Source organism: Bradyrhizobium ivorense, assembly GCF_900696085.1.
Taxonomy (GTDB): domain Bacteria; phylum Pseudomonadota; class Alphaproteobacteria; order Rhizobiales; family Xanthobacteraceae; genus Bradyrhizobium; species Bradyrhizobium ivorense.
In genome coordinates this window covers 1-56,080 of sequence record NZ_CAADFC020000042.1, presented here as the reverse complement: position 1 = coordinate 56,080, position 56,080 = coordinate 1, and the positions used below count along the sequence as shown (strand labels likewise).

53 protein-coding genes (1 of these 53 cut by a window edge) are annotated in these 56,080 nt (G+C 65.7%); 30 read left to right on the top strand and 23 right to left on the bottom strand.

The features are described from left to right. The 3 genes from CI41S_RS42565 to CI41S_RS42555 form a co-directional block, all read left to right on the top strand. Positions 1-245, top strand: partial view of a MarR family winged helix-turn-helix transcriptional regulator gene (locus CI41S_RS42565; protein WP_139481729.1) — the 3' portion only. Its footprint begins 199 nt before the window's first position; the window shows 245 of its 444 coding nt (coding positions 200-444); the start codon falls outside the window, past its left edge; it ends in the stop codon at positions 243-245. A 167-nt stretch (positions 246-412) separates the two neighbouring features. Continuing rightward, complete coding sequence (locus CI41S_RS42560; RefSeq protein WP_139481728.1) at positions 413-850, top strand: VOC family protein; 438 nt, start codon at positions 413-415, stop codon at positions 848-850. A 238-nt stretch (positions 851-1,088) separates the two neighbouring features. Next, entirely contained in the window at positions 1,089-2,261 is a 1,173-nt protein-coding gene (locus CI41S_RS42555; protein ID WP_172628414.1) for a C40 family peptidase, read from the top strand. A 114-nt stretch (positions 2,262-2,375) separates the two neighbouring features. Here the strand turns inward: CI41S_RS42555 and secA are convergent, their stop codons facing one another. Then, positions 2,376-5,255: a preprotein translocase subunit SecA gene (gene secA / locus CI41S_RS42550; RefSeq protein ID WP_139864899.1), complete on the bottom strand. Its 2,880-nt coding sequence runs from the start codon at positions 5,253-5,255 to the stop codon at positions 2,376-2,378. 369 nt (positions 5,256-5,624) lie between these two features. Here secA and CI41S_RS42545 point away from each other — a divergent pair, with 369 nt between their 5' ends. Together CI41S_RS42545 and argJ are read left to right on the top strand one after the other, a co-directional pair. Continuing rightward, positions 5,625-6,539: a peptidylprolyl isomerase gene (locus CI41S_RS42545; RefSeq protein ID WP_139864898.1), complete on the top strand. Its 915-nt coding sequence runs from the start codon at positions 5,625-5,627 to the stop codon at positions 6,537-6,539. A 434-nt stretch (positions 6,540-6,973) separates the two neighbouring features. Beyond that, positions 6,974-8,215 (top strand): bifunctional glutamate N-acetyltransferase/amino-acid acetyltransferase ArgJ, encoded by a 1,242-nt coding sequence (gene argJ, locus CI41S_RS42540; protein ID WP_139864897.1) that lies wholly within the window; start codon positions 6,974-6,976, stop codon positions 8,213-8,215. A 237-nt stretch (positions 8,216-8,452) separates the two neighbouring features. Here the strand turns inward: argJ and CI41S_RS42535 are convergent, their stop codons facing one another. Beyond that, complete coding sequence (locus CI41S_RS42535) at positions 8,453-9,781, bottom strand: TadE/TadG family type IV pilus assembly protein (RefSeq protein ID WP_139864896.1); 1,329 nt, start codon at positions 9,779-9,781, stop codon at positions 8,453-8,455. A 168-nt stretch (positions 9,782-9,949) separates the two neighbouring features. Between CI41S_RS42535 and CI41S_RS42530 the strand changes: the two genes are divergently transcribed. After that, the gene (locus tag CI41S_RS42530; protein WP_139864895.1) at positions 9,950-10,360 is read left to right on the top strand and encodes a (deoxy)nucleoside triphosphate pyrophosphohydrolase; all 411 of its coding nucleotides are present in this window, start codon (positions 9,950-9,952) and stop codon (positions 10,358-10,360) included. 549 nt (positions 10,361-10,909) lie between these two features. Here CI41S_RS42530 and CI41S_RS42525 read toward each other — a convergent pair. Next, complete coding sequence (locus CI41S_RS42525; RefSeq protein WP_139864894.1) at positions 10,910-11,761, bottom strand: methyltransferase domain-containing protein; 852 nt, start codon at positions 11,759-11,761, stop codon at positions 10,910-10,912. A gap of 78 nt (positions 11,762-11,839) precedes the next feature. Between CI41S_RS42525 and CI41S_RS42520 the strand changes: the two genes are divergently transcribed. Genes CI41S_RS42520 through CI41S_RS42505 form a run of 4 tightly spaced genes read left to right on the top strand, consistent with a single transcriptional unit; the run spans position 11,840 to position 14,300 of the window. After that, entirely contained in the window at positions 11,840-12,649 is an 810-nt protein-coding gene (locus tag CI41S_RS42520; protein WP_139864922.1) for a ComF family protein, read from the top strand. Between the two features lie 30 nt (positions 12,650-12,679). Further along, the gene (grxC, locus tag CI41S_RS42515; protein WP_139864893.1) at positions 12,680-12,952 is read left to right on the top strand and encodes a glutaredoxin 3; all 273 of its coding nucleotides are present in this window, start codon (positions 12,680-12,682) and stop codon (positions 12,950-12,952) included. Further along, a complete protein-coding gene (locus CI41S_RS42510; protein WP_139864892.1) occupies positions 12,952-13,830 on the top strand; it encodes a carbon-nitrogen hydrolase family protein in 879 nt (292 codons plus the stop codon). Before grxC ends, CI41S_RS42510 begins: the two co-directional genes overlap by 1 nt. Further along, positions 13,827-14,300, top strand: coding sequence for a DUF1178 family protein (locus tag CI41S_RS42505; RefSeq protein WP_139864891.1), 474 nt, complete (start codon positions 13,827-13,829; stop codon positions 14,298-14,300). Before CI41S_RS42510 ends, CI41S_RS42505 begins: the two co-directional genes overlap by 4 nt. Before the next feature lie 110 nt (positions 14,301-14,410). Here the strand turns inward: CI41S_RS42505 and CI41S_RS42500 are convergent, their stop codons facing one another. The 3 genes from CI41S_RS42500 to CI41S_RS42490 form a co-directional block, all read right to left on the bottom strand. Next, positions 14,411-15,310, bottom strand: a complete 900-nt coding sequence (locus CI41S_RS42500) for a DMT family transporter (protein WP_139864890.1) — start codon at positions 15,308-15,310, stop codon at positions 14,411-14,413. Between the two features lie 208 nt (positions 15,311-15,518). Beyond that, positions 15,519-16,277 carry a bifunctional 2-polyprenyl-6-hydroxyphenol methylase/3-demethylubiquinol 3-O-methyltransferase UbiG gene (gene ubiG / locus CI41S_RS42495; RefSeq protein WP_139481717.1) on the bottom strand — a complete coding sequence of 253 codons (759 nt, stop codon included), beginning with the start codon at positions 16,275-16,277 and terminating at the stop codon, positions 15,519-15,521. 14 nt (positions 16,278-16,291) lie between these two features. Next, on the bottom strand, positions 16,292-16,759 hold the full coding sequence (locus CI41S_RS42490; RefSeq protein WP_139481716.1) for a PH domain-containing protein: 468 nt from the start codon (positions 16,757-16,759) through the stop codon (positions 16,292-16,294). 197 nt (positions 16,760-16,956) lie between these two features. Here CI41S_RS42490 and CI41S_RS42485 point away from each other — a divergent pair, with 197 nt between their 5' ends. From CI41S_RS42485 to prfA, 4 genes are all read left to right on the top strand, one after another. After that, positions 16,957-18,213: an aspartate kinase gene (locus tag CI41S_RS42485; protein ID WP_139864889.1), complete on the top strand. Its 1,257-nt coding sequence runs from the start codon at positions 16,957-16,959 to the stop codon at positions 18,211-18,213. 257 nt (positions 18,214-18,470) lie between these two features. Beyond that, positions 18,471-18,662 (top strand): hypothetical protein, encoded by a 192-nt coding sequence (locus CI41S_RS42480; protein ID WP_139864888.1) that lies wholly within the window; start codon positions 18,471-18,473, stop codon positions 18,660-18,662. Positions 18,663-18,668: 6 nt separating this feature from the next. Beyond that, positions 18,669-20,936, top strand: a complete 2,268-nt coding sequence (gene ptsP, locus CI41S_RS42475) for a phosphoenolpyruvate--protein phosphotransferase (protein ID WP_139864887.1) — start codon at positions 18,669-18,671, stop codon at positions 20,934-20,936. A 46-nt stretch (positions 20,937-20,982) separates the two neighbouring features. Continuing rightward, positions 20,983-22,068, top strand: a complete 1,086-nt coding sequence (prfA, locus tag CI41S_RS42470) for a peptide chain release factor 1 (RefSeq protein WP_139864921.1) — start codon at positions 20,983-20,985, stop codon at positions 22,066-22,068. Between the two features lie 3 nt (positions 22,069-22,071). On the opposite strand, the gene CI41S_RS42465 is transcribed toward prfA, so the two are convergent. Beyond that, positions 22,072-22,542, bottom strand: coding sequence for a MarR family winged helix-turn-helix transcriptional regulator (locus tag CI41S_RS42465; protein ID WP_139864886.1), 471 nt, complete (start codon positions 22,540-22,542; stop codon positions 22,072-22,074). A gap of 257 nt (positions 22,543-22,799) precedes the next feature. Then, a complete protein-coding gene (locus tag CI41S_RS42460) occupies positions 22,800-23,225 on the bottom strand; it encodes an HIT family protein (protein ID WP_139864920.1) in 426 nt (141 codons plus the stop codon). Positions 23,226-23,328: 103 nt separating this feature from the next. On the opposite strand from CI41S_RS42460, the gene prmC reads away from it, so the two are divergent. Continuing rightward, positions 23,329-24,213: a peptide chain release factor N(5)-glutamine methyltransferase gene (gene prmC / locus CI41S_RS42455; RefSeq protein WP_139864885.1), complete on the top strand. Its 885-nt coding sequence runs from the start codon at positions 23,329-23,331 to the stop codon at positions 24,211-24,213. A 457-nt stretch (positions 24,214-24,670) separates the two neighbouring features. Next, positions 24,671-25,417, top strand: coding sequence for a DUF4167 domain-containing protein (locus CI41S_RS42450; protein ID WP_139481711.1), 747 nt, complete (start codon positions 24,671-24,673; stop codon positions 25,415-25,417). Between the two features lie 97 nt (positions 25,418-25,514). On the opposite strand, the gene CI41S_RS42445 is transcribed toward CI41S_RS42450, so the two are convergent. Beyond that, positions 25,515-26,267, bottom strand: a complete 753-nt coding sequence (locus CI41S_RS42445; protein ID WP_139481710.1) for a class I SAM-dependent methyltransferase — start codon at positions 26,265-26,267, stop codon at positions 25,515-25,517. A 131-nt stretch (positions 26,268-26,398) separates the two neighbouring features. Here CI41S_RS42445 and gloB point away from each other — a divergent pair, with 131 nt between their 5' ends. Then, positions 26,399-27,166: a hydroxyacylglutathione hydrolase gene (gene gloB, locus CI41S_RS42440; RefSeq protein WP_139864884.1), complete on the top strand. Its 768-nt coding sequence runs from the start codon at positions 26,399-26,401 to the stop codon at positions 27,164-27,166. A 5-nt stretch (positions 27,167-27,171) separates the two neighbouring features. Continuing rightward, positions 27,172-27,600 carry a cupin domain-containing protein gene (locus CI41S_RS42435; protein WP_139864919.1) on the top strand — a complete coding sequence of 143 codons (429 nt, stop codon included), beginning with the start codon at positions 27,172-27,174 and terminating at the stop codon, positions 27,598-27,600. 26 nt (positions 27,601-27,626) lie between these two features. Here the strand turns inward: CI41S_RS42435 and yddG are convergent, their stop codons facing one another. The 3 genes from yddG to CI41S_RS42420 form a co-directional block, all read right to left on the bottom strand. Beyond that, positions 27,627-28,499: an aromatic amino acid exporter YddG gene (gene yddG, locus CI41S_RS42430; RefSeq protein WP_139481707.1), complete on the bottom strand. Its 873-nt coding sequence runs from the start codon at positions 28,497-28,499 to the stop codon at positions 27,627-27,629. Positions 28,500-28,583: 84 nt separating this feature from the next. After that, positions 28,584-29,309, bottom strand: a complete 726-nt coding sequence (gene phbB, locus CI41S_RS42425) for an acetoacetyl-CoA reductase (RefSeq protein WP_139481706.1) — start codon at positions 29,307-29,309, stop codon at positions 28,584-28,586. Positions 29,310-29,488: 179 nt separating this feature from the next. Next, positions 29,489-30,667 (bottom strand): acetyl-CoA C-acetyltransferase, encoded by a 1,179-nt coding sequence (locus CI41S_RS42420; protein WP_139864883.1) that lies wholly within the window; start codon positions 30,665-30,667, stop codon positions 29,489-29,491. Between the two features lie 315 nt (positions 30,668-30,982). Between CI41S_RS42420 and phaR the strand changes: the two genes are divergently transcribed. Next, on the top strand, positions 30,983-31,573 hold the full coding sequence (gene phaR / locus CI41S_RS42415; protein ID WP_139481704.1) for a polyhydroxyalkanoate synthesis repressor PhaR: 591 nt from the start codon (positions 30,983-30,985) through the stop codon (positions 31,571-31,573). An 85-nt stretch (positions 31,574-31,658) separates the two neighbouring features. On the opposite strand, the gene CI41S_RS42410 is transcribed toward phaR, so the two are convergent. Next, positions 31,659-34,022 carry an acetamidase/formamidase family protein gene (locus CI41S_RS42410; RefSeq protein WP_139864882.1) on the bottom strand — a complete coding sequence of 788 codons (2,364 nt, stop codon included), beginning with the start codon at positions 34,020-34,022 and terminating at the stop codon, positions 31,659-31,661. 344 nt (positions 34,023-34,366) lie between these two features. Between CI41S_RS42410 and CI41S_RS42405 the strand changes: the two genes are divergently transcribed. Further along, the gene (locus tag CI41S_RS42405; RefSeq protein ID WP_139864881.1) at positions 34,367-35,821 is read left to right on the top strand and encodes an acetamidase/formamidase family protein; all 1,455 of its coding nucleotides are present in this window, start codon (positions 34,367-34,369) and stop codon (positions 35,819-35,821) included. A gap of 125 nt (positions 35,822-35,946) precedes the next feature. On the opposite strand, the gene CI41S_RS42400 is transcribed toward CI41S_RS42405, so the two are convergent. Next, positions 35,947-37,638, bottom strand: coding sequence for a putative bifunctional diguanylate cyclase/phosphodiesterase (locus tag CI41S_RS42400; protein ID WP_244626874.1), 1,692 nt, complete (start codon positions 37,636-37,638; stop codon positions 35,947-35,949). 249 nt (positions 37,639-37,887) lie between these two features. Here CI41S_RS42400 and CI41S_RS42395 point away from each other — a divergent pair, with 249 nt between their 5' ends. After that, complete coding sequence (locus CI41S_RS42395) at positions 37,888-38,172, top strand: hypothetical protein (protein ID WP_139864879.1); 285 nt, start codon at positions 37,888-37,890, stop codon at positions 38,170-38,172. A gap of 8 nt (positions 38,173-38,180) precedes the next feature. Here CI41S_RS42395 and CI41S_RS42390 read toward each other — a convergent pair whose 3' ends face one another. The 3 genes from CI41S_RS42390 to mtgA all read right to left on the bottom strand — a co-directional run bounded on the left by CI41S_RS42390 (position 38,181) and on the right by mtgA (position 39,968). Continuing rightward, complete coding sequence (locus CI41S_RS42390) at positions 38,181-38,804, bottom strand: hypothetical protein (RefSeq protein ID WP_139864878.1); 624 nt, start codon at positions 38,802-38,804, stop codon at positions 38,181-38,183. Between the two features lie 147 nt (positions 38,805-38,951). After that, positions 38,952-39,137 (bottom strand): 50S ribosomal protein L32, encoded by a 186-nt coding sequence (gene rpmF, locus CI41S_RS42385; RefSeq protein ID WP_044536294.1) that lies wholly within the window; start codon positions 39,135-39,137, stop codon positions 38,952-38,954. Between the two features lie 159 nt (positions 39,138-39,296). After that, complete coding sequence (mtgA, locus tag CI41S_RS42380; RefSeq protein ID WP_139864877.1) at positions 39,297-39,968, bottom strand: monofunctional biosynthetic peptidoglycan transglycosylase; 672 nt, start codon at positions 39,966-39,968, stop codon at positions 39,297-39,299. A gap of 184 nt (positions 39,969-40,152) precedes the next feature. Here mtgA and CI41S_RS42375 point away from each other — a divergent pair, with 184 nt between their 5' ends. Both CI41S_RS42375 and CI41S_RS42370 read left to right on the top strand, forming a co-directional pair. Then, a complete protein-coding gene (locus CI41S_RS42375; RefSeq protein ID WP_139864876.1) occupies positions 40,153-41,073 on the top strand; it encodes a polyprenyl synthetase family protein in 921 nt (306 codons plus the stop codon). Positions 41,074-41,091: 18 nt separating this feature from the next. Further along, on the top strand, positions 41,092-41,775 hold the full coding sequence (locus tag CI41S_RS42370; protein WP_139864875.1) for a DUF1345 domain-containing protein: 684 nt from the start codon (positions 41,092-41,094) through the stop codon (positions 41,773-41,775). Positions 41,776-42,292: 517 nt separating this feature from the next. Here the strand turns inward: CI41S_RS42370 and CI41S_RS42365 are convergent. Together CI41S_RS42365 and CI41S_RS42360 are read right to left on the bottom strand one after the other, a co-directional pair. Next, positions 42,293-42,721, bottom strand: a complete 429-nt coding sequence (locus tag CI41S_RS42365; protein WP_139864874.1) for a GFA family protein — start codon at positions 42,719-42,721, stop codon at positions 42,293-42,295. Positions 42,722-42,738: 17 nt separating this feature from the next. Next, a complete protein-coding gene (locus tag CI41S_RS42360; RefSeq protein ID WP_139864873.1) occupies positions 42,739-43,614 on the bottom strand; it encodes a sulfurtransferase in 876 nt (291 codons plus the stop codon). 261 nt (positions 43,615-43,875) lie between these two features. Between CI41S_RS42360 and ispG the strand changes: the two genes are divergently transcribed. The 3 genes from ispG to CI41S_RS42345 all read left to right on the top strand — a co-directional run bounded on the left by ispG (position 43,876) and on the right by CI41S_RS42345 (position 47,661). Next, positions 43,876-45,165 (top strand): flavodoxin-dependent (E)-4-hydroxy-3-methylbut-2-enyl-diphosphate synthase, encoded by a 1,290-nt coding sequence (gene ispG, locus CI41S_RS42355; protein WP_139864872.1) that lies wholly within the window; start codon positions 43,876-43,878, stop codon positions 45,163-45,165. A gap of 137 nt (positions 45,166-45,302) precedes the next feature. Beyond that, the gene (locus tag CI41S_RS42350) at positions 45,303-46,196 is read left to right on the top strand and encodes a TauD/TfdA dioxygenase family protein (RefSeq protein ID WP_139864871.1); all 894 of its coding nucleotides are present in this window, start codon (positions 45,303-45,305) and stop codon (positions 46,194-46,196) included. Positions 46,197-46,320: 124 nt separating this feature from the next. Continuing rightward, on the top strand, positions 46,321-47,661 hold the full coding sequence (locus tag CI41S_RS42345) for a Rieske 2Fe-2S domain-containing protein (protein ID WP_139864870.1): 1,341 nt from the start codon (positions 46,321-46,323) through the stop codon (positions 47,659-47,661). A 286-nt stretch (positions 47,662-47,947) separates the two neighbouring features. On the opposite strand, the gene CI41S_RS42340 is transcribed toward CI41S_RS42345, so the two are convergent. From CI41S_RS42340 to CI41S_RS42325, 4 genes are all read right to left on the bottom strand, one after another. Further along, positions 47,948-49,555 (bottom strand): Na+/H+ antiporter, encoded by a 1,608-nt coding sequence (locus CI41S_RS42340; protein WP_139864869.1) that lies wholly within the window; start codon positions 49,553-49,555, stop codon positions 47,948-47,950. A gap of 110 nt (positions 49,556-49,665) precedes the next feature. Next, positions 49,666-50,040 carry a nuclear transport factor 2 family protein gene (locus tag CI41S_RS42335; RefSeq protein WP_139487441.1) on the bottom strand — a complete coding sequence of 125 codons (375 nt, stop codon included), beginning with the start codon at positions 50,038-50,040 and terminating at the stop codon, positions 49,666-49,668. 111 nt (positions 50,041-50,151) lie between these two features. Then, positions 50,152-51,108 carry a DMT family transporter gene (locus tag CI41S_RS42330; protein WP_172628413.1) on the bottom strand — a complete coding sequence of 319 codons (957 nt, stop codon included), beginning with the start codon at positions 51,106-51,108 and terminating at the stop codon, positions 50,152-50,154. Between the two features lie 156 nt (positions 51,109-51,264). Beyond that, a complete protein-coding gene (locus tag CI41S_RS42325) occupies positions 51,265-51,750 on the bottom strand; it encodes a Fur family transcriptional regulator (RefSeq protein WP_139487442.1) in 486 nt (161 codons plus the stop codon). A gap of 153 nt (positions 51,751-51,903) precedes the next feature. On the opposite strand from CI41S_RS42325, the gene CI41S_RS42320 reads away from it, so the two are divergent. The 4 genes from CI41S_RS42320 to CI41S_RS42300 all read left to right on the top strand — a co-directional run. Further along, positions 51,904-52,383, top strand: coding sequence for a MarR family winged helix-turn-helix transcriptional regulator (locus CI41S_RS42320; RefSeq protein WP_139487443.1), 480 nt, complete (start codon positions 51,904-51,906; stop codon positions 52,381-52,383). Next, positions 52,376-53,542, top strand: coding sequence for an HlyD family secretion protein (locus tag CI41S_RS42315; protein WP_139864868.1), 1,167 nt, complete (start codon positions 52,376-52,378; stop codon positions 53,540-53,542). The genes CI41S_RS42320 and CI41S_RS42315 overlap by 8 nt, the downstream gene beginning before the upstream one ends. Positions 53,543-53,734: 192 nt before the next feature. Then, positions 53,735-55,291 (top strand): MDR family MFS transporter, encoded by a 1,557-nt coding sequence (locus CI41S_RS42305; RefSeq protein WP_139864866.1) that lies wholly within the window; start codon positions 53,735-53,737, stop codon positions 55,289-55,291. A gap of 235 nt (positions 55,292-55,526) precedes the next feature. Next, positions 55,527-56,080: transposase (locus tag CI41S_RS42300; RefSeq protein WP_244626873.1), on the top strand; the 554-nt coding region annotated here is incomplete at its 3' end.

Sequence of the window (56,080 nt, the reverse complement as noted above, 5' to 3'; positions counted from 1 at the left end):
TCAACCATCCGACCTTGACCAAGATGATCGATCGCATGGTGTCGGACACGCTGGTCTACCGCGTGCAGGACCCGAAGGACCGCCGCAAGGTCCTGATGTACGTCTCCGACCGCGGCAAGGCGCTGTCGCGGCGGCTGAACTCGCTGGCGGTGAGCCAGGAGGAGCACATCGTCGAGAGCTACGGCGACAAATCGACCAATGAGCTGAAGCGCCTCTTGGAAAGCCTGATCGGCAGCGCCAACTGACGCCCGGCCTGCCCGAACCGGTCCCGCATCGCAGCAGCGAAAAGACCGGCCGCGATATGTCGGGCCAGGGCTGTTCCATCCGTCCTCAGGGTGCGCCTGCGGCGCAGCCTTCGTGTTCCACCGCGCGAAGGTTTCACCCGCCCCATCTCCGAGGAGGCCATCCCGTCATGACTTCGATCACCCCGTTCCTCTGGCTCGACAACAACGTCCGCGAGGCCGTTGCCTTCTACAAGTCGGTGTTTCCCGATGCCGAGATCGAGACCGTCAGCGACTTCATGGCGACCTTCGAGCTCGCGGGCCAGCGCTTCCACGCGCTCAATGGCGGTCCGCAATACAAGTTCAACGAGGCGGTGTCGTTCTTCCTCAGCGTCGAGACCCAGCAGCAGGTGGATTACTTCTGGGACAAGCTGACCGCCGACGGCGGCCAGGAATCGCGCTGCGGCTGGCTCAAGGACAAGTTCGGCCTGTCCTGGCAGGTGATCCCGACCGCGCTCGGCCGCTATCTGAGCGACCCCGACCGCGCCAAAGCAGATCGCGTGATGCAGGCGATGCTGAAGATGCAGAAGATCGTGATCGCCGATCTCGACGAGGCGTATGCGGGGTGAGATGCGGCCCGCCGGCCCCGGCTTCGGGGTGAACGCGCCTGACCCGGACCCCACGGCCCGGGGCAAACGCGATCACGCCAATTTATTTTGCGCAGCTATTCCTACACGCATAGGATGTATGGAGAGCATTCCACGCCTTTAGGCCCGGTTATCGGCTTCCCGCATGCCGGCCAACCCGACTGCTGCGCGAGGCGATTTTTTTTGCGACGTTTTCAAACAGCCCTTTTTGGAGCGCATCATGCGAAGTTCCGACAAGGCAAGGGCCGCAGCGGCCGACGATCATTCCGGCGAAAAGGTCTTTTGGCGGTTCGATCCCGACCACGTGCAGCCCGGCGACATCCTCGTCACGCGGACCCCTTCGCTGAAGAGCCTGGCGATCCGCGCCGCCACGCGGACCGAGTTCAGCCATGCGGCGCTCTGCATCGGTTACGGGCACTTCATCGAGGCGATCGGAACCGGGGTGTGCCGGTTCGCCATCAAGGGCACCAGCGTGCGAAAGCGCGACAATGTCCGCCTGTTGCGATTGCGTCGCGACGTGCCGCACGCGCAGGCGATCGCGAAGTTCGCAGCAGACGCCGGCCACCAGGACCTGCAGCGCGGCTATTCGCTGGCGGGCGCGGTTGGGGTCAAGCTGCCGACCAAGCCGGATCCGAGAGCGATGTTCTGCTCGCAGCTGGTGGTCGAAGCCTACGACAAGGCGATGCGGATGGCCCGCATCACCGATCCGCTGGTACCAGGCAGAAAGCTTTCCAAGATCGCGCCCGGACATCTGCCGGAATCTCCCTATCTGGAGGACGCCACCGATTCTGCGCTGAAGCAGATGCGCGCGCTCGAGGGACCCTACTGGTATCTCGACGAGCCGAATCCGGAACAGCGGCCGCACCAGTGGGAGACCGAGCAGAAGCTGAAAATGCTCGGCAGCAAATCCGTCCAGTCCGCGATCAAGAAGACGAAGGCCGACGCCAATCCGCGCAGCTTCTTCGAGCTCGAGCTGCTGCTGCGCGACACCAAAAGCAAGGACCTCGACGCCGTGATCGCCGCCGCCCTGCAGCGGACGAATTTCTGCGAGCTCTACTCCGGGAAGATCGCGTCGAGCCTCGACCTTGCGGCCATGAAGATCAGCTCGGATCAGCTCATCAGCAGGGCCGCCGGCGGGCAGATGCCGGACGCCGACCTGGCTGCGGAGATCGTCGAGACCGGACAGCAGATCCGTCTGTTCGAAGACGATCTGAGCGACCGCAAGGAGCAATACTCAAACTATGTGAAGCGCGCGATGGCGGCCGATCTGAAGACATTCGCGATGCTCGGCGAGCTGCAGGGCGAGATGCGGGACCTCAGCGACGACATCCTCGCCGTTTTGCGCACGCAGCTTGCGGCCTTGCAGGAGGCCGAACGCCGCCGCCGACCCTGACGGTCGATATCGTCGACGAGGCAACCCGCTCTGCGACGCGCCGAAAGCAATGGTGGCCGGCGGCCCTTCTCAATGCTCAGCGGCCGAGAACGCACCGACGATTGATGTCATCAGCTAGGCGTACTTGCCGTGGCAGTGCTTGTACTTCTTGCCCGAGCCGCACGGGCAGTCCTCGTTGCGGCCGACCTTGCCCCAGCTTGCCGGGTTGTTCGGATCGCGGTCGGCGGCGGCCGCCGCGGGGGATTTCGGCGCCAGCGAGGCCTCGGCGTAATTGGCCTGGGCGAAATTCGCGCTGGCGAACGCCATCTCGTCCTCGCCGGTGTGGGGATCGAGCTTGTGCACCTCCATCGGCGGCAGCGGCTGCGGCGGCTCGTCCGGCGGCACGATCTCGACCCGCATCAGCTGCGCGGTGACGGCCTCGCGCAGATGCGCGCTCATCTCCTGGAACAGGTTGAAGGCCTCGGTCTTGTACTCCTGCAACGGATCGCGCTGGCCGTAGCCGCGCAGGCCGATCACCTGGCGCAGATGGTCGAGCATGATCAGATGCTCGCGCCACAGATGGTCCAGCGTCTGCAGCAGAATGGTCTTCTCGACGTAGCGCATCACGTCGGGGCCCCATTGCGCGACCTTGGCCGCCATGCGCTCGTCGACATGCTTCTCGACCCGCGCCAGCAGCTCCTCGTCGGCGATGCCCTCTTCCTTGGCCCATTCGTCGACGGGCAGCTCGACATCGAGCACGCGCTTCAATTCGTCCTTCAGCCCCGCGGTGTCCCACTGCTCGGCATAGGCGTGCTCGGGGATGTATTTTGCGATCACGTCCTCGACGAAGGCGTGGCGCATGTCGGTGACGGTCTCGGCGACGCTGTCGTCCTTCATCAGGTCGACGCGCTGGTCGAAGATCACCTTGCGCTGGTCGTTCTGGACGTTGTCGAACTTGAGCAGGTTCTTGCGGATGTCGAAGTTGCGCGCCTCGACCTTCTGCTGCGCCTTCTCGAGCGCCTTGTTGATCCAGGGATGGATGATGGCCTCGCCTTCCTGCAGGCCGAGCCGCTGCAGCATGCTGTCGAGCCGGTCGGAGCCGAAGATGCGCATCAGATCGTCTTCCAGCGACAGGAAGAATTTCGAGCGGCCAGGGTCGCCCTGACGGCCGGAGCGGCCGCGCAGTTGGTTGTCGATGCGGCGGGATTCGTGGCGCTCGGAGCCGATGATGTAGAGGCCGCCCGGCTTCTTCACGGTCTTGGCCGGCTTCGAACCCTTGGCGGGCTCGACCTCGAGATCTTCCTCGGCCTTCAGCACCAGCTCGCGGAAGCGCTCGATGTCGGCCTTGATCTGCTCGATCTTCGATGCCTTCTCGGCCTCGTCGGTAATGCCGGCGGTCTCCTGCTGGAGCCGCATGTCGAGCGAGCCGCCGAGCTTGATGTCGGTACCGCGGCCGGCCATGTTGGTCGCGATCGTGATCGCGCCGGGCACGCCGGCTTCCGCGACGATATAGGCTTCCTGCTCGTGGAAGCGCGCATTCAGCACCGCGAACAGCTTTGCCGGCTTGCCCGCACGCGCCGCGGCATAGAGCTTCTCCATGCCGGATTCAGACCCGAAGTCGATCTGCTTGTAGCCGTGCTTCTTCAGGTACTCGGCCAGCACTTCCGACTTCTCGATCGAGGCGGTGCCGACCAAGACCGGCTGCAGCCGCTTGTTGGCGCGCTCGATCTCGGCAAGGATCGCGGCGTATTTCTCGCCTTGCGTGCGGTAGACCTCGTCGTCCTCGTCGAGGCGCGCCACCGGCAGGTTGGTCGGGATCTCCACCACCTCGAGCTTGTAGATGTCGAACAGTTCGTCGGCTTCGGTCGCGGCGGTGCCGGTCATGCCCGCGAGCTTCTCGTACATCCGGAAATAGTTCTGGAAGGTGATCGAGGCCAGCGTCTGGTTCTCCGGCTGCACCGGCTGGTGCTCCTTGGCCTCCAGCGCCTGGTGCAGGCCTTCAGAGTAGCGGCGGCCGGGCATCATGCGTCCGGTGAACTCGTCGATGATCACAACCTCGCCGTCGCGGACGATGTAATCCTTGTCGCGGGTGAACAGCGTGTGCGCGCGCAGCGCCTGGTTGACGTGATGCACCACCGAGACGTTCTCGACGTCGTACAGCGAGTCGCCCTTGAGCTGGCCGGCATCGCGCAGCAGCGTCTCCAGCTTCTCCATGCCGCCTTCGGTCAGCGTCACCGTGCGCTGCTTCTCGTCGACCTCGAAGTCGTCCTTCTTGGTCAGCTTCGGCATGAAAGTGTCGATGGTGTTGTAGAAGTCCGAGCGGTCGTCGAGCGGGCCGGAGATGATCAGCGGGGTGCGCGCTTCATCGATGAGAATGGAGTCGACTTCGTCGACGATCGCGTAATAGTGCCCGCGCTGGACCATGTCCTCCAGGCGGTACTTCATGTTGTCGCGCAGATAGTCGAAGCCGTATTCGTTGTTGGTGCCGTAGGTGATGTCGCAGCCATAGGCCGCTTTGCGCTCGGCGTCGTCGAGGCCGTGCACGATGACGCCGGTGGAGAGCCCGAGGAACGAGTAGATCTGGCCCATCCAGCCGGAGTCGCGGCGGGCGAGGTAGTCGTTGACGGTGACGACGTGGACGCCACGGCCGGCGAGCGCGTTGAGATAGACCGCAAGGGTCGCGACCAGCGTCTTGCCTTCGCCGGTCTTCATCTCGGCGATGTCGCCCTCGTGCAGCACCATGCCGCCGATCAGCTGGACGTCGAAATGGCGCTGGCCGAGCGTGCGCTTGGCGGCCTCGCGCACCGTGGCGAACGCCGGGACCAGGATGTCGTCGAGCGTCTTGCCGTTGGCGAGTTGCTCCCTGAATTCCGCGGTGCGGGCCTTGAGCTGCTCGTCGGTCAGTTTGACCAGTTCGGGCTCCAGCGCGTTGATGGCGTTGACGCGGGACTGATACCCCTTGACCCGGCGGTCATTGGCGGAGCCGAAAAACTTGCGGGCGAGCGCGCCGATCATGCGGAATTCCTGTTCTTCGGTCTCGAGTTTCGGTCTTGGTTCAGTGTTCGGTTACAGCCTGGAACGGTCCACCGGGTCGCCTATCAACTCACCGTGACGCACTGCGTTTCAAGCCCCCGGCCCGGGGCTCTTCCGCCAATTGAGTGGGAGACAGGCCATCCTGGGTTCAAAGGCCAAAAACGCAGCAAAATAAGCGCTCTCGCCGTTGACACGATTGCGCAGAGATATGGCCCGGTCGGGGGGTTGTCAACTTGGCCAAGATGTCAAGGAATTCATCATTTTGACAACACTTTCGCGTTGTCATGGCCGCGTGATTGGGCGAGTGTCCGCCCCGCTCAAGCTTCCCCCTCTTGGACCTAAGGATTTTCCATGACCACCTCGCCTTCGGATACCAAAACCGGCATGCGCCTCGGCCTCGCCACCCTGGCCGCGACGGGCTGTCTTGTCGCAGTGCTGGCCGCCGGCCTGCCGGTTCGCGCCGCGGAATCCGACCCGGTGCTCGCGAAGGTGAATGGTTCCGAGATTCATGCCAGCGACGTCGCGCTGGCCGAGGAAGAGCTGGGCCCGAGTCTGGCGCAGATGGACCCCTCGACCAAGAAGGACAACGTGCTGTCGTTCCTGATCGACATGAAGATCGTCTCCAAGGCCGCCGAGGACAAGAAGGTCGAGAACTCCGACGAGTTCAAGAAGCGCCTCGCCTTCACCCGCAACCGCCTCTTGATGGACAGCCTGCTCGCCAGCGAGGGCAAGGCCGCGACCACCGACGAGGCGATGAAGAAGGTCTATGACGAGGCCGCCAAGCAGATCACCGGCGAGCAGGAGGTGCGTGCCCGCCACATCCTGGTCGAGACCGAGGACGAGGCCAAGGCGGTCAAGGCCGAGCTCGACAAGGGCGCCGACTTCGCCGAGCTCGCCAAGAAGAAGTCGAAGGATCCCGGTGCCGCCGACGGCGGCGACCTCGGCTTCTTCACCAAGGAGCAGATGGTGCCGGAATTCTCCGCGGTCGCCTTCGCGCTCGAGCCGGGCAAGATCTCCGATCCGGTCAAGTCGCAGTTCGGCTGGCACATCATCAAGGTCGAGGAAAAGCGCAGCCGCAAGGCGCCGGACTTCGAGCAGGTGAAGGCCCAGATCGAGACCTACGTCACCCGCAAGGCGCAAGCCGACTACGTCGCCAAGCTGCGCGAGGCCGCCAAGGTCGAGCGCATGGACAAGCCCGCCGCGGCCGATGCCGCCAAGGACGCGCCGAAGCCGGCCGACAACAAGATGGCGCCGGCGAAGAAGTAAGCGTTGCCGATATCAGACGTTGCGATGGCCGGGCATGTCCCGGCCATTTGCGTTTTGGAGGATGCGTAGCCCGGATGCAGCGCAGCGTAATCCGGGGAGGTTTCACCGCGGGTTGAGCGGTCCCGGATTACGCTGCGCTGCATCCGGGCTACGGCATCACCACGGCCGCAGTAGGCTCCCTCGCCCCGCTCTTGCGGGCAGAGGGTTGGGGTGAGGGGCTATCTCCGCGGCAGCGGTGAAAGACGGACTCGCGGAGACTCCCCCTCACCCGGATCGCATTTCGCTTCGCTGCATGCGATCCGGCCTCTCCCCGCAAGCGGGGAGAGGCGAAGGGGCGTGGGCTCCTTGAACGATTCATAACACGTGCGCCCTCTCCCGTTTCGACGAACGAGATGATATGCAGCGCTTCCCTCCTCGCAGCCGGAAGCCTCCCGATGTCCACCGCCGTCTCCCCCCTCGCCCCGACCGACGTCCCCGAGATGCCCGCGATCGCGGGTGTGCGGCTTGCGACCGCGGCCGCCGGCATCCGCTACAAGAACCGCACCGACGTGCTGCTGGCGCTATTGGACAAGGGCACCGCGGTGGCCGGCGTCTTCACCAAGTCGAAATGCCCGTCGGCGCCGGTCGAATGGTGCCGCGCTAAACTGAAGGGCGGCAACGCGCGCGCGCTGGTGGTCAATTCCGGCAACGCCAATGCCTTCACCGGCAAGACCGGCAAGGCGTCGACCGCGCTGACCGCGCAGATCGCCTCGAAAGCGGTCGGCTGCTCGACCAATGAGGTGTTCCTCGCCTCCACCGGCGTGATCGGCGAGCCGCTCGACGCCACCAAATTCGACGGCGTGCTGGCACAGCTCACCGATGCCGCGGCGCCCGACCACTGGATGGATGCGGCCAAGGCGATCATGACCACCGACACCTTCCCGAAGGTCGCGACCGCGACCGTGAAGCTCGGCAAGGCCAAGGTGACGATCAACGGCATGGCCAAGGGCGCCGGCATGATCATGCCCGATATGGCGACCATGCTGTCCTTCATCTTCACCGACGCGCCGGTCTCGGCCTCGGTGCTGCAAGTGCTGCTCAAGGCCGGCGTCGAGGACACCTTCAATGCGCTGACCATCGACGGCGACACCTCGACCTCGGATACGCTGCTGGCGTTCGCCACCGGCGCCGCGGCCGCGCAGGGCGCGCCGAAGATCAGCCGCGCCAGCGACCCGCGCCTGAAGGCGTTTGCAGAGGCGTTCCAAGAGATCCTCGCCAATCTCTCCGAGCAGGTGGCGCGCGACGGCGAGGGCGCGCGCAAGCTGGTCGAGGTCGTGGTCGAGGGCGCCACGACAAAGCCGTCGGCGCGCAGAATCGCGATGTCGATCGCCAATTCGCCGCTGGTGAAGACCGCGATCGCCGGCGAGGACGCCAATTGGGGCCGCGTGGTGATGGCGGTCGGCAAGGCCGGCGAGCCCGCCAACCGCGACAAGCTGTCGATCTCCTTCAACGGCATCCGCGTCGCCAAGAGCGGCGCGCGCGATCCCTCCTACGACGAGAAGGAAGTGTCGGAGGCGATGAAGGCGCCGAAGATCCAGATCAAGGTCGCGCTCGGCCTCGGCAAGGGCCGCGACCGCGTGCTGACCTGCGACCTCACCAAGGAATACGTCGCGATCAACGGCGACTACCGGTCGTAGAATTTGCTGTCATTGCGGGGGCCGCGTAGCGGCCTCCTCAGGGTGACGGGATGGTTTGCTCAACTTGCTCGGTGTCATCACCCGCGCAGGCGGGTGATCCAGTATTCCAGAGGCAGTGGTGAATGAACCGAGAGGCCGCGGCGTACTGGATCGCCCGGTTAAACCGGGCGATGACAGGTGTGGGCGAGGACAAAGCTTCACATCTTCTCAGGGTGACGGTGCGGGAGCTTCAGCCCTTTAACTGCTGATCCGGGCGTCGGCGACGGCCTTCTTGAACAACGCGGTCATCGCATCCGCGATGCCCTGGGTCGGGCTGACCTCGAAATAGAATCCCGGCGAGGCGCAGGCCTGCATGTTCTGCGCGATCTGGCTGTTCGGCGACGGACCGAACGGACCCTGATTGAACGGGTCGATCCAGCTCATGTACCAGGCGTTGGTCGGCAGCTGCAGGTACGTGGTGTAGAGTACCGCGATCTTGATACCGCGGTTCTTGATCGCCGTGCACAGTGCAGGATCGATCGGCGACTGGCAACGATTGCTGCCGGTGATCGGCTTCAGGCAGGCCGCATTGGGCTCGTCGGCCACGCCGTCGGAGACGAAGAACAGGTATTTTTGCGGCGACGACGAGGTGCCGGGGCCCGGCGCGCTGATCGCATTGCTGATGGCGGGAAGCACCGTCGAGAACTGGGTGTCCTTGTCGGCGGTGTAGGAATCATTGTTGCCGTAGACGCCCATCAGGTCGATGTTGCCGGCCGCGGTCTTGGCGCTCGACAGGCTGGTCGACAGGTTGAACAGCGCGCGCAAGCCGATCGTCGCCGACGAGGCACCGAAATCATAGATCGCCATCCGGTACTGGTTGGCATAGGTCGCGGTGCTCGCCGCGGTGTCCATCAACTGCTGCGTCGCGCTGCGCAGCACGTCGATCCGCGTCGTGACGCCGAGCTTCTTGGCCAGATTGTAGTAGTTGTTGGCATCGTTGTAGTCGTGACAGGCGAAGGCGCATTTGTCCGACGTGTTGTTGACCATGGTGGTCACGTCGGCCGGCGTCGCCGCGACGCCCATCGACGGCGAATTGTCGAGCAGCAGATAGAAGTCGATGTAGAGCGGCATCGTCGCCGTCGACGTCGAGGTGCCCGTCACGGTGATCTTGCCGCTGCCGATCACGCCGAGAAACATGGTGGGGACGTCGGCGGAGAACTGCACCTTGGCGGTCAGGGTGCCGCCGCTCTTGGTCACGGCCGGCGTCACGCTGTTGAGCGTGAAGCCGGTCTGGTTGAAGATGTTGCCGTTGAAGATCTTGGTCGCGTCGTCGTTGCCCGCCGCAACCGGGCCGTCCGAGGTCATGGCGCCGGCGGCGATGAAGCCCGGCGAGGCCTTGGCGATCGAACCGACGCTGGCGGCGTCGGCAGCGGAGATCAGCTTGGTGCGGATCTGGTTGGCGCGGGTATAGTCGACCGCGCATCCGACAGCGACGAGGGCCGGCAGCGCGACGAGGCCGAAGATGATCGCGATGTTGCCCGAGCGATCGCGGCGGAAACGGCTGATGGTCCGGGTCAAGGTGCGCATGGGTTCTGTCGGCAGTAAAGGACGCGGGAGCCCCCACCCTGCCTCCGGCGAATTAAGGCAAGCTTATTGCGGCCGCTGAAAGCCGCATTGCGACAAAACGTTTGGCGCTGAGCGCGCAGCTGGTTAATGGAAGCTTGCCGATTTCAACCATAGGGACATCCACGCTGCATGGCCGACATCAAGCTGACCCTGGTCGCCGCCTGCGCGCTGGTCGACGCCGACAAGCGCGTGCTGCTGGCGCAGCGCCCCGAAGGCAAGGCGCTGGCGGGGCTGTGGGAATTCCCCGGTGGCAAGATCGAGCCCGGCGAGCGGCCGGAACAGACACTGATCCGCGAGCTGCACGAGGAGATCGGCATCACCGTGAGCGAGCCGTGCCTCGCGCCGCTGACCTTTGCGAGCCACGCCTACGAAACCTTCCATCTGTTGATGCCGCTCTACATCTGCCGCCGCTGGGAGGGCATGGTAGTGGCCCGTGAGGGCCAGCAGCTGGCCTGGGTGCGCGCCAGCAAGCTGCGCGACTACCCGATGCCGCCGGCGGATATCCCGCTGCTGCCGCATCTGATCGATCTGCTGCTGTGAGCTGAACTGGTCTTGCGCACGGCCCCTTGTGGGGCCGTCGCAGGGGGCGCGCATCAAAACCTGAAAAACAACCCCATGCAAAGTAGCCGGCGGTTCCCGGCGTTCGACAAGCCGCTTGACACATCGGGCAAGTCAGGGGTATTTTTCCAATATTCCGAAATTGTGCAGAGGCTAAGACCACGTCGGCAGTCCCGATGCGGCCACCCCTCTCCCCAACCCTCCCCCGCAAGGGGGAAGAGAGCCTGACTAACGTGCTCACCTCACTGTCTTTGTGGCTTCAATGCAAGTCGAAGCAACTATCGGGATGCGCCCGTCATCAGCGATGTGAGGGACGCACCGCTGGGAGGGTTCCCTCTCCCCTTGCGGGAGAGGGTTAGGGAGAGGGGTGCCGCTTGCTCCGCTATTTGTCGAGTGCGAAGGACACTCAGCGGTGAGCGCGACGCTTGATTTAGCATCGACTTGTTTACGCATCTCGCCCGGGGCCACCCCTCTCCCCAACCCTCCCCCGCAAGGGGGGAGGGAGCCTGAAGAGCGTGCTCACCTCACGCGTCAGCGTTTCGCCTGCTTCACTGCCGCTTCCAGGCTCGCCTTGGCCGAGCCCGGCTTCAGCGGCTTTGGCTGGCTCTCATGCGGCGCCCAGCCGGACAGCCAGACGATGTCGAAGGTGGCGCGGATGCGGCCGTCTGCGTCGGCGAAGCGCTCGGCGTAGAGCTGCGCCATGCGCAGCATGGTGGCGCGGCGGGTTAAGGTGTGGCGGCGCTCGCGCAGCACGTTGGTGGCGCCCATCCGCCTGAGATCGGCCATCAGCGCGAAGGCGCTGGCGTAGCGCACCACGACGCGGTCGACGTCGGTAACCGGCAGCGCAAACCCCGCGCGCTGCAGCAGCGCGCCGATGTCGCGCAGATCGGCAAACGGCGCGACGCGCGGCGACACGCCGCCCTCGCATTCGGCCTCGGCGGCGGCAAAGCTCTGCCGCAGCTCGGTCAGCGTATCGCCGCCGAGCATCGCCGCGAGCAACAACCCGTCCGGCTTCAGCGCGCGGCGGATTTGCGCCAGCACGCCCGGCAGATCGTTGACAAACTGGAAGGCCAGCGCGGAGACCGCAAGATCCAGGGATTCCGCAGCCAGCGGCAGAGTTTCCGCCACAAATCCTGACGGCTCCGCTGGACGAGCAATCGGAACCTGGAGACCGCGCCAAAGGCGAATCTGCAACCCTTCACCAGGTGTCCAGACGTCCGCGACGTGCTCGAACTTGCGCATCATTGCGCCAAGCCTCTCCTCCATCTCGTCGTTGACGCGCATCAGCAGAAAATCCGCCGGATGGCGTGACGCGCGCAACTGCCGCTGCAGCAGAAGTGCGCGATCGAACAGCATGGGGGCTGCGGGCGGGGTCGTTGCCATCCGGGCTGGTTACGCCGGACCGCCGCCGCAGGCAATGCGCCTTGAGCCCGCGTGGCCCAAACGCTAGCCTCGCCCGCCATGGACGCCGAGGCATCACCACCCCGCTCGATTTCCGGTCATTTTCAGCGCGCGCTTGGCGCGATCGGGGGCGTGTGGATGCGCGCGGCGCGAATGGCGCTCGACATCGCGCTGCCGACGCTGTGCGTGTCCTGCCGGGAGCCGGTTCATGGCGAGGGGGTGTGCGCGGCGTGCTGGGCGAAATTGTCGTTCATCGCGCCGCCGTTCTGCCCGCGGCTCGGCATTCCCTTTGTCTACGACCCCGGACCGGAGCTGCTGTCGATGGAGGCGATCGCCAGTCCCCCGGCCTACCAGCGCGCCCGCGCTGCGGTGCGCTATGACGACGTCGCGCGGACGCTGGTGCATGCGCTGAAATACCAGGATCGCACCGATCTGGCGCCGACCATGGGTCGCTGGATGGCACGCGCGGGGAAGGAATTGCTCGACGGCGCCGACCTGCTGGTCCCGGTTCCCTTGCACTGGCGGCGTGGCTGGGGCCGGCGCTACAACCAGTCCGGCGCGCTCGCCAAGGTGATCTCGCGCCAGAGCGGCGTCAAAATGGCCTCCGAGGCGCTGCGGCGCATCCGCGCCACCGAGCAGCAGATCGGGCTGTCGCGCAAGGACCGCGCCAGCAATGTCCAGGGCGCATTCGGGATCGCCGATGAGCGCAAGGCTGAGATCCAGGGCCGCCGCGTCATCCTGGTCGACGACGTCCTGACGTCCGGCGCCACGGCGGATGCCTGCGCGCGGGCGCTGTTGCGCGCCAAAGCGGCGCAGGTCGACGTGCTGGTGTTTGCCCGGGTTGTCGATACCCACCGCGCTCCCATATAATCCGAACCTTCTGGTTCAACCGAGCGCATCATGACCGCTGCCATTGAAATCTACACCCGCCCGGGCTGCGGTTATTGCACCGCGGCCAAATCGCTGCTGACGCGCAAGAACGCCGCGTTCACCGAGCTCAGCGTCGCCAGCAACCCGTCCTATCGCGACGAGATGTACGACCGCGCCGGAGCCGGGTCGACCTTCCCGCAGATCTTCATCGACAAAATGCATGTCGGCGGCTGCGACGAGCTCTACGCGCTCGACCGCGAGGGCAAGCTCGACGGCCTGCTTGCGAACGGAGGCGGCGCCTGATGGCCGAGCACACCACCTTCACCGCCGCCATGGTGCAGATGCGCACCTCGCTGCTGCCGGAGCCGAGCCTCGAGCAGGGCATGCGGCTGATCCGCGAGGCGGCGGCGCAGGGCGCCAACTATGTGCAGACGCCCGAAGTCAGCAACATGATGCAGCTGAACCGCAAGGCGCTGTTCGAGCACCTGGCGAGCGAGGAGGACGACAAGTCGCTGCAGGCCTATCGCGCGCTCGCCGCCGAATTGAAGATCCATCTGCATATCGGCTCGCTGGCGCTGCGCTATTCGCCGGAGAAGGCGGTGAACCGCTCGTTCCTGATCGGGCCCGAGGGCAATCTGCTCGCGAGCTACGACAAGATCCACATGTTCGACATCGATCTGCCGGGCGGCGAGAGCTATCGCGAATCGGCCAATTACCAGCCCGGCGAGACCGCGGTGATCTCGGACCTGCCGTGGGGCCGGATCGGGCTGACGATCTGCTACGACGTGCGCTTCCCGGCGCTGTACCGCGCGCTCGCGGAGGCCGGCGCCTGGTTCCTCACGGTGCCCTCCGCCTTCACCCGCAAGACCGGCGAGGCGCATTGGCACACGCTGCTGCGCGCCCGCGCCATCGAGACCGGCTGCTTCGTGTTCGCGGCGGCCCAGGCCGGCCTGCATGAGAACAAGCGCGAGACCTTTGGGCATTCGCTGATCGTCGACCCCTGGGGCGAGATCATCGCCGAGGGCGGGGTCGAGCCCGGCGTGTTCCTGGCCGAGATCGATACCGCCAAGGTCGAGACCGCGCGCAAAACCATCCCCTCGCTGCAGCACGGCCGCCGCTTCGGCATCGCCGACCCCAAGGCCGGTCCGGAGCATCTGCACCTCGTCCGGGGCTCGGCATGATCCGCTACACCCTACGGTGCGCGCGCGGTCACCAGTTCGAGAGCTGGTTCCAGAGTTCCTCGGCCTATGAATCGCAGGAGCGGCGGCACCTGATCGATTGCCCGACCTGCGGCTCGAGCGAGATCGAGCGCGCGATCATGGCGCCGCGGGTGATCGGCAAGAAGGGCCGCGAGCCGGCGCAGCCTGCACCTGGCGCGGCGCCCGCGGAAACTGCCGCCAGCGAGCCGACCTCGCTGATGATGGCGCAGGAGCGCGAGCTGCGCGCCAAGCTGAAAGAGCTGCGCGACCATATCGTCAAGAACGCCGACAATGTCGGCGACCGCTTCCCCAACGAAGCCCGCAAGATGCATTACGGCGATATCGAGCATCGCCCGATCTATGGCGAGGCGTCACCCGAAGAAGCGCGCGCGCTGATCGACGAAGGCGTCGAGGTCTCGCCGCTGCCGACGCTGCCCGAAGACCGGAACTGACGCTTAGAGCATGATCCGGAAAAGTGTGAAGCGGTTTTCCGAAAAGATCATGCTCAAATAAAGAGCTAAAGCGCGATGACGATTCAACCCAATCTCATCGCGCTTTAGCGTCAGCTCGCCACCAGCAACGCGACCCCGATCACGATCAGGACGATGCCGATCAGCTCGCGCAGCGAGAACGGCTGCTTGAGCGAGAAATACGCCACGCCCTGCGCGAACAGCACCTCGATCAGCGCCAGCGTGCGCACATTGGCCGCCGCCGTCAGCGCGAACGCCAGGAACCAGAACTGCGAGGAGAACGCGCCCATGAAGCCGGCGAACATTGACGGGCGCCAGAGGCCGAGAATTTTCCGCAGCACATCGGGCGCGCGCAGCAGCAAATAGACCGACAGAATCAGCGTCTGCACGAACAGGCTCCACATCAGCGTGCAGGAGGCTGCCGTCACGAACGAGACGCCGGGCACCGCGATGATCGCGCCGCGAAAGCTCACCGCCGAGATCGCGAACACCGCGGCGGCGCCGAGGCCGAGCACAGTCGGGCGCAGATCGGCAAAACTCCTCGAGCCGCCGGGCCGCAGCGCGGTGATGACGACACCGACGGTGGCGATCACAATCGCGATCACCTTGGCCGCCGTGAGATGGTCGCCGAGGAAGATGAAGCCGAAGATCGCGGTCTGGATCGCCTCGGTCTTCATATAGGCCGTGGTCACCACGAAGGAGCGGTCGTTCATCGCCAGCAGCATGAAGCCGGTGCCGACGATCTGGCTCAGCGCACCGGTGACGAGCCACGGCCAGAACGCGCTCGACGGCCACGGCACGCGGTCGCCGGTCGCGATCACGGCGAGCGCGAAGAACAGCACCGAGAACGGCAGCCCGAACAAGAAGCGGATATTGGTCGCGCCCCAGGTCCCGAGCGGCCCGGTCAGATGCCGCTGCATCGCATTGCGCGCCACCTGCCCGAACGCGGCAACGATGGTGAAGGGAATCCAGAGCGAAGCGAGCGTGAACATATGCGTTGCGGAAAGCGTGCCGGGCGGGAGTATATCAGCACCGTGCCGATTGCCGCCGATACGGTCAAACCAAGTCAGCGCATGACAGGATTGCGCAGCGTCCACAAACTTCCGTAGCCCGGATGCAGCGAAGCGCAATCCGGGGCCGCTCTACCCGCGGATGAACCTGTCCCGGATTACGCTGCGCTCCATCCGGGCTACAGGGGGCTCACACCTCCTCCGCGATCACCATGTAGTTCACGTCCATGTCGGACGAGACGCTCCATTTGTCGGCGAGCGGGTTGTAGACCACGCCGGCCTGTTCGGTGACGGTGAGGTTGAGGTCGCCGAGGTAGCGTTCGAGCTCGGCGGGGGTGACGAACTTGCTCCACTCGTGGGTGCCGCGCGGCAGCCAGCGCAGCACGTATTCGGCGCCGACGATGGCGAGCGCAAAGCTTTTCCAGTTGCGGTTCAACGTCGAAACCACCATCAGCCCGCCGGGCTTGAGCATCGCGGCGCAGCGCTTGAGGAAGGCACCGACGTCGGTGACGTGCTCGACCACCTCCATCGCCAGCACGATGTCGAAGCGCTCGCGCACGTCCATGTCCTCGACCGTGGTGCAGCGGTAGTCGATCGACAGATGGCCCTTGTCGGCGTGCAGCTTGGCGGCCGATATGTTGGTGGCGGAGGGATCGATGCCGATCACCTGGGCGCCCAGCCGCGTCAACGGCTCGCACAACAGCCCGGCCCCGCAGCCGATGTCGAGCACGCGCAGGCCGGACAGGCAGCCGAGACTCTTGGCGTTGCGCTCGAACTTGCGGCAGGCGGCGTCGCGGATGTAGGTCAGGCGCAGCGGATTGATCTTGTGCAGCGGCGCCATCTTGCCGTGCGGATCCCACCATTCGTCCGACAGCTTTGAGAATTTCGCGATCTCGGCCGGATCGACCGAGCTGGCGGAGGCATTGGAGAGATTTGTCTGCATGGCCATGATTGCGCGCGCCCCTATCGCGCGGTGATCGCACTGCGGAACGCCAGCGGCGAGGCGATGGTCGCGATTTTTTGCCTGCCCTCACCGACACCCTGAATGGTGACATCGCCGTAGTTGAGAATACGTCCCATGATGCTCTGATAGACGTCGACGCTCTCGACCTTGTCGAGGCTCATCTCGAATGTCTTGCGGGTGATGAAGCCGGTCTTGTGGACAACGCGCAGGTTGGTGACGTCGGTCTCGGTGGTGAGCCGGTGGAACCAGGCCCTGATGGTCCAGTAGACCGCCGCGACCGCCACCACCGCGGCGGCCGCAAGGCAGACCAAGACGAGGCCGTCGACGGTCACGAGCCGCGACAGGATCAGCAGCACCACCACCACGGTCCATGCCCCGATCGCCGGCAGATAGAACATCCAGTGCGCGTTGGTGGAATACAGCACCTTCTCGCCCGGCTGCAGGATTTCGTCGATGTAACGGCCCATCCGCTCCGCCTTCGAGTAACCACGGCGCCACAGCCCGCCCGCGACGGGTGAAACACCGCAAAACACCCCCAAAAGTCCCGCAGGAACCACCTTGCCCCCGGGCGCGCCGCTATGTATACGCGCCTTTCGGTGCCCGCGCTTGCGGTTTTCGGCGTGGGTTAACCTACTTATCCTCTTAAAGGAATAGACGCGTCGTCATGGGCCGCCTCGTGATGAAATTCGGCGGTACGTCCGTCGCCAATATCGATCGTATCCGCAACGTCGCCCAGCACGTGAAGCGCGAGGTCGACGCGGGCCATGAGGTCGCCGTGGTCGTCTCCGCGATGTCCGGCAAGACCAACGAGTTGGTCGGCTGGTGCACCGAGGCGTCGCCGCTGCATGACGCGCGGGAATATGACGCGGTGGTCGCCTCCGGTGAACAGGTGACCTCCGGCCTGCTCGCGATCGTGCTGCAGGGCCTCGGCATCCAGGCGCGCTCCTGGCAGGGCTGGCAGATCCCGATCAAGACCTCGGACGCGCATGCCTCGGCGCGCATCCTCGATATTGACGGCAGCGAGATCATGACCCGCTTCAAGGAGCGCAAGGAGGTCGCCGTGATCGCCGGCTTCCAGGGCATCAACCCGCAGACCGGCCGCATCACGACGCTGGGCCGCGGCGGCTCGGACACCTCCGCGGTGGCGATCGCAGCCGCGCTGCGCGCCGACCGCTGCGACATCTACACCGACGTCGACGGCGTCTACACCACCGATCCCCGCGTGGTGCCGAAGGCGCGTCGGCTCGACAAGATCGCCTTCGAGGACATGCTGGAGCTGGCCTCGCAGGGCGCCAAGGTGCTGCAGGTCCGCTCGGTGGAACTCGGCATGGTGCACAACATGCCGATCTTCGTGCGCTCCAGCTTCGACAAGCCTGAGGATATCGACCCGCACGCCAACCAGCCGCCGGGCACGCTGATCTGCAGCGAGGAGGAAATCATGGAAATGCACGTCGTCACCGGCATCGCCTTCTCCAAGGACGAGGCCCAGATTTCCGTGCGCCAGATCGAAGACAAGCCGGGCGTTGCCGCCTCGATCTTCGGGCCGCTCGCGGATGCCAACATCAATGTCGACATGATCGTGCAGAACGTGTCGGAGGACGGCAAGACCACCGACCTCACCTTCACCGTTCCGGCCGCCGACTATAACCGCGCCAAGGACACCATTACCGCCGCCAAGGCCAAGATCGGCTATGCCAGGCTCGACACCGCGACCGACGTCGCCAAGGTCTCGGTGATCGGCAGCGGCATGCGCAGCCACGCCGGCGTCGCCTCGAAGGCGTTCCGCGCGCTGGCCGAGCGCAACATCAACATCCGCGCCATCACGACGTCCGAGATCAAGTTCTCGGTCTTGATCGACGCCGCCTACACCGAGCTCGCCGTGCGCACGCTGCACACGCTGTACGGGCTGGATCAGGCGTAGGGCGCTCTAAACCCTCTCCCCTTGTGGGAGAGGGTGGCTTCGCGAAGCGAAGCCGGGTGAGGGGTTGTCTCCACTCGGGCGGTCTTGCAAACGGAGAGAACCCCTCATCCGTCGCGGACTGCGACCGCGACACCTTCTCCCACAAGGGGAGAAGGGAAGGAGGCCGGCTCGCTCGCGGCCCCGATAGTTAGAATTTCTCTTAGCGGGCGCAGCATTGGGCTGACGCAGACGTTATTTGCTACTGGCAGGCGTTTTGCTTGGCAAAGCAAGCCTCGATTGGCTATACGGCCAGTCAGGTGGGCTGCCGCAAACTGTGCCACAGTTTTGGCGATCCCGATTCGGCGGGGACCGGTGTTCGCGGCGACGCCGAATCACTAAAATTGCTGGATTTGACGAGTTTTGCGCCAGCGGCCGGCACCCCGGCGCGCTGGTTTGGCGGGAGGGACTGAAAGCACATGCGGAGCGCCTCGGGAGGCCCGCGCATCCTGTTGAGACGGCTCCGCGAAACCATGGCGGAGCAAGTCTCCGCGCAGGAGCGCCTCGACAAGATCGTGGTGCTTATCGCGGCCAACATGGTGGCCGAGGTGTGCTCGACCTATGTGCTGCGCGTCGACAACACGCTGGAGCTCTACGCCACCGAAGGCCTCAACCGCGACGCCGTGCACCACACCGTGCTGAGCGCGCATGAGGGCCTGGTCGGCCTCGTCGCCAGCGAGGCGACGCCGCTGAACCTGTCCGACGCGCAAAGCCATCCGGCCTTCTCCTACCGCCCGGAGACCGGCGAAGAGGCCTACCACTCCTTCCTCGGCGTGCCGATCCTGCGCGCCGGCAACACGCTCGGCGTGCTCGTGGTGCAGAACCGCGCCAAGCGCACCTATGTCGAGGAAGAGGTCGAGGCGCTGCAGACCACCGCCATGGTGCTGGCGGAGATGATCGCCTCCGGCGAGCTCGCCGCGCTGGCGCAGCCCGGCGCCGAGCCGGCGGCGCGGCACTCGCTGCACAAGACCGGCGCGGTGCTGTCCGACGGCATCGCGCTCGGCCATGTCGTGCTGCACGAGCCGCGCGTCGTCATCACCAATTACATCGCCGAGGACCTGCCCAAGGAGGTCAAGCGGCTCGACACGGCGCTGGCCAGCCTGCGCGCCGACCTCGACCGCCTCCTGGAGCGCGGCGACGTCGCCGAAGGCGGCGAGCACCGCGAGGTGCTGGAAGCCTACCGCATGTTCGCCAACGACCAGGGCTGGTCACACAAGCTGCACGAGGCGGTCGCCACCGGCCTGACCGCGGAGGCCGCCGTCGAACGCGTGCAGTCCGACACCCGCGCCCGCATGCTGCGCTCGACCGATCCTTATCTGCGCGACCGCCTGCACGATCTCGAGGATCTCGGCCACCGCCTGATGCGGCAGCTGGTCGGCCAGGATCACGCGCCCTCGCGCGAGCAACTGCCCGACAATGCCATTTTGATCGCGCGCGCGATGGGCCCGGCGGCGCTGCTCGACTACGACCGCAAGCGGCTGCGCGGCCTGGTGCTGGAGGAAGGCACCGCCAATTCGCACGTCTCGATCGTGGCGCGCGCGCTCGGCATTCCCGCGGTCGGCGAGGTGCCGAACGCCCCCGGCATCGCAGATCCCGGCGACGCCATCATCGTCGACGGCATTTCCGGCGAGATCTATGTCCGGCCCTCGACCGAGATCGAATCCGCCTATGCCGAACGCGTGCGGTTCCGCGCGCGGCGGCAGGCGCAGTATTCGGCGCTGCGCGACAAGCCCTGCGTCACCAAGGACGGCCAGCCGATCGAGCTTTTGATCAATGCCGGCCTGACCATCGACCTGCCGCATATCGACGACACCGGCAGCGCCGGCGTCGGGCTGTTCCGCACCGAGCTGCAGTTCATGGTGAGCCCGAGCCTGCCGCGCTCGACCGACCAGCTCGCGCTGTATCGCACCGTGCTGGATGCCGCGGGCACAAAGCCCGTCACCTTCCGCACGCTCGACATCGGCGGCGACAAGGCGCTGCCCTATATGGAGACCGTGGTCGAGGAGAACCCGGCGCTCGGCTGGCGGGCGATCCGGCTCGGCCTCGACCGCCCCGGCCTGCTGCGCGGCCAGATCCGCGCGCTGCTCCGCGCCGGCGGCGGCCGCGCGCTGAAGATCATGTTCCCGATGATCTCCGACGTCGCCGAGTTCGACCAGGCCAAGGCGATCGTCGAGCGCGAATTGACCTATCTGCGCCAGCACGGCCATTCGCTGCCCGAGCGCATCGATGTCGGCACCATGGTCGAGGTGCCGGCCCTGCTCTACCAGCTCGACGAGCTGTTGAAGCGGGTCGACTTCGTCTCGGTCGGCTCCAACGATCTGTTCCAGTTCCTGTTCGCGGTCGACCGCGGCAACGCCAAGGTGTCCGAGCGGTTCGACATCCTGTCGGCGCCGATCCTGCGCGCGCTGCGCGACATCGTGCGCAAGGCCAAGGCCGCGAAGAAGGCCGCCTCGCTGTGCGGCGAGATGGCCTCGAAGCCGATCGGCGCGCTGGCGCTGATTGCGCTCGGCTACCGTTCTCTTTCATTGTCGGCAACCGCGCACGGCCCGGTGAAGGCGATGATCCTCGATCTCGACGCCAAGAAGGCCGAGGCCATGATCAATCCGCTGCTCGACAAGCCGTCCGGCAGCGTGTCGATCCGTGCGGCGCTGACCAAGTTTGCGGAAACCGAGGGGCTGGCCTTGTAGCGACGCTGCCGTCGCCGTTCGCCGTCCCGCTTTCGCAATTCGAGACATCGCCATGCTACCCGAAGCCAAACTCGACATCCTGCTCGCCCATCACGCCTCGCTCGAGGCCGAGCTGCTCGGCCAGGTGAACTCCGACCGCTACGTTGCGATCACCCGCGAGCTCGCCGAGCTCAATCCGCTGATCGACGCGGTGAAGGACTATCGTTCCGCCCGCACCGAGCTCGCCGGCGCCGAGGCGCTGCTGGCTGACGCGGCTGAAGATCCCGAGATGCATAGCATGGCGGAGGCCGAGCTCGAGACGCTGCAGGCGCGCATTGGCGAGCTCGAGCAGAAGATCCGGGTCGCGCTGCTGCCCAAGGACGCGATGGACGATCGCAACGTGATGCTGGAAATCCGCGCCGGCACCGGCGGCGACGAGGCTTCGCTGTTCGCCGGCGATCTGTTCCGGATGTATGAGCGCTTCGCCGGCCTGCAGGGCTGGAAGGTCGAGGTGATCTCGGCCAGCGAAGGCACCGTCGGCGGCTACAAGGAAATCATCGCCGAGGTGCAGGGCCGCGGCGCCTTTGCAAAACTGAAATTCGAATCCGGCGTGCATCGTGTGCAGCGCGTGCCCGACACCGAGACGCAGGGGCGCATCCACACCTCGGCCGCAACAGTCGCGGTGCTGCCGGAGGTCGAGGATGTCGACGTCGACATCAAGGACACGGATTTGCGGATCGAGACCATGCGCGCCGGCGGCGCCGGCGGCCAGCACGTCAACAAGACCGAATCGGCGATCCGCATCACCCACATCCCGACCGGCATCGTGGTGATGATGCAGGACAGCCGCTCGCAACACAAAAACCGCGCCTCGGCGATGAACATCCTGCGCTCGCGCATCTACGACGCCGAGCGCCAGCGCGTCGAGGCCGCGCGCTCCGCCGACCGCAAGGAGAAGGTCGGCTCCGGCGATCGCTCCGAGCGCATCCGCACCTACAATTTCCCGCAAGGGCGCGTCACCGACCACCGCATCAATCTGACGCTCTATAAATTGCCGCAGGTGATCGCCGGCGAAGCGCTCGGCGAACTGATCGATGCGCTGACCACCGAACACCAGGCCGCGCAGCTCGCGGCGCAGGGCGCTGCGGCGTAAGGCTCAGGATTCGCCGGGTTGCGACGATGACTTCAACAGCCGGCGCAGCGCCGGGCTCGCGGCGCGCCGCAGCTCCTCGACGTTCTTCCGCGACAGCGACTGCAGCTTCCGCTCGCCCTTCTGTGTCAGCTTGAGCAAAACGCGGCGACCGTCCTCGGGATCGGCGAACCGGCTGATCAGCCCGAGCTTCACCATGCGATCCACCAGCTCGACGGCGGAGTGATGCCGGACCAGCAGAAAGCGCGCGATGTCGCCGACGGTCGCCGGGCCCGGGCGGACGAAGCCCTTGATGCCGAGCAGCGCCTGGTGTTGCTGCGGCGTCAATCCGGCCTGCTTGGCCGCCTGCTCGCTGAACGCCAGAAACGTCCGCAGCTGGTAGCGAAAGCGGGCCAGCGCCTCGTAATCGACCGCTCCCGCCGCGCCGCCGCGCGTCGTGGTTCCGGCCGTGGTCCGGCGCTGCTTGGGTTGCGGCATTCGCTCGTCCCTGGAGATGGTCCGCGCGATGGCGGAGACCGGACGACGCTACCAAGCTACCATGACGCAAACCATCTCCGGATACCGCTGCCGGCGATGTTTTCAACGGCCTGAGTGTCGCAGCTCCGGCCGGCAGCGATCATACGCGGAGCAATGGATTGCTTCGTCGCTGCGCGCCTCGCAATGACGAAGTCGATATTGCGCATGGCCTCTCGGGATACGGATTACGGCATTCCGCGTCGGACCCGGCCGCCCGCTCAATTTCCCAACGCCGCAATCATCCGCTTCGCGTGTTCCGCAAGCACGTCCATGTCCTGCTTGTGGGTCTGTGCCGGCAGCAGCGCGACACCGGCCTTCACCGGCATCACATGCATGTGCAGGTGAAGCACCACCTGCCCGCTGGCGGGCTCGCTGAACTGCTGGATGATGATGCCGTCGGCACTGAACGCCTTCATCGCGCCGACGGCGATGCGTTTTGCCGACCGCGCGACCTCGGCAAGGTCGTCCTCGGCGATATCGAGGATGCCGCGCGCCGGCGCCTTCGGGATCACCAGCGTATGTCCCGGCGATCGCGGCATGATGTCGAGAAAGGCGAAGGTCCGGTCGGTCTCGTAGACCTTGAAGCTCGGGATCTCGCCGCGCAGGATTTTTGCGAAGGCGTTCTGGTCGTCATAGGCCGTCATGTTGCTGTTTCCGGTCAGGGCGCTCATGCCCGAACCGTGCGCGCCGGCCGCGCGCGGCGCAAGCCATATCGACGCCGCACCGACCATCGGCTAACAACGCGCGATGAGCGCAGCAGCTGACCACCAGACCGTCGAGACCAGCAGGCGCGCGCTGGCCGCGCGCCTCAAGGCCGCCGGCAACAAGTCGGCCGAGCTGGATGCGCGGCTCTTGGCCGGCGCCGCGCTCGGGCTCGATCTGACCGGCATGATCTCCGCGGCCAATCGAACCCTGACCGCAGCCGAAGCGGATCGCATCGAAGCGTTGGCGCAGCGCCGGCTTGCCGGCGAGCCGGTCGCGCGCATCCTTGGCAACAAGGAGTTTTGGGGGCTGCCGCTACAACTTTCCGCCGCGACGTTGGTGCCGCGCCCCGACACCGAGACGGTGGTCGAGCGCGCGCTCGAGCTGTTGCGCGCCGATGGCGCGGCGGAGCGCGCGCTGCGGATCGCCGATCTCGGCACCGGCAGCGGCGCGATCCTGCTGGCGCTGCTTTCGGAACTGCCCCACGCGCATGGCTTCGGCACCGACATCTCGGCGGAGGCGCTCGATACCGCGCGCCAGAACGCAGCGGCGCTCGGGCTTGCGGATCGCGCGACGATGATTAACTGTGATTTTGGTAGCGGGCTCGTGGGCCCGTTCGACTTGATCGTGTCGAACCCGCCCTATATCCGGACAACCGAGATCCCCGATCTCGCCACCGAGGTGCGCGACCACGATCCACGCGCCGCGCTCGACGGCGGCGCCGACGGGCTCGATGCCTACCGCGCGCTGATCTCGCATTCTGCGGGTCTTCTGGTGCCAGGCGGATTTCTGGTTGTCGAAATCGGCCGCGGCCAGGAGGCCGACGTTGAAGCCCTGATGACGGCCGCGGGCTTATCCCCGACCGGGCCGCCCAGGGCCGATCTGGGGGGCATCCCGAGGGCGGTTTCCGCCCGCCGGCTGCCCCGATAAAGTCCTATTGGAACGCAAAAAAACCTCTTGGAATTACCCCCGGGAACGACTACGTTCCGGCCACAACGTCGGTACTGGCCCCCGTAGCCGATACGGGGTGATGACCAGGGTTCAGCAGAGCCCGCCGATCCAAAGGTTCCAAGAACGCAGGTCACATTGAGCGCAATAGCTAGAGCTGTGCTGCTCTCGACCGCCAAGCGAACGAAAGCCTGTTATTGCGCTTGAAGACTTACGCGAGAGAACTGGGCCTGTCTCGACAGGCGGAATGATTTGGTCGCCGGCGCGATCCGCTGGCGGTTGGGGAACGCGTCTTTGCTGAACGCGACTTTGCTGAAACGAGATGGTCGGCAACATCGAAGCCACTTTCGACGGTAGTGCGATTCCGCGCGCTTGAATGCGCGCCGAATCGGAGAGGCAATGAACTGCAATAACTTCAGGGCTGGAATAAAGGCGACAAATGAGAAACGGTCAGAACAACAAGCGGATGCGCAACCGGAATAACAACAATAATAATAACAACAATAACCGGCGCGGCCAGAATCCTCTGACGCGGGTGTACGAATCGAACGGACCCGATATCAAGATCCGCGGCACGGCGTCCCACGTGGCCGAGAAATACGTGCAGCTGGCGCGCGATGCGCGCTCCTCCGGCGATCCGGTCGCGGCCGAGAATTACTACCAGCACGCCGAGCACTATTACCGGATCATCGCGGCCGCGCAGGAGCAATTCCGGCAGAACCAGCAGCAGCCGCGGCCCGATGCCGAGGCGATGCCGTCGTCCGACGACAACGACGACGACAATGACGGCTATTCGAGCTTCGGCCAGGAGCCCGGCTTCGTGCCGCAGCAGCAGCCCTATGTGCGCGAGAACGGCCAGCAGCCCTACCAGCGCGATCAGCAGCAGCCGCGTGAACACCGTGAGCGTGAGCGCGAGCATCGTCAGCAGCCGCAATATCAGCCGCAGCCGCAGCCGGCGAACCAGCCGCAGCCCGTGCTGGCCGATAGCGGCGTGGATCGCCTGCCCTCCTTCATCACCGGCGGCCCGCAGCCGCAGGTCAACGGCAGCTATGAGGGCAATGGCGGCGGTGAACGCAGCGAGCGCGGCGAGCGCTTTCCGCGCCGGCGCCGCCGTCCGCACGGCCCGCGTCCCGACGCCGCCGCGCAGCCCGCGCCGAGCGAGGACTTCAATCCGGGCAACGAGTAAGGCTGCCGATCATTGATCGGTTAGCGCTGCAAATCCTGCAATTCGAAATGCCCGGGCCTGGCCCGGGCATTTGCGTATTGGAGGCATGCAAACAGCATCAGCGCTCGGTATGCGCCGCCTTGCGCGTCGCCGTCGACGACGGCACCAGCACCGGCTGCAGCGATGGAATCAGCCGGGCGCGCTCGCGGTTGGCGGGGATGGCGCGGTAGACCTGCTTGCTCGCCTCGACGATATGCACGCCGGCGAACGGCATCGACAGCGCGGCGCCGACGCGCTCCCACGCCACCGCCGAGCGCAGGAACCAGGAGCCCTGCACCGGCGGCATGAACAGCGCCTCGCCCCATGCGGTCGGCGTGAACCAGGTCTGCCGCAACAGCTGCGTGATCTGCGCGCGCGAATAGGGCCGGCCATGGCCAAACGGCGTGGTGTCGGTGCGCGTCCATACGCCGCGGCGGTTCGGGATCACCGCGATCAGCCGCCCCGAGGGCGCCAGCACGCGCCAGACCTCGCGCAGCAACCGCTCCGGATCGTCCGACATCTCCAGCGCATGCACCAGCAGCACGCGGTCGACCGCGGCATCCGGCAACGGCATCGAGAACTCGTCGATCAAGGTGGCCAGCGCCGGCCGCCCGGTCGGCCATTTCAGCACGCCCTGGGCCGCCGGCATGAAGGCGATGCAGCGCTCGCAGCTCTCGCGGAACAGGCCGAGATAGGGTGTCGGGTAGCCGAGGCCGAGCACCCGCTGGCCCTCCGCATTGGGCCAGCGCTCACGGATACCGCGGTTGATCAGCTGCCGCGCCACGATGCCGAGGCGCTGCGAATAGAAATCCCGGAGATCAATGACGTCCATGGTTTCAGCCTAACATGCCGCTCGCGGCCCGGGGGCGCGCAAAATTGCGTTGCCGCCGGAGCGTTAACGCCATATTTCACCCCTATATTTGGCGTGTTAGCGCCCTCGCACCAGCAATTCGTGGAGATAACATGGCCGCCGAGATTCGCACCTTCACCTGCCTCACCGACAATTTCGGCTACCTGATCCACGACCCCGCGACGAAAGCGACGGCGTCGATCGATGCGCCGGAGGCCGCCCCGATCATCAAGGCGCTGGAGCGCGAAGGCTGGACGCTGACCGACATCCTGATCACGCATCACCACGGCGACCATGTCGGCGGCGTCGCGGAGCTGAAGCAGAAATACGGCTGCCGCGTCGTCGCTCCGCACGACAAGTCGGCCAAGATCGCCAATGTCGATCTGCGCGCCGTCAATGCCGACGTCATCAAGGTCGGCAGCCTGCTCGCGCGCGTCGTCGAGACGCCCGGCCATACGCTGGACCATATCTCCTACGTGTTCGACAGCGAGAAGGCGGTGTTCGCCGCCGACACGCTGTTCTCGATCGGATGCGGCCGGGTGTTCGAGGGCAATTATCCGATGATGTGGGACTCGCTGCTGAAGCTGCGCGCGCTGCCGGACGACTTTCGGCTCTACTGCGGCCATGAATACACCGCCGCCAACGTCAAATTCGCCCTCACCATCGAGGCCGATAATCCCGACTTGCAGGCGCGCGCCGCGGAGGTGGCAAAGCTCCGCGCCGAGAACGAGCCGACCATCCCGGTGCTGCTCGGCGACGAGAAGAAGGCCAACGTGTTCCTGCGCGCCGACGAGCCTGCGGTCGCGGCCAAGCTGCACATGAAGGGCGCCGATCCGGCCCAGGTGTTCGGCGAGCTGCGCGAGCGCAAGAACAAGTCGTGATGTCCGTGCTGTCAGCTGCCGAGATCATCGCCCGGCTCGACCTGCAGCCGCATCCCGAGGGCGGGCATTTTCGCGAGACGTTTCGCGACGCGAGCTGCGACATCAGCGGACGCAGCCGCTCCACCGCGATCTACTTTTTGCTGGCGCGCGGCGAGCGTTCGCACTGGCACCGCATCGACGCTGTGGAGACGTGGCACTATTACGCCGGCGCGCCGCTGCGCTTGCAGATCGCGCAGGAGGGCGGAAGCCGGCACACGGTGACGCTCGGGCCGGATGTCGCAGGCGGCGAACGGCCGCAAGCGATCGTGCCGGCAGGTGCCTGGCAGGCCGCGGAGAGTGCCGGAGAGTGGACGCTGGTCGGCTGCACGGTCGCGCCGGCATTCGAGTTCGCAAAATTCGAGCTGGCGCCGAAAGGCTGGGAGCCGGCTTCGTAGGATGGGTAGAGCGTAGCGAACCCATCCTAGGCTCTCTTTCGCAGCACCATGTCCTTGGCCGCGATGAGCCCGCCGCCGGCGATCAGGATCGCGGCGATCGCGATGTTGGCGCTGGCTTGCGCGAAGCCGGCGAGGATCAGGAAGGCTGTGGAGAGCAGCGGCGTGGCGTAGGAGGCGGCGCCGAGCACGCGGATGTCGCCGCGCTTCATGCCGATGTCCCAGGCGAAGAACGCCGCGCCGACCGGGCCGATACCGAGCCCGATCACGGCGAGCCATTGCAGCGGGCTCGCGGGCCAGACCGTGGTCTCGACCATGCCGTGCACGAGGGCGGCAAGCACGGCGGTGGCAAGGCAAAAGCCCGCCACCGCATCTGTCGGCACTGCCTTGAGCCGGCGCGACATCACGGAGTAGGACGCCCAGACAAAGGCCGCGACGAAGGCGGCCGCGAAGCCCGGGATCTGCTCCTTCGAGAAATTGCCGGTGTTGCCGGCGAACAGCAGCACCGTGCCGACCAGCCCCAATACCGCGCCGACGACGTGATGGACGGCGAGCCGCTCGCCCGGCAGCAGCGATGAGAACAGCACGATCAACAGCGGCCAGAGATAGTTGAGCAGGCCTGCTTCCGCCGGCGGCGCGAAGCGCAGCGCCAGGAAATACAGCGCGTGATAGCCGAACAATCCGCCGACGCCGACCACCCAGGCTACGAGCGGCTGCTTCAAGGCGCCGAACGCGGCGGGACGGAACAGGAAGCTGATGAATGCAACCACAGCGCCGATCGCAAACGTCATGGCGGCGAGCTGGAACGCTGGAATCTTGCCGGTCGCAACCGTCATCACCGACAGCAGCGACCACATCAGGATGGCGGTCAGTCCGACAAGGGTGGCAGTACGGGTCGTCATCACGGCCCCCTTGTACAGACGAAAATGCCCGGCACAAGGCCGGGCATCTCGTCGTGATCGATATCGCGTGCGGCGCGACGCCGCTCAGGCGTGATACTGGCCGCCGTTGATGGTCAGCGTCGAGCCGGTGATGAAGCCGGCATCGTCGGCGGCGAGGAACACGACCGCGCGCGCGATCTCCTCGGGCTCGCCGAGCCGGTTGACCGGGATCTGCGGGATCACGTTCTTCTCCAGCACGTCCTTCGGCACCGCCTGCACCATCTCGGTGTTGATGTAGCCGGGTGCGATCACGTTGACGGTGATGCCGCCCTTGGCGTTCTCCAGCGCCAGCGCCTTGGTGAAGCCGATGTCGCCGGCCTTCGCCGCCGAATAGTTGACCTGGCCGAACTGTCCCTTCTGGCCGTTGATCGAGGAGATCGAGATGATGCGGCCGAACTTGCGGGCGCGCATGCCTTCGATCACCTGGCGCGTCATGTTGAACAGCGAGCCGAGGTTGGTGTTGATCACCTCATTCCACTGCTGCAGCGTCATCTTGTGGAAGGCGGTGTCGCGGGTGATGCCGGCGTTGTTGACCAGAATGTCGACCGGGCCGAGCTCGGCCTCGACCTTCTTGACGCCCTCCGCGCAGGCGTCGAACGAGGCGACATCCCATTTGTAGACGGGGATGCCGGTTTCCGCCTTGAACTTCTCCGCAGCCGCATCATTGCCGGCGTAGCTCGCCGCGACCTTGTAGCCGGCCGCCTTCAATCCCTTGCTGATCGCCGCTCCGATGCCCCGCGTACCGCCCGTCACCAATGCAACACGTGCCATGTCCGTCTCCTCCTTGGCCGTCTTTTATGACCGGAATTGCCCCCGGCCGTCGCACTCACTCACTCAAAAACCCTCGAAACAAAAATGCCCGGCGCGAGGCCGGGCATCTTATTTATCAGCTCGCGCCTTGGTTGACAGATGATCTTTTCATCAGCCTAACCCGCCTGGCTGCCTTTTGTTCAGTCGCGTGCAACGCACATAGCGATGCCCATGCCGCCGCCGATGCACAGCGTCGCGAGGCCCTTCTTGGCATCGCGCTTCTGCATTTCGTGCAGCAGCGTCACCAGCACGCGCGCGCCCGACGCACCAACCGGATGGCCGATCGCGATCGCGCCGCCATTGACGTTGACCTTGGCCGGGTCCCAGCCGAGGTCCTTGTTGACCGCGCAGGCCTGCGCCGCGAACGCCTCGTTGGCCTCGATCAGATCGAGGTCGGCGATGTTCCAGCCGGCCTTCTTCAGCGCGGTGCGCGAGGCGGGGATCGGGCCGGTGCCCATGATCTTGGGGTCGACGCCGGCCTGGCCCCACGAGACGATGCGGGCGATCGGCGTCTTGCCCTGCCGGGCGGCTTCCTTGGCGGTCATCAGCACCACGGCGGCGGCGCCGTCATTGATGCCCGAGGCGTTGCCGGCGGTGACCGTGCCGTCCTTCTCGAACGCCGGCTTCAGCTTGCCCATCGCGTCGAGCGTGGCGCCATGGCGCGGATATTCGTCGGCATCGACCACGATGTCGCCCTTGCGGGTCTTGATGGTGACCGGGACGATCTCGTCCTTGAACCGGCCGGCCTTCTGCGCCGCCTCGGCCTTGTTCTGCGAGGCGACCGCGAACTCGTCCTGCTGCGAGCGCGTGATCTGGTACTGCTTGGCGACGTTCTCCGCGGTGTTGCCCATGTGGTAGCCGTTGAAGGCGTCCCACAGGCCGTCCTTGATCATGGTGTCGACCAGCTCGAGGCCGCCCATCTTGACGCCGCCGCGCAGGTATTGCGCGTGCGGGGCCATGCTCATCGATTCCTGGCCGCCGGCGACCACGATCGAGGAATCGCCGTTGAGCAGCGCTTGGTAGCCCAGCGCCACCGTGCGCAGGCCGGAGCCGCAGAGCTGGTTGACGCCCCAAGCCGGGCTTTCCACCGGGATGCCAGCCCCGATCGAGGCCTGGCGGGCCGGATTCTGGCCCTGCGCCGCGGTGAGGATCTGCCCCATGATGACTTCGGAGACCTGGCCGGGTTCGACGCCGGCGCGCTCCAGCGCCGCCTTGATGGCGATGGCGCCGAGGTCATGGGCCGGGGTGGTGGCGAACGCGCCGTTGAAGCTGCCGACCGGGGTGCGGGCGGCGCTGACGATGACGACATCGTCTGACATGGACATCTCCTTTGGTTATCGGGCTTAGGTTTTCTCGACGGCGGGCGGCCGGTTGGCGGGCCTGTCTCTTGATTCCATCCTGTTAACCTAGGCAGCGTGTGTCAATTGGCCAGTGGCCGATTTCGCGCCGCGCCGCACGCGAAATAGCGCCCTTGGCAGTTTCCTGAGCAATCCCTATGCTTTGAGATTAACCGTGCCGCACAAAACGGTAGCCGAACCGCTTTGAAAATGCTTACCTTTGCTGCGATGCGTTGCATTTAGCCCTGCGGCGATGCTGCTGGGTTCCAGGTCCTACGGTGTTGGAAGTGTGAGCCCATGGCAAAATCTGAACAACCGACGACGATCAAGAAGTACGCGAACCGGCGGCTCTATAATACCGGTACGAGCACCTATGTGACGCTCGAGGACCTCGCGGCAATGGTGAAGGAGGGCGAGGACTTCCTCGTCTATGACGCCAAGACCGGCGACGACATCACCCGCTCAGTGCTCGCGCAAATCATCTTCGAGCAGGAGAACAAGGCCGGGCAGAACCTGCTGCCGACCACTTTCCTGCGCCAGCTGATCCGCTTCTACGGCGACAGCATGCAGATGGTGGTGCCGAAATATCTCGAGCAGTCGCTGGAGACGCTGACCAAGGAGCAGGAGAAGTTCCGCAAGCAGATCGCCGGCGCCCTGAGCGGAACGCCGTTTGCGCCGCTGGAGGAGCAGGTCCGCCGCAACATGGAGCTGTTCCAGCAGACCTTCTCGATGTTCAAGCCGTTCGTGCCGCAGCGTGGCAACGCCGAGGCCGAGAAGGCGCCGGAGCCCGCGCCGGACGCCGACAACATCGACGATCTCCGCCGCCAGATGAAGGACATGCAGGATCGCCTCGAGCGCATGTCGCAGCCGGCGAAGAAGGACGAGTAGGTCTCGTCGCGCTACGTCCCCATCGTCCCGGCCTGCGCCGGGACGACACCATCTCGATTGGCCAACGTTGAATTTCGTGCCGCGGTCAGGCGCCGGCCGCCTGGCCGAACATGGTCTTGCGGACGATCGCGTGCACGCCCCAATTGCCGTCGGCAACCTGGGTGACGCCGAAATCGACGCCGAGCGAGATCAGCGCCAGCGCCTCGTCCTCGCTGAGGCGGTAGCACTCCATCAGGAATTTGCGCGTCGCCCGGAACGCATTGCGCAGTGCGAGGTCGACCGAGGAACGCTGGTAGATTTCCGACTGCGCGTTGCGGCCGAGCTCGCGCAGATAGTTGCCGTAGCTGAAGCCATGCAGGATCCACTCCTCGGCCGTTTCCAGCAGCGGGTGCCCGAGTCCCTCCAGATGCGGCTTGGTCGCTTGCCCGCTCTTGTGCAGGATCAGGCGGAACTGGCCGGTGAGCGAGAGCTCCAGCGCCGTGCCGTTGATCTCACCGTCGCCCTGCGCGAAATGCGGATCGCCAATCGAGAACAGCGCGCCGGGTACGGCGACCGGCAGATAGAGCGTGGTGCCTTTGGTGGCGCGCCAATTATCGACATTGCCGCCGAAATAGCCGGGCGGAATCGAATCGACGAGTTCGGACTCGCGCGGTGCGACCGCCATGAAGCCGAAATGCAGCCGCGCCGGAACACGGACGCCGGCGAGCACACCCACCCGCTTCTCGATCGTTGCGTGATCGACCGGCACGCCGGGATAATCCATCGTGTCGTGGCGCACGCCGAACGGATCGGTCTGCGGCGTCCAGCGGTAGGAGTAGAGCGCGTGCGCCGTCTCGGCGCGCGCATCGGTCTCGAAGATCGTGATGGTCTCGCGCTTGCCCGGCGGATCGATCAGGTCGTTGTACTGAAAGCCCCACCAGGCCGCAGCGTTGCTGCCGAACGACTTGCCGGCGAACGCCGGGTTGGCGCAGGGCCGCGGCCAGATGTCGGTGATTTGCACCTCGAGCACGTCGCCCGGCTCCGCGCCGCGAACATGGATCGGGCCGGTGCAGATATGCACGCCGAACCCCTCCCCCGCACCGCGGCCGAAGATCGAACCGTCCATCGGCCCGGCGCCGCGCCGCTCGACCGACTTTCGCTCGGCGGTCCAGTGAAACACGCTCTCGGCGCCCGGATCGCCCTTGATCATGCGCTCGTAATCGTCGAAGGCGTGCTGGGTCAGCGTCTCGATCGTCACCAGCGCACCTGATTCCACGCACATGACCGGCGGGATGGTGCGGCTGAGATAACCCCAATGCGTGGTGTCCCTCGACACCTTGAGATGATGGTGTGACGACACCCGCACGTCCGGCGGCGCTGCAGGAGGCTCGGCGGGTGCGATGGGCTCCTGGCGCGCAATCTCTTGCGGCGCCGCGCCGGGCGCGAGCCGCAGCACCGTCGCGGTGCCGCGCATCAGCCGCGGCCGGCCTCGCGTCCGCGCCGTCTCCTGATCACGCGGCACCGCCTTGCGGAATTGGCGCGGCGAGGTGCCGTAGGTGGCGCTGAACATGCGGCTGAAATGCGCCTGGTCGGAAAACCCCCACCGGTAGCTGATCGCCGCGATGCGCTGGTCGGCATAGTTGGGATCGATCAGATCGTTGCAGCAGCGCTCCAGGCGCCGCTCGCGCAGATAGGCCGAGAACGTCGTGTTCTGGCGTTCGAACAGCCGCTGCAGATAGCGCTGCGACAGGCCCTCCTGGCGGGCAATGTCCGCAATCGTCAGGCCGGGATTGCCGAGCTGCGCCTCAATCGCGGCATCGACGCGCCGCAGATGCCCGGCCTGGACCTGGGTCATGGTTTCGGCATCGAGCCGGGTCTCGCCAAGCAGCGCGCCGGCGACGAGTTCGGTGACCGCGACTTCGGCCGTCGCGAGATCGGCCTTGTCGAGGATGGCGAAATTGCCGCCAAGGGTTCGCATGACAGGACGCACGGCCGCGGCAGCAATGGTCGCCCCGAGCACGATCGGCAGACGCAGGCGATTGTGCCCGAGGCGGCCGAGCAGCCGCTCGCGCGGCAATTCGAGCAGCAGGATTTCGAAATCTTCGCGCAAGGTCATGCGCCAGGCCGACTGCAGATCGCACACCGAGACGTCGTTGTCGGCGAACTCGCAGCTGCGCTGGCCGGATGCGATGCTGCCGCGACCGTATCCATGGAAGATGATGGCGACCCGGGCCGGCGCCGCGGCCGACGCCGCATGACCGCTGCAGACGATTTGCTGCTCGCTGGAACGCAGCAGCACGAGCTGCGCGCCGCTGGTCGAGCGTTTTGACGTCAGCTCGCCGAACTGGAACGGTCCGCTTTCCGGCAATTGACAGTCGAGCAGCAAGCCGCCGAGCGCCTCGCGCCAGACCTCCCGCTGGTTCTGCCGCGGGATCGCATCGATCGAAACCCGATAGGAGCTGGCGACCATCACTCCCTCCAGGCCGCCGCATTGCGGCCCCTCAATCACGTAGCCGTGAAAGCAGCGTGCACCGATTGTGATGAGGCGGCAAGCATGTTGCGACGGCACGCCCTGCCCAGCCTGCGGGCAAGGCGGGTGTCGCGCGATTTGATCAGAAGCGTCCAAAATCTTGACCGTGGCGGCCGTGCTGCGCTGCGGACTTCCGCCATGACAGGCGCTTTCGCGGCCGCCACAGACGCTTTCCCGCGGCGGGTGAAGACTGCGCCGGCAAATTATTGGGCGCGCGTGGTCATGTCGGCGCGGCGCGGCGCCATGCACTCTTGGATCGCCTTTGAGCCAGGAGGAGAGCGACGATGTGCGCAGGCGACGACAAGAACTGCCCGGATTTCGAATTGCATCATCGACAGTTCAAGGAGACGCTCGACCGCGAGCGGCGCTCCTTCCTGCGGTCGAGCTTCGCGGCGGCCGGCGGCGCCGCGGCGATGACGGCCGGCGGCATCTCGCTGGTGACGCCAAAAATGGCGGCGGCTGCGGAGAAGCATCAGCCCGCCCAGCGCTCCTATCACCATCTGCCGGCGAATGCCGACACCGTGCATTGGGGCTATTTCAGCAAGACGCTGAAGCCCAGGGTCGAGATCAATTCCGGCGACTTCATTACAATCGAGGCGCTCACGCACCATGCCAATGACGATGCCGAGCGCATGGTCACGGGCGATCCCGGCGTCGAGAGCGTGTATCTCTGGACCAAGGAGAAGAAGGGCGTGAACCGGCGTGGCGCCGGTCCGATGGATGCGTCGCTGTTCGGACGCGGCCCCGGCGAAGGTCTCGGCGTGCACATCTGTACCGGCCCGGTCTATGTGCGCGGCGCCGAGGAAGGCGACGTGATCGAGCTGCGCATTATCGACGTCGCGCCGCGGCCCTGCGCCAACCCGAAATATCCGGGCAAGGCGTTCGGCAGCAACGCCGCCGCATGGTGGGGCTTCCACTACAAGGACCTGATCACCGAGCCGAAGCCGCGCGAGGTCGTCACCATCTACGAGGTCGACGCCACCGGCGAGCGCAACTGGGCGCGCGCCGTCTACAACTTCACCTGGACGCCGCAGACCGATCCGTCAGGCGTGGTGCACAAGACCATCGACTACCCGGGCGTCCCGGTCGACCATTCGACGGTCAAGGAAAACCACGGCATCCTGAAGAATGTGCGGATCCCGGTGCGGCCGCATTTCGGCGTGATCGGGCTCACGCCCAAGGAGGCCGATTTCGTCGACTCCATTCCGCCGAGCTATACCGGCGGCAACATCGACAATTGGCGCATCGGCAAGGGCGCCACGATGTACTACCCGGTCGCGGTCGAGGGCGGCCTGCTGTCGGTCGGCGATTCCCATGCCTCGCAGGGCGATTCCGAGCTGTGCGGTACCGCGATCGAATGCTCGCTCAACGGCACCTTCCAGGTGATCCTGCACAAGAAGGCGGACCTCGCCGGCACCGCGCTCGAAGCGCTCGACTACCCGATGCTGGAGACCAAGGACGAATGGCTGGTGCACGGCTTCAGCTTCGCCAACTATTTGAGCGAGCTCGGGCCCAAGGCGCAGTCGGAGATCTACAACAAGTCGTCGGTCGACCTCGCCCTGCGCGATGCGTTCCGCAAGATGCGCAAATTCCTGATGACGACGAAGAAGCTGACCGAGGATGAGGCGATCTCGCTGATCTCGCTCGGCGTCGACTTCGGCGTGACCCAGGTGGTGGACGGCAATTGGGGCGTCCATGCCGTGATCCGCAAGGACATTTTTGCCGGCGGCGAGAGTTGAAGGAAACGGCTGGAGCGCGGTGAGATCAGTCCGCCATCGCGCTTCGGGCCCGGGCACCTCACGTCACCGCATCGTCGTCCCGGCCTGCGCCGGGACGACACCGTTGGTGGCTGGCGATTGCGCGCTTATCCCGCGGCCGGCACCGTCTTCTCGGCCGACGCGCTCCATGGCCGGTCCGGCGAGGCGAGGCCGATCAGGCGGCCCTGGATGAAGTCGCAGCCCCATTCGCGCAGCATCACGGCGGCCTCTTCGTCCTGCACCCATTCGGCGACCGTCTTGATCTCGAGGCGGCGGGCGAGATCGATCAGCGTCTGTACGAAGGCGCGGTCGTCGGCCGAGCGCACGATGTTCTGCACGAAGGCGCCGTCGATCTTGACGATATCGACGCCGAGCTTGCGCAGGTTGCGGAACGAGGTGTAGCCGGCGCCGAAATCGTCGATCGCGATCCGGCTGCCGAAATTCTTCAGGCGGGTGACGAAGCCGCGGACGTCGTCGATGTCCTGGATCGCGACCGTCTCGGTGATCTCGACGATCAGCCGCTCGCCGACGCCGGGATGCGCCCGCATCAGCGATTCGATCGTGGTCCACCAATCCGGATCCATCGTGGTGTCCGGCGAGATGTTGAGGCTGAGCTGCACCTGTGGCGCGGCGGCGAGCTCGGCGATGGCCAGTTCCAGCACGCGGTGATCGACCAGCCGGATCAGGCCGAGCCGCTCGGCGACCGGCACGATGTCCGGCGCCAGCAGCGCGCGGCCGTCGTCCTGCTCCATGCGGACCAGGCACTCGTAGAACGCAGGCTGCCGCGAACGCGCCTCGACCACCGGCTCGAACCCGATCACGATGCGCCGCTCGTTCAGCGCGGTGACGATCTCGTCGGTGACGCGGATATTGACGCGGCGCTGGGCGTCGCGCTCGACATTCGGCTTCCACAGCGCGAACGATCCGGCACGGCGATGCTTGGCGGCATCCAGCGTCTCCTGGGCGCGGTTGATCGCTTCCTCGGCTGAGCGCGCATGGCGCGGGATGGTGACGGCGCCGATCGACACGCTCACCGATACCGGACCGGACTTGGTCGGCACCACCTCATCGCGCACCGCGGCGAGGAAACGCTCGGCCGCGACGTTGGTGTCGTCGACGGTGCAGTTGCGCAGGATCAGGCCGAACTTGTTGCCGGAGAAGCGGCCCAGCATGTCGCCACTGCGCAGCCGCGCGCGGATCCGCTTGGCGATTTCGGCGATGACGCCGTCGGCGACGTCGAAGCCGAACGCGTCATTGACCCGTGCCAGATGATCGAGGCCGATCAGCATGAACGCGCAAGAGGTGCGAAAGCGCGCGCACTCCTCGATCGCCTCGGCGAGCGAGGCGATCAGATGGGTGCGGTTGAGCTCGTTGGTCAGCGGATCGTGCCGCGACAGTTTCAGCAGTTGCTCGTCGCGGGCGTGGCGCTCGTTGTTGACGCGGACGATGCCTTCGGCGCGCGCCGGGCGGCCGTCGGGGCCGGCGAACCAGCAGCCGGTTTCCTCGATCCAGATCACCGGCGCCGAGGTGACGGCGCGCACGCCATACTCGATCCGGTAACCGACGCCCTCGCCGCTGCGCACCGGCGCGCCCTGGCCGAGCGCCTCGCGGCGAATGCCGCGCTGCGGTTCGATCAGCGCCGCGAGCTCGGCGCCGGAGGCCAGCGCCGCCTCGGGAATGTCGGGGAAGACCGCCGCCACGTTGTCGCTCCAGGCAATCGCATCCGTCGCAAGGTCCCAGGCGAATGTGGCCTGGCCAAGCGAGGCGAGGATGCTGGCGGCTGGCGGGACAGGGGGCATCAAGCTTGCCTCGATTCGGGACATCACCTCAGGTGATTCTACATCCTGAACATAGTGGTTCGAGCGAATCCGACGCTAGGTGAAGTTGATAAATAATCTGGAAACCACGTTTGGCGGTGTCGGGGAACGGATCGGGCAGCTCGGGCATGACCCTTGCCAGAGGAGGTTGCAGAGGGACGCAACGTCCCAAAACGTGACGGTTCAGCCAAGTCTTGTTAGTCAAGTCTTGTTAGTCAGGTCTTGCTTGCGATGCTCGATATTGATCAGTGGGAAATGCTGGACGACGACGTTGCAGGCGGTCCTGTAACGACCGGCACCGCGCTGGTGCCGCTGACCGCCACCACCCAATGGGCGCCGAAGATTCCGCTGCCCCATGCCAGCCCGTCCTTCGTCGCGCATCTGATTGCGACCGCAGCACACGAACCGCAGACCCGCGGGGCGCGGCGTGGGTCATTGGCCGACGCGCAGAGCGCCTACGGCCCGCACCTTAGCGAACGCCGCAGCGTCGCGCGGCGCACCCGGCAGATCATCTAGAACAGGATTTAGCGCTGCGGCGGGTCCGACGGCGGCTGGCCGCCCGGCTGCAGCTCCGGCGAAGCGACCGCGGGCTTGGGCGCTGCGTGATCGAGCAGCACGGATTCCGCCACCGACGTTGCGGGCGGCACCGGTGCAGCCGCCGGCGGCGGTGCAGCGGGCGCAGGCGCTGCCACGGGGGCCGGCGCAGGCTCGGGATGCGGCGGCTCGGCCGGCACCGGCTGCGCCTTGCCGGCGCGCGCGCTCGGTGCCGCCGGCGCCAGCGCGCGACGGCGCGTATGCAGCGCGATCCCGGAGATGAAGTCGACCAGCGCAAACAGCGTCAGCAGGCAGTAGGTCGAGTTGCCGAATTTCGGCCAGAGCAGGAATTCGGCCGCCGCCGCGCCGAACACGATCAGCGACAGCAGATGATCGGTGAGATATTTCGCTCCGGGGCGCGCGCCCTTGATGACCTCGAGCATCAGGAAGAACAGGCCAAGCGCCAGCAGCCCGTCGCTCAGCGTCACCGGCCAGGCCGCGCCCGACATTAAGGTCAGCGTGATCAGCGGATCCGTGAAGGAGACGCCGGGCATCAGGAAGACGATGATGTTGTAGACCGCGAGCGGAACCAGCAGCAGCGGAAAACCGACCATCGGGCTTGCGCCTTATTTCAGGGAGAACCGGCAAGGCGGCGAATGCTGTCTTGCTTCACCGCTGGGACGCGCCCGTCTTGACCGCATTTCGTTGGCCGAATTCAGGCGCGACGCCGCGGATTCGCGGCGCGCAGACTGAAGGTCCGATCAGGACTCTTTCTTGGCCTTCAGGACCTGGCGGCCCTTGTACATGCCGGTCTTCAGGTCGAGGTGGTGCGGCCGGCGCAGTTCGCCGGAGTCCTTGTCCTCGACATAGGTCGGGGTCTTGAGCGCATCGGCCGAACGGCGCATGCCACGGCGCGACGGCGAGGTTTTTCTTCTGGGAACGGCCATGACGGTGTCCTCTAGGGGTGTTGCGGAGGCATCGTCCGAAATGCGGACGGGCTCAGCGCTTTGAGCGCGCAAGCTGCGATGCCGGTAAGGCCGCGCTTATAGAGGAAGGACCAGCGTAAAGCTAGGGCCGGATACAGCAAAAAGCGCCCGAAATCGCCTTTAAGTGCCGCGATTTTCGCGCCAGCAGCGCTCGACGGCGGTGGCCCGGGCCATATAGGTCCCGGACAGACGCCGCACCCCCGGGCCCGGGTTCCGGGCGCTCCTTTTGACGGGATTCGGCAGGGTTGCGGCCAAAAGCGCTGCCTCGCGCGGCGACAGCGCGGCGGCGGACCGGCCGAAGGCATATTGGGCGGCGGCTTCGGCGCCAAACTGGCCGGATGGACCCATTTCAGCGATGTTGAGGTAGATTTCCAGGATCCGCTGCTTGGGCAGCACGAAATCGATCCACAGCGCCAGCGGCAGCTCCAGGCCCTTACGGATCACGCTGCGGCCCGGCCACAGGAACAGGTTCTTGGCGACCTGCTGGGTGATGGTCGAGCCGCCGCGCGCCACCTCGCCATCCTCGGCGTCGTTCATGACCTCGCGCAGCGCGCCCCAATCAATGCCGCGATGGCTGCAGAATTTGGCGTCCTCCGCCCCGACCACGGAACGCGGCAGCGAAGCCGATATTGCGCCGAAATCGATCCAATGCCGGATCATCGGGGCGCCGGTCAGGCTCCGCCATGCCATCAGCGCCGAGATCGGGTGGCCGGTGCGATAGAACGGCGTCACCAGATAGGGCAGCACCAGCAGGGCCAGCAAAATCAGCAACAAAATTCGGATGATGCGCAAAACGAGGCTTCCGGCGAGGACATCCGGCCCGCCCGCCAGAACACGGCCGGCACCACCTGACGTCTGTGTGATAATTCACGGTTTTTCCAGCACTTTTAAGGCGCAATCGGTCGCAGGGTGGAATTGACGAAGCCGGTGTCATCAACGATTGTCCGGCCCGAAAATCGATCTGGAGCAATTCTTAATGACGACCGGTACTGCAGAGTTTTCCAAGCGGCTGGACCAGACCGCGGAGGATACCGAAGCCCTGCTCGCCAGACTGCTGTCGGATGCGACCGAGAGCGACGAAATCGTGCGCCCGAAGCGGCTGATCGAGGCCATGCGCTATTCCAGCCTCGGCGGCGGCAAGCGGCTGCGGCCGTTCCTGGTGGTGGAGAGCGCGGCGGTGTTCGGCGTGCCGCGCGAGGCCGCGCTGCTGGCCGGTGCGGCGCTGGAATGCATCCACTGCTATTCGCTGATCCATGACGATCTGCCGGCGATGGACAATTCCGACCTGCGCCGCGGACGTCCGACCCTGCACAAGGCCTATGACGACGCCACCGCGATCCTCGCCGGCGACGCGCTGCTGACGATCGCCTTCGACATCATCACCCGCGACGCGATCCACAAGGACGCCAATGTCCGCCTGCTCCTAACCCGCGCGCTGGCGCGCGCCTCCGGCATCGGCGGCATGGCCGGCGGCCAGATCCTCGACCTCGCCGGCGAAGGCCGCTTCGGCGACCGCGAGCCGGTCGACGTCGCCCGCCTGCAGCAGATGAAGACCGGCGCGCTGCTGCGCTTCGGCTGCATTGCAGGCGCAATCCTCGGCCAGTCCTCGCAAAACGAGTACCAGGCGCTCGACGACTACGGCAAAGCGCTCGGCGAAGCCTTCCAGATCGCCGACGACCTGCTCGATGTCGAGGGCGATGCCGCCGCGCTCGGCAAGCCGGCCGGCGCCGATGCCGCACTCGGCAAGACCACCTTCGTCACCCAGCTCGGCATCGACGGCGCCAAGCAGCGCGTGCGCGACCTCTTGGCGCGCGCCGACGCCGCGCTGTCGGTGTTCGGCACCAGAGGCGATGTGCTGCGCGCCGCCGCCCGCTTCGTCGCCGAACGCAAGAACTAGCGCGGACCCCGGCGGCCGATGGACAAGGATTTTAGCGACCGCCTTGTTCGTTTCCGCAAGCTGCCGATGCCGGTCCGCGTCGTCGTGGGCCGGCCGCGCATGTTCGTCTCGATCGCCTTCGGCATCCTGGTGGCCGTGCTGGTGCCGGGCCAGCATCGCATGGTCACGCCTCTGCTCGCCGGCTGGGACGTGTTCGCGGCGCTCTACCTCGTGCTCGCCTATGTGATGATGCTGCGCTGTGATAGCGGCCACATCAAGCGCCGCGCGATCGTGCAGGACGACGGCCGCTTCCTGATCCTGTTGCTCACGGCGCTCGGCGCATTCGCAAGCCTCGCGGCGATCGTGTCGGAGCTCGGCGCCGCGAAGGGAAATGCGGCTGCGCTCAGCATTGCGGTCGTCACCATCGCGCTGTCCTGGGCGGTGGTGCACACCGCATTCGCGCTGCACTACGCCCATGACTTCTACCGCGGCATGACGCCCGGCGGCCTGCAATTCCCCGGTAGCGATGGGCAGCATGCCGACGCCGACTATTGGGACTTCGTGTATTTCTCGTTCGTGATCGGGATGACCGCGCAGGTCTCCGACGTCGGCATCACCGACAGGATCATCCGCCGCACCGCGACCGTGCACGGCATCATCTCGTTTGTCTTCAACACCGCGCTGCTGGCGTTGATGGTGAACATCGCGGCGAGCGCGATTTAGGTCCCGCAAGCCACTCCAGCAAGGATGTGCATTGCTCGGCGGCTGCCGATCCGTGATCTGCAACCCGAACAGACTGCCGATCAACTCGCGACGCGCGCGGTGTGGCCGCCCTATCTAGACCCTGTCAAACCCGTCATCCTGAGGTGCGAGCCCTTGCGAGCCTCGAAGGATGAATCGGCCACCAGCCCGGCCGTGCATCCTTCGAGGCTCGCCGAAGAGGCTCGCACCTCAGGACGACGGGACTGGCATAGTGCGCGCTATGCCCCATCTCCGGCAGCGACGCGCTAGTTGCAGACCTCGACATTGCCGACGCCGAGGCCGGGGCCGCCGCTGCGATTTTCGAGGTGACAGCCGCGCCGCACCGGACGGCATGTATAGGCATCGCACATGACCTGGCCGCTGCCGCCGCCATCATTAGTCGGGGAGATTGGCCGCCGGTTCGCATGCTGGCCGTCCGCGGTTCCATCTCCCCGACGGACAGCCAGCCCCGGAGCACGAGAGCGGCGGCGGCGCGGAGTTATTCCGCGCTGCGCGTCACATGCTCCTGGTATTGCGGCAGGTCGTCGGTGATCGTGTGCCAGGGCGCCTTGGAGCCGACGAAGATATGCGCGCTCGGCCGGATCGCCGGCGCATCGCACAAGGTCCCCATCGCGACATGAACGAAGGCGCCGTCGCGGACCACGGAATAGAGCAGCGAGCCGCAATGGCGGCAATGCGCGTTGTGGGCGGCGGCGTCGCCATAGATCATGAGATCGTCGGCGCCGCCGATGACGTTGAGCTTTTCGCGCGCGATTCCCGCGAACGGCTTGAAGGCCGAACCCGTGGTACGCCGGCAGTTCGAGCAATGGCAATTCAGCGCATAGTCGAAGGCGTCGGCGACTTCGTAGCGCACGGCCCGGCAGTAGCACGCGCCGGCAACGATGCGGACGCTCGGTGTTGCAGACATGTCTTCGGTTCGTCCCGCTAGCCAGTCTCGATCGGCAGCGACGTGTCCTTGGCCCACTCGCCCATCGAGCCGTCATAGAGCGTGAGGTTGTCGTAGCCAAGCCGGTGCAGCTGGAACAAATCGATCGTCGCCGAGATGCCGCCGCCGCAATAGGCGACGACGCGTTTGCTGCGGTCGATGCCCTGCGCGGCGAAGGTCGCCTCGGCGTCCGCGAGCGGCACGAAGGCCTTGCTCTTGGGATCGATCATAGTGGCCGCCGGCACGCTGACGCTGCCGGGCACGCGGCCGGGACGGCCATAGCGGCTCGGCTCCAGCCCCTTGTGGAATTGCGGGCCGAGTGCATTGACGATCACGGTGTTGCCTTCGGCGGTTGCGGCGAGCACGTCGTGCTTGTTGACGAACAGCCCGTTCCTCGGCCGCGCGGTGAAGGTCGCGGGCGGATAACCGCCGGCGAGGCCGGTCTCGATGTCGCGTCCCTCGGCGGTCCATTTGTCGATGCCGCCGTCGAGCACCGCGGCGCCCTCGAAGCCCAGCGAACGCAGCATCCACCAGAAGCGCGTCGCCCACATCGGCGTTCCGATGGAATAGAGCACCACACGGCTGGTCGCCGAGATGCCGTGGCGGCCGAACGCGGCCTCGAGCCTCGCCGTGCCGGGCATCATGAAGCGCAGCTCGGTGTTCGGATCGGAGAACTCGCCCTGCAAATCGAGGAAATTCGCGCCGGGGATATGGCCCGCCTCGAAGGTCTGGCGTCCCGACACCGCGATGTAGGGAACGCTGCTGCCGGGCGGCACCGGCTCCAGATAGGTGGTGCAGTCGAACAGCCGCAGTTCCGGCCGGGTGAGGATGTCCGCGAGTTCCGCCGTGGTGATCAGCTCGTTGTGCGCAGCCATGTCACGCCCTCCCGGAATGATCTCGAGAGCGATGCTAAGGTGCCCCAGATCACATGAAAAGCTGCGATTTTGCCCTTTGAATCAGCGAAATCCGGTCCAATATAGCTGGGCATGCAGGACGCCGCTGCATGGCTTGCCTTCGGCACCAATCGGCGGCATAAGCTGTTGAATTCACACCGGAACATGACCGCTCGGCCCGCCTTCGCTCAGGGCCCATCGCCCCCTTGGTGAACCTCACCAAAACCTGATATTCGAGACGCCATGAACAAGCCCGAGATTTTGCCGCAAGACGACATCGCAGGCCCGCAGCCGCGGCACCAAACCACGCAGGTCATGGTCGGCAACGTTGCCGTCGGCGGCGGCGCGCCGATCGTCGTGCAGTCGATGACCAACACCGACACCGCCGATATCAAGGGCACCATCGCCCAGGTCGCGGCGCTCTCCCGCGCCGGCTCCGAGATGGTGCGCATCACCGTCGACCGCGAGGAGGCCGCGGCCGCGGTGCCGCACATCCGCGACGGCCTGCGCAAGATGGGCATCACCACGCCCCTGATCGGCGACTTCCACTATATCGGCCACAAGCTGCTCGCCGAGTATCCTGATTGTGCCGAGGCGCTCGACAAGTACCGCATCAATCCCGGCAATGTCGGCTTCAAGAACAAGCGTGACACCCAGTTCGCCGACATCATCGAGATCGCCAACAAGAACGACAAGCCGGTGCGCATCGGCGCCAATTGGGGCTCGCTCGACCAGGAACTCCTGACCAAGCTGATGGACGAGAACACGGCCTCGCCGAACCCGCGCGACGCCCGTGCGGTGACGCGCGAGGCGATGGTGCAGTCGGCGCTGCTCTCGGCCGCGCGCGCCCAAGAGCTCGGCATGCCCAAGAACAGGATCATCCTGTCGGCGAAGGTGTCCGCCGTGCAGGACCTGATTGCGGTCTATCAGGAGGTCGTGCGCCGCTCGGATTACGCGATCCATCTCGGCCTCACCGAGGCCGGCATGGGCTCGAAGGGCATCGTCGCCTCCTCCGCCGCGCTCGGCATCCTCTTGCAGCAGGGCATCGGCGACACCATCCGCATCTCGCTGACGCCGGAGCCCGGCGGCGATCGCACGCTGGAGGTGCAGGTCGCGCAGGAATTGCTGCAGACCATGGGCTTCCGCACCTTCGTGCCGCTGGTTGCGGCTTGCCCGGGCTGCGGCCGCACCACCTCGACCACGTTCCAGGAGTTGGCGCGCTCGATCCAGGATTTCATCCGCGACGAGATGCCGACCTGGAAGACGAAATATCCGGGCGTCGAGCAGCTTAACGTCGCTGTGATGGGCTGCATCGTCAACGGCCCGGGCGAATCCAAGCACGCCAATATCGGCATCTCGCTGCCCGGCACCGGCGAAGCGCCGGCCGCGCCCGTGTTCGTCGACGGCAAGAAATTCCGCACCCTGCGCGGCCCCGGCATCGCCGCCGATTTCAAGGCGCTGGTGATCGACTACATCGACCAGCGCTACGGCAACGGCGCCAAGCTGCCGGAGACCGCGGGCGCGGCGGAGTAATTTCACTCCGCTCGGTAGCCCGGATGGAGCGGTAGCGAAATCCGGGACAGCGCTGCCATGCATCGGCGATCCCCGGATTGCGCTTCGCTCCATCCGGGCTACGATGTCTCCTAATCAAGAACGATCGGGAGACCGCCATGAGCTCACTGTCCGGCAAGCAGGGCCCGCGCTATCGGCACACCGCCGACTCCACCGACCCCTATGAGACCATCGGGGTCGAGAAACTGACGCCGATCATCGGCGCGGAGATCTTTGGCGTCGATATCGCAAAGCTCATCGACGACGAGGCGCGGTCCAACCGGCAGATGGACGAGATCCACCGCGCGCTTGCCGAAAACCTCGTCATCTTCTTCCGCGACCAGCACATCACCCCGCAGCAGCACCTCGCTTTCGGCCGCAAGTTCGGCGAGCTGCATGTGCATCCGGCCGCGCCCAACGAGGGCGATCCGGCGCTGATGAAGATCTATGCCGACAAGGATTCGCCGCGCGCCAATGGCGAGGGCTGGCACACCGACGTGTCCTGCGACCTCGAGCCGCCGATGGGTTCGATCCTCTACATCAAGCAGTGCCCGCCGCGCGGCGGCGACACGCTGTTCGCCAACATGTACGCCGCCTATGAGGCGCTGTCGGACCGCATGAAGGCCTATCTCGACGGTCTCACCGCGCTGCATGACGGCGAGCAGACTTATCGTGGCCTGTACTCAAACTACGGCGTCGCCGACAAGCGCGAATATCCCCGCGCCGAGCATCCGGTCGTGCGCACCCATCCGGTGACCGGCAAGAAGGCGCTCTATGTCAACCGCGGCTTCACCCGCTTCATCATCGGCGTCCCGCGCGACGAGAGCGATGCGATGCTGGCCTATCTCTACCAGCATGCCGAGAACCCGCTGTTCCAGTGCCGTTTCCGCTGGACCGAGAACGCGATCGCGTTCTGGGACAACCGCTGCGCCCAGCACCGCGCGATGTGGGACTACTGGCCGCACACGCGATCGGGCACGCGCGTGACGGTGAAGGGCGAGCGGCCGGTGTAGTGACTGCGTAGGGTGGGTTAGCGAAGCGTAACCCGCCATCTCCGCCGATCACACGACTGCTGGTGGGTTACGCCTTCGGCTAACCCACCCTACGAAATACCAAGAATACATCGGGAGGTCGTTCATGCTTCGCGCCGAAGACAACAAGTTCCTCACCGAGTCCGGTGCCGGAACGGGCATGGGCGAGCTGCTGCGCCGGTTCTGGATCCCGGTGCTGCTGTCCGAAGAACTCCCCGAGCCGGACAGCGACCCGAAGAAGATCGTGGTGATGGGCGAGGAGCTGCTCGCCTTCCGCGACTCACGCGGCGTGGTCGGCGTGATCGATCAATACTGCCCGCATCGCGGCGCCAATCTCTGGTTCGGCCGCAATGAGGAATGCGGCATCCGCTGCGTCTATCACGGCTGGAAGTTCGACACCGACGGCCGCTGCGTCGATATGCCGACGTCGTATCCGGACCTCAACGCCAAGGACCTGATCCGCATCAACTCCTATCCGGTGCGCGAATGGGGCGACGTGATCTGGGCCTATATGGGCCCTCCCGAGGCGATGCCGGAATTGCCGGCGCTGGAGATGGCGCTGCTGCCGGCCTCGCACCGCTTCGTCACCAAGAAATGGCAAGACTGCAACTGGGTGCAGGCCGTGGAAGGCTCGATCGACACCGCGCATTTCACCTTCGCGCATCTCTCCTTCGAGAAGGAGGAGAACGAGATCCTCGACATCAAGAAGCATTTTGTGAACCCACTGACCCGGGTCGCGACCGATCACATGCGCTGGATCGCCGAGGACCCGCGTCCGGTGATCAAGATCAATCCGCACGAGGCCGGGCTCACGATCGCCGGCGGCCGGCTCACCGGCAGCGACAACATCTACTGGCGCATCGCCCAGTTCCTGATGCCGTTCCATTCCTACGCGCCGAGCTCGATGCCGGGCGAAAACATCTTCGGCCAGACTTTCGTGCCGGTCACCGACACCAATTGCTGGATCTACACTTATGCCTGGAATCCGCATCGCCCGCTAAGCGAGGCGGAGCGCGAGGGCTATCGCAACGGCAACGGCGTGATGGCCGTGGTCGACGAGAACTACGTGCCGCTGCGCAACAAGGCGAACGACTATCTGATCGACCGCAAGCTGCAGCGGACCAGGAGCTACACCGGCATCAAGGGCGTCTCCGAGCAGGACGCCGCGGTGCAGGACAGCCAGGGTCCGATCGCCGACCGCACCCGCGAGCATCTCGGCCCGACCGATCTCGGCATCATGCATTTCCGCAAGCTGGTGATGGATGCCGCCCGCGCGCTGCAGCAGGGCGAGGCGCCGCCGCACGCCGGACATCAGGACCGCTACACGGTGCGCTCCGGCGCCTGCGTCACCAGCAGGACCAAGGATCTGACGGCCGTGATGATCGAGCGGTTCGGCGATCCCGCGGGGTTCGTCGGCGGTCCGGGGCAGAACGCGGCGGCGGAGTAATCACCGCCGTCGTCCCGCGAAGGCCGGGACGACCGAGAGTATGGTTTCGCATCGTCTACCAACAACGCCGGTGTCATCACCCGCGAAGGCGGGTGATCCAGTATTCCAGAGACAGCGGTGATTGAACCGAGAGGCCGCGGCGTACTGGATCGCCCGGTCCATGTGCGCAATTGCGCACAGGCCGGGCGATGACAGTGTGGGTGGGGACGCAGAATCATTCACCATGTCGTCCCGGCCCCCGTGCGCAATTGCGCACTAGGCCGGGACGACGTGCGAGAGAGCGGGGCTACAGCGGAATCCTGCGATACTCGCGGTTGGAGAGGCTCGCCTCCTCCAGATCGAGATCGCGCTCGATGCGGCGCCGGGTTTCGTCGGTGATCTTGCCGTCGCGCAGCAGTGTGTGGATGAACTTGCGTTCCGAGGCGATCAGTTCGCGGGTCAGCGCGGTGCCCGTCGCGGAGGCGTCGTGCCGGTCGGGATCGAGCGCGTCGGGCAGCTGGTTGAAGCGGATCTCGTGGCGCGAGCGCAGCAGCTTGACGACCTCGTCGGACAGCTCGCGGTCGTCGGTGATATCGTCGAGCGATTTCAGCGCCGCGTTGAGCGCCTCGCGCCGCGCCGCGATCTCCTGCTCGTGCTCGGCGATATGCTCGTTGCGGCCGTCCTGCGCGAGACCGAGCCAGCGCACCACCGCCGGCAGGCCGAGGCCCAGCCCGACCAGCGTCACGAAGATCACGCCGAAAGCAACGAACAGGATCAGGTCGCGATAGGGGAAGGCATCGCCGCTCGGCAATGTCAGCGGCAGCGCCAGCGCGGCCGCGAGCGACACCGCGCCGCGCACGCCGGTGAAGGCGACCACGAACACCGCCCGCCACGACGGCAGCGGATCCTTCTCGCGCATCCCGCGGCTGATCCAGCGCGGCAGATAGGTGCCGGGAAACACCCAGAGGAAGCGCGCGACGATCACGATCACGGCGACCAGCACGGTGGCGGTGAGAATGTCATGCAGCGGGAACGACTTCGATCTCTCGAACAGCGACCGCATCTGGAAGCCGGTCAACAGGAACAGCAGGCCCTCGATCAGATAGATGATCAAGTCCCAGAAGAAGATGCCCTGCAGGCGCGTCGCAGCCGAGATCAGCAGCGGTCCGTTCCAGCTCATATAGAGCCCGCAGGCCACGGTCGCGATCACGCCGGAGCCGCCGAAATGCTCCGGGATCCAGTAGGCGAGGTAGGGCGTGATCAGCGACAGCGTGATCTCGACCTGGGGATCCCTGGCGCGGCGGCGGGCGCGCAGGCTGAGCCAGCCGACCGCCATGCCGAACGCGATCTCGCCGGCAACGATGACCAGGAAGGTGCCGGTCGCCTTCGGCAGCGAGAACAGCCCGGTGGTGATCGCCGCCAGCGCAAAGCGATAGAGGATCAGCGCGGTGGCGTCATTGGCGAGGCCCTCGCCTTCGAGCACCACCAGGATGCGGCGCGGCATGCCGAGCTTGCGCGCGATCGCCAGCGGCGCGACCACGTCGGGCGGTGCGACAATGGCGCCAAGCAGGAAGCCGATGTCCCAGGGCAGGCCGATCAGATAATGGGTCGCGGCCGCGACCATGAACGCGGTGAAGATGACGCAGCCGACCGACAGCAGGATGATCGGCCGCAGGTTGGCCTTGAACTCGCGCCAGCTCATCGCGACGCTCGCCGAGTAGATCAGCGGCGGCAGCACCACCAGCAGCACCAGTTCGGGCGGCAGTTCCAGCGACGGCATGCCGGGCACGAAGGCCAGCACGATGCCGACCAGCAGCAGCAGGATCGCCGGCGCGATCTCGGTGCGGCGCGCCACCAGGGCGGTTCCCGCCAGCACGCCGAGCAGGATGAGAAAGGTCTGAAATTTGGCTTCCATAACGGGCTCAATTCGCCCGGAAACCAGCGCCAGTCAATGCGGTCCGGCCGGCGCCGGACCGCGCAGTTGTGTCACAAAGCCGTCGCGAGGCGGGGCGCGGCGGGCGGCCGTCAATCCCGCAGGTCGTAGCGGTAGGATTTCGAGACGATCTGCCAGCCATCCGCGAGCTTCATCGCCACCAGATAGTCGGTGAAATAGCGCGGCGGCAGCTGGCAGCGCACCTTGATGAAGGCGGTGTTGTCGTCGGAGCGGTCGATGGTGACGATGAAGTCCTCGCGCGCCTTGCCTTCCGCCTTGCCCGATGGCCGCTTGCGCACCCAGGCGAGCCAGTCCGGCACGGTCAGAATCTTGAGCTCGCCCTTCTCGACCCAGCGCAGATCGGCGGACGGGTGGAAGGCCGCGGCAAGCTTGTCGGCGTCGCCCTCGTAAAGGCCGTCGAAATAGGTCTGCACAACGCTTTCGACGCTGGATCGATCGTGGCTCATGGGGTGGTCCTCCCGGCAGGGTTTTTGTTCTCATCGGATTTAGCCATGAAGCGCCGAATTGCACCATGGCCGGCGAAGAAAATTGCGATGGCCTTGGCGGACAGATTGTCGTCACGCCGGCACGTTCGGGTCCGGCGTCACCTTCGGATCGGGCTTGTTGACGAGATAGAGGCCGGCGATCACCAAGAGCGCCGCGACGCCGAACACCGGCGTCAGCGTGTCGTGCATGATGAAATAGGCCGCGACCACGCCGAACAGCGGCGTGACGAAGGTGAAGGCCGACAGCTTGCTGGCCGAATAGGTCTTCACCATCGCAAACCAGATCACGAAGGTGCAGCCGACCACCCAGACCGCCTGATAGGCGAGCAGCGAGATCGACAGCGCGCTCGGCGCATGGTCGATGCGCTCGCCGGCGATGAAGGCGGCGAGCGCCAGAATCGGAATCGAGATCGCGACCTGGTAGCCGAGCGCCTTTTCCGGCGCGGCCCGGCGCAGATTGGTGCCCTTGGCGACCAGCGTGGTTGCCGCCCACAGCGCGCCGCCGCCGACCACCAGGAGGTCGCCGAGCAGCACCTTGGCGTCGACGTTCGGCTGCGGCACGCCGATCGCGAGCGCGACGCCGGCAAAGCTCAGCGCCAGCCCGCTCCATTGCACACTGCTCAGCCGTTCGCCGAGGAACTGGTGCGAGCCGAGCGCGACAAAGAACGGCGCGGTGTAGAGGAACACCGAGGCGCGCGACGCCGAGGTGAAGACCAGCCCGGTGAAGATCAGCACGAATTCGAGGCCGAACATCAGACCGGCGATGATGCCGGGCACGAGCGAGCCGTCACGTTCGAAGAACTTCACGCCGCGCAGCCAGCCGACGATCAGCATCACCGGCAGCGCACCGCTGGATCGGATCATCGCCTGCAGCATCGGCGGCACATCGGGCAGCGCCAGCTTGACTGCGAGCTGGTTGAACCCCCAGCTCACGCAGAGCATCAGCATCACGGCGATGGCGCCCGGCGGCAGCCCGTGCCCCGCGGTCACGGGCCTTGCGGCGTTGCTGGTAATGGCTTGGGTCGTCATGTTTCCTCGCGGGCCGGTTTTATCGGCGTGTTGTTGTGTTTCAGTCTCGCTTATGCCGTCATTGCGAAGCAATCCATGCCTCAACAAGCGGATAGATGGATTGCTTCGCTGCGCTCGCAATGACGGGGTGAGAGCGCAAAATGGATTGCCCGCTATTCATTTCGCGCAATGCGCGCAGGTGCCGGCGATCTCGACGACGGAGAGTTTTGGAATGAAGCCCGATGCCCGCGCCGCCGCGGTGAGGCTTTGCGCGACGGGCGCCGCCGGGATCTCGCCGACCGAGCCGCAATGGTCGCAGATCAAGAACGCGACCATCGAGGTCTCGTCGTGGTCATGGGCGCAGGCGAGGAAGGCGTTGCGGCTCTCGATGCGGTGGACGAGGCCGTTCTCCATCAGGAAGTCGAGCGCACGGTAGACGGTAATCGGTGCCGGCCGCGGCATCGACTTGGCCAGTTCGTCGATCACCTCATAGGCGCCGAGCGGGCGGTGGCTGGCGAGCAGCGCCTGCAGCACCTGGCGCCGGATCGGGGTGAATTTCTGGCCTCGCCGCGCACAGACCTGCTCGGCATGCGCCATCGCATCCGCGGCGCAGCGGCCGTGGTCATGATCGGGGGAAGGAAATGTCGGCTTGGCCAAGCTCATCTGCCCAATGTGTAGCATTTTTGCGCTGGTTCCCAAAGCCCGGCCGGCCGCGCGCGCCAGCCATGTGCGAAATGCGGAGCAGCCCTCCGTTAACCTGGCATGCAGAATTCATAAGCAAGCTTATAATATTCCAAGCTTATGGAGGCAGGACCTATGCGCGGTTCGGTGGATGCGGACTTCTTGTTTACGCTCGGCGAGGTATTCCGGCTGATCCGCGTCTATGCCGACAAGGAGGCCGCCCGCTACGGCATCACCCGCGCGCAATGGGCGGTGCTGGCCAAGGTCGAGCGCAGCGAGGGCATGAAGCAGACCGAGCTTGCCGAGCTGCTCGAGATGCAGCCGATCACGCTGACGCGGCTGATCGACAAGCTCTGCGACAATGGCTGGATCGAGCGCCGCAGCGACGAGAACGACCGCCGCGTCAACCGCCTCTATCTGAAGAAGGCCGCGCGCCCGCTGCTCGGCAAGCTCACCGGCCTGCGCTCCGAACTCACCGCGACCGCGCTCGAGGGCATCAGCCCCACCGAGTCGCATCGCCTGCTCACGCATTTGGAATCGATCAAGGAAAACGTTCGCAATGCCATCCAAGCCCCAGCCGGCGAACCCTCCCGAAAGGAACAGCGCTATGGCTGAACCGGTCCTCAAACTGGCGCCGGAGCAGAAGAGCAACCCGGAGACATCGGCGCCGTCGGGCAAGGCCAGCCGCCAACCGCGCCGACGCCTGATGGCGGGCCTGCGGCGCTATCGCCGCCTGCTGCTGCTAGTCGTGCTGCCGACGGTGGCCGCGATCGGCGGCATCGTGTTCTATCTCAATGGCGGCCGCTATGTCGGCACCGACGACGCCTATGTCGGTGCGCAGAAGGTGATGATCACGCCGGAAATCTCCGGCAAGATCGACAAGATCCTCATCAGGGAAGGCCAGCACGTCAAGAAGGGCGATGAGCTGTTCGAGATCGACCCGGTGCCGTTCCGCCTCGCGGTCGACCAGGCCAAGGCGGCGCTCGACCAGACCCGGACCACCTATGACAATCTGGTCGACAACATCAAGATCAACGCTCGGATGCTGGAATTCGCCCAGCAGAGCATCGAGCTAAAGAAGCGCGACGTCGAACGCAAGTCGACGCTGGCCAAGCAGAACTTCGGATCGCAGCTCGACCTCGACAATGCCGCGAATGCGCAGGTCACCGCCGAGAGCCTCGCGCAATACATCAAGCAGCAGATCTCCAAGGACAAGACCCAGCTGCTCGGCGATGTCGATCTGCCGATCGAGCGGTTCCCGCCCTATGCCCAGGCCAAGGCCAAGCTCGACGACGCGCAGCGCAACCTCGACCACACCGTGCTGCGCGCGCCGATGGATGGCGTCGCGACCCAGGTCGACCAGATCCAGCTCGGCCGCTTCGTCGCCGCCGGCTCGCCGGTGTTCTCGGTGATCGACGTCGACCATCCCTGGGTCGACGCCAATCCGAAGGAAAGCGACTTCACCTATGTCGCGGTCGGCCAGGAGGTGACACTCGACGTCGACGCCTTCCCGAACCATGTGTTCAAAGGCAAGGTCGGCTCGCTGTCGCCGGGCACCGGCGCGCAGTTCGCGATCCTGCCGCCGCAGAACGCCACCGGCAATTTCGTCAAGGTGGTGCAGCGCGTGCCGGTGCGCATCTACTTCGACATGGACGATCCGTTCGTGAAGAAGCTGAAGGCCGGCATGAGCGTCTACGCCACGATCGACACCAACCACCGCCGCAGTCTGGCCGGCCTGCTCGGCCTCGCGCCGGCATCCGCGCACAAGGACTAAAGGCGGGATGAGATCGGGTCGAACTGACGACCACGAAGACAGTGCGCTCCCTCTCCCGCTTGCGGGGGAGGGTCGGGGTGGGGGCCCTCTCAACGAGTCATTGGGTGGAAAGAGCCCTCACCCGGCGCTACGCGCCGACCTCCCCAGCAAGCGGGAGAGGTGCTTCCCGTCGCTTGAACAGGACCGAATTGAATGACCGCATCGTCATCATCCGCCGTCCCCGGCCTGCGCCGGAACATGGTGACGATCTGCGCCATGACGGCGACCATCATGCAGGCGCTGGACACCACGATCGCCAACGTGGCGCTGCCCTACATGCAGGGCTCGCTGTCGGCCTCGCAGGACCAGATCAACTGGGTGCTGACCTCCTACATCGTCGCGGCCGCGATCATGACCGCGCCGGTCGGCTGGATCGCCAACCGCTATGGCAGGAAGCGCATCTTCATCATCTGCTCGGCCGGCTTCACCATTGCCTCGGTGCTGTGCGGGCTGGCGCAGGATATCAACCAGATGGTGCTGTTCCGCCTGCTGCAGGGCGTGTTCGGCGCGGCGCTGGTGCCGCTGTCGCAGGCCGTGATGCTCGACTCCTACGCGCTGCATGAGCGCGCCAAGGCGATGTCGATCTGGGGCATGGGCGTGATGATGGGTCCGATCATGGGGCCCTCGCTCGGCGCCTGGCTGACCGAGACCTATTCCTGGCACTGGGTGTTCTTCGTCAATTTGCCGTTCGGCGCCATCACCGTGCTTGGCCTCGCCATCTTCATGGACGAGACCAAGCAGGACCACAATCTGCGCTTCGACTGGTTCGGATTCAGTGCGCTCGCGGTGTCGATCGGCGCGCTGCAGCTTGCGCTCGACCGCGGCGAGCAGCTCGGCTGGCTGGAATCCAACGAGATCATGGTCGAGTTCATCGTCGCTACGGTCGGCGCCTATTTCTTCTTCGCCCATTCGCTGACCACCGACCGGCCGTTCATCCAGTTCGCGCTGTTCAAGGACCGCAATTTCCTCGGCGGCTGCGTGTTCATGACCGTCATGGGCCTCGTGCTGTATTCGACCATGGCGCTGTCCTCGCCTTACCTGCAGAACGTGATCGGCTATCCGATCATCACCGCGGGCCTGCTGCTGGCGAGCCGCGGCGCCGGCACCTTCGTCGCGATGATGCTGGTCGGCCGCATGATGCGCTATATCGAGGCGCGCACCCTGATCATCGCCGGCCTGGCGCTGACCGCGGCCTCGCTGTTCCAGATGACCGGCTGGACCGACATGACCCAGGCGCCCGAGATCATCGTCGTCAGCGTGGTCCAAGGCTTCGGCTTCGGCCTCGTGTTCGTGCCGCTGTCGACGGTGGCGTTCCTGACGCTGCCGGGCCAGCTGCGCACCGATGGCACCTCGATGCTGACACTGCTGCGCAACGTCGCAAGCTCCGTCGGCATCTCGATCGTGATCGCGCAGCTCACCGAAGGCTCGCGGCGGATCTACGCAAAGCTGTCGGAGCAGATCAATCCGTTCAACCACGCGCTGCAGATGCCCGACGTCTCCAGGATGATCAACCTCAACACCGACGCCGGCCGTGCGATGGCCGACAAGATGGTAGCCGCGCAGTCGCAGATCATCGCGTTCTCGCACGACTACCAGCTGGTAATGCTGTTCATCCTGGCCTCGATCCCGCTCGCGATCATGATCGGCTCGACCAAGGCGGCGTTGCGCGCGCAGCAGGCGCCGTCGGATCATGCGGCAGTGATGGAGTAGGTTTTCGGCAAGCGCGCCCTGCCCCACCCGTCATCCTGAGGTGCTCGCCTCTTCGGCGAGCCTCGAAGGATGCACGGCCCCGACGCGTCCGCATGGAGATAGCTGGGCCGTCGACCCTTCGAGGCTCGCAAGAGCTCGCACCTCAGAGGCTGTGAATCTATGTGATTTGGCGGGTTTCTGTTTGCGTAAGCGTGAGTCGGATGATTCCCTGCTTTCAAGGTCGATGGAGGCACGGATGTCACGCGAAACACTGTTTGGTGATCTACCTAAAGCAGAGGCGGTTGCGCGGGACTGGCCGGGAAGCGCCCGGCTTCGCGAGCCTGTCCGCGATCAAGTTGAGCTGCGGGCGGTCGATCTTGAGGCGTTGCTGCCGGCTGAGCATCCGGCACGCGTGATCTGGGCCTATGTCGAGAGGCTCGATCTGAGCGCGCTTGAAGGGACCGTTCGGGCGCGTGCCCATGGTCCGGGTCAAGCGCCGGTCAGCCCACGCCTGCAACTGGCGTTGTGGTTGTTTGCCACGAGCCAGGGTGTCGGCAGTGCCCGGGCGCTGGCACGGCTGTGCGAAAGCCATGATGCGTATCGCTGGCTGTGCGGTGGGGTCAGCGTGAACTACCATAGCCTGTCGGAGTTCCGCACCGCGCATCCAGAGCTTTTGGAGCAGCTACTGGTGGAGCACGTTGCCTCGCTCTCGGTTGCCGGGGTGATCGACCTTGATGAAGTGGTGCAGGATGGCGTGCGTGTGCGCGCCTCGGCGGGAGCCAGTTCGTTCCGGCGCAAGAAGAAGCTGCA

Bases quoted from the DNA above. Each gene is read 5' to 3' on its own strand.
- CI41S_RS42560 (WP_139481728.1), top strand. From the start codon at position 413: ATGACTTCGATCACCCCGTTCCTCTGGCTCGACAACAACGTCCGCGAG.
- CI41S_RS42555 (WP_172628414.1), top strand. From the start codon at position 1,089: ATGCGAAGTTCCGACAAGGCAAGGGCCGCAGCGGCCGACGATCATTCC.
- secA (WP_139864899.1), bottom strand. From the start codon at position 5,255: ATGATCGGCGCGCTCGCCCGCAAGTTTTTCGGCTCCGCCAATGACCGC.
- CI41S_RS42545 (WP_139864898.1), top strand. From the start codon at position 5,625: ATGACCACCTCGCCTTCGGATACCAAAACCGGCATGCGCCTCGGCCTC.
- argJ (WP_139864897.1), top strand. From the start codon at position 6,974: ATGTCCACCGCCGTCTCCCCCCTCGCCCCGACCGACGTCCCCGAGATG.
- CI41S_RS42535 (WP_139864896.1), bottom strand. From the start codon at position 9,781: ATGCGCACCTTGACCCGGACCATCAGCCGTTTCCGCCGCGATCGCTCG.
- CI41S_RS42530 (WP_139864895.1), top strand. From the start codon at position 9,950: ATGGCCGACATCAAGCTGACCCTGGTCGCCGCCTGCGCGCTGGTCGAC.
- CI41S_RS42525 (WP_139864894.1), bottom strand. From the start codon at position 11,761: ATGGCAACGACCCCGCCCGCAGCCCCCATGCTGTTCGATCGCGCACTT.
- CI41S_RS42520 (WP_139864922.1), top strand. From the start codon at position 11,840: ATGGACGCCGAGGCATCACCACCCCGCTCGATTTCCGGTCATTTTCAG.
- grxC (WP_139864893.1), top strand. From the start codon at position 12,680: ATGACCGCTGCCATTGAAATCTACACCCGCCCGGGCTGCGGTTATTGC.
- CI41S_RS42510 (WP_139864892.1), top strand. From the start codon at position 12,952: ATGGCCGAGCACACCACCTTCACCGCCGCCATGGTGCAGATGCGCACC.
- CI41S_RS42505 (WP_139864891.1), top strand. From the start codon at position 13,827: ATGATCCGCTACACCCTACGGTGCGCGCGCGGTCACCAGTTCGAGAGC.
- CI41S_RS42500 (WP_139864890.1), bottom strand. From the start codon at position 15,310: ATGTTCACGCTCGCTTCGCTCTGGATTCCCTTCACCATCGTTGCCGCG.
- ubiG (WP_139481717.1), bottom strand. From the start codon at position 16,277: ATGGCCATGCAGACAAATCTCTCCAATGCCTCCGCCAGCTCGGTCGAT.
- CI41S_RS42490 (WP_139481716.1), bottom strand. From the start codon at position 16,759: ATGGGCCGTTACATCGACGAAATCCTGCAGCCGGGCGAGAAGGTGCTG.
- CI41S_RS42485 (WP_139864889.1), top strand. From the start codon at position 16,957: ATGGGCCGCCTCGTGATGAAATTCGGCGGTACGTCCGTCGCCAATATC.
- ptsP (WP_139864887.1), top strand. From the start codon at position 18,669: ATGCGGAGCGCCTCGGGAGGCCCGCGCATCCTGTTGAGACGGCTCCGC.
- CI41S_RS42465 (WP_139864886.1), bottom strand. From the start codon at position 22,542: ATGCCGCAACCCAAGCAGCGCCGGACCACGGCCGGAACCACGACGCGC.
- CI41S_RS42460 (WP_139864920.1), bottom strand. From the start codon at position 23,225: ATGACGGCCTATGACGACCAGAACGCCTTCGCAAAAATCCTGCGCGGC.
- prmC (WP_139864885.1), top strand. From the start codon at position 23,329: ATGAGCGCAGCAGCTGACCACCAGACCGTCGAGACCAGCAGGCGCGCG.
- CI41S_RS42450 (WP_139481711.1), top strand. From the start codon at position 24,671: ATGAGAAACGGTCAGAACAACAAGCGGATGCGCAACCGGAATAACAAC.
- CI41S_RS42445 (WP_139481710.1), bottom strand. From the start codon at position 26,267: ATGGACGTCATTGATCTCCGGGATTTCTATTCGCAGCGCCTCGGCATC.
- gloB (WP_139864884.1), top strand. From the start codon at position 26,399: ATGGCCGCCGAGATTCGCACCTTCACCTGCCTCACCGACAATTTCGGC.
- yddG (WP_139481707.1), bottom strand. From the start codon at position 28,499: ATGACGACCCGTACTGCCACCCTTGTCGGACTGACCGCCATCCTGATG.
- phbB (WP_139481706.1), bottom strand. From the start codon at position 29,309: ATGGCACGTGTTGCATTGGTGACGGGCGGTACGCGGGGCATCGGAGCG.
- CI41S_RS42420 (WP_139864883.1), bottom strand. From the start codon at position 30,667: ATGTCAGACGATGTCGTCATCGTCAGCGCCGCCCGCACCCCGGTCGGC.
- phaR (WP_139481704.1), top strand. From the start codon at position 30,983: ATGGCAAAATCTGAACAACCGACGACGATCAAGAAGTACGCGAACCGG.
- CI41S_RS42410 (WP_139864882.1), bottom strand. From the start codon at position 34,022: ATGGTCGCCAGCTCCTATCGGGTTTCGATCGATGCGATCCCGCGGCAG.
- CI41S_RS42405 (WP_139864881.1), top strand. From the start codon at position 34,367: ATGTGCGCAGGCGACGACAAGAACTGCCCGGATTTCGAATTGCATCAT.
- CI41S_RS42400 (WP_244626874.1), bottom strand. From the start codon at position 37,638: ATGCCCCCTGTCCCGCCAGCCGCCAGCATCCTCGCCTCGCTTGGCCAG.
- CI41S_RS42395 (WP_139864879.1), top strand. From the start codon at position 37,888: ATGCTCGATATTGATCAGTGGGAAATGCTGGACGACGACGTTGCAGGC.
- CI41S_RS42390 (WP_139864878.1), bottom strand. From the start codon at position 38,804: ATGGTCGGTTTTCCGCTGCTGCTGGTTCCGCTCGCGGTCTACAACATC.
- rpmF (WP_044536294.1), bottom strand. From the start codon at position 39,137: ATGGCCGTTCCCAGAAGAAAAACCTCGCCGTCGCGCCGTGGCATGCGC.
- CI41S_RS42375 (WP_139864876.1), top strand. From the start codon at position 40,153: ATGACGACCGGTACTGCAGAGTTTTCCAAGCGGCTGGACCAGACCGCG.
- CI41S_RS42370 (WP_139864875.1), top strand. From the start codon at position 41,092: ATGGACAAGGATTTTAGCGACCGCCTTGTTCGTTTCCGCAAGCTGCCG.
- CI41S_RS42365 (WP_139864874.1), bottom strand. From the start codon at position 42,721: ATGTCTGCAACACCGAGCGTCCGCATCGTTGCCGGCGCGTGCTACTGC.
- CI41S_RS42360 (WP_139864873.1), bottom strand. From the start codon at position 43,614: ATGGCTGCGCACAACGAGCTGATCACCACGGCGGAACTCGCGGACATC.
- ispG (WP_139864872.1), top strand. From the start codon at position 43,876: ATGAACAAGCCCGAGATTTTGCCGCAAGACGACATCGCAGGCCCGCAG.
- CI41S_RS42350 (WP_139864871.1), top strand. From the start codon at position 45,303: ATGAGCTCACTGTCCGGCAAGCAGGGCCCGCGCTATCGGCACACCGCC.
- CI41S_RS42345 (WP_139864870.1), top strand. From the start codon at position 46,321: ATGCTTCGCGCCGAAGACAACAAGTTCCTCACCGAGTCCGGTGCCGGA.
- CI41S_RS42340 (WP_139864869.1), bottom strand. From the start codon at position 49,555: ATGGAAGCCAAATTTCAGACCTTTCTCATCCTGCTCGGCGTGCTGGCG.
- CI41S_RS42335 (WP_139487441.1), bottom strand. From the start codon at position 50,040: ATGAGCCACGATCGATCCAGCGTCGAAAGCGTTGTGCAGACCTATTTC.
- CI41S_RS42330 (WP_172628413.1), bottom strand. From the start codon at position 51,108: ATGACGACCCAAGCCATTACCAGCAACGCCGCAAGGCCCGTGACCGCG.
- CI41S_RS42325 (WP_139487442.1), bottom strand. From the start codon at position 51,750: ATGAGCTTGGCCAAGCCGACATTTCCTTCCCCCGATCATGACCACGGC.
- CI41S_RS42320 (WP_139487443.1), top strand. From the start codon at position 51,904: ATGCGCGGTTCGGTGGATGCGGACTTCTTGTTTACGCTCGGCGAGGTA.
- CI41S_RS42315 (WP_139864868.1), top strand. From the start codon at position 52,376: ATGGCTGAACCGGTCCTCAAACTGGCGCCGGAGCAGAAGAGCAACCCG.
- CI41S_RS42305 (WP_139864866.1), top strand. From the start codon at position 53,735: ATGACCGCATCGTCATCATCCGCCGTCCCCGGCCTGCGCCGGAACATG.